The organism is Shewanella sp. ALD9, from assembly GCF_002836315.1.
Lineage (GTDB): Bacteria > Pseudomonadota > Gammaproteobacteria > Enterobacterales > Shewanellaceae > Shewanella.
The window spans coordinates 57,672-115,342 of the sequence record NZ_PJCD01000001.1 but is presented as its reverse complement, the minus strand read 5'-3'; the positions used below and the strand labels follow the sequence as shown (position 1 = coordinate 115,342).

Sequence of the window (57,671 nt, the reverse complement as noted above, 5' to 3'; positions counted from 1 at the left end):
TGCATGCTTTGTCGAAGCATTATTGCAGACACAGGGGCTGACACTGGGGCAGATACAGTGGCAGACGAATCGATATCTAAAAATTTGGATAGCGCATACAGATGAAAAGTATACACTTTTTGACCAGGCCCTTTAGAGCATGGCGGTGCATACTCGTTACGATTATTCACCGTATTACTGCCAAATGAACCAACAGATTGCTTTTCTTTACTGCCAGAACCAATACCAGAAGCTTGCGCCGGAATATTGTACACAGTCCAATACCACTTGAGTTCTTCAGGCTGGTTTAGTTTAGGTGCCTTAGTGTCACCTTGAGGTGGAGTGCCTTTGTTATTGTCAGCCGAGTAAGCCTTTGGTGCGTTCTTTTCGTTGCCTGCGACATTGTTTGTGAAATGAGGCTTAGGCATGTGATCCATGATCACTACCAATGACTGGGTTCCGTCTGGTACTCCGCGCCAACTTAATGGTGGTGAAATACCCTCTCCCTCACAGGTAAATTCAACTGGCAATGTCCCATTATCGGAAAATGCAGGACTGGTGAGTTCAATTGACGGCTTGGCATTAACGGCGGTTGCACTGAGCAACGTCAAAGATAAAATGGCGCCAATAATGTGGGTATTCATGGCCTAATCTCCAATACACTTAAGTTAACGATTAATGAGTTAACTTAAGTGTATCGATTAGGCTTCGCTGATGGATGACAATGTTGTCATTTAACGATGGGTAACAACAGCCGCATCGTCACAACCTCAATATCACTGGGCTCAAGCGTAAGATCGCCACCATGCGCGCGAGCGATTTCTCTGGCTAAACTTAACCCTAAACCACTGCCGGATATGCCTTGGGTATGAGCAGGCTCTCCGCGGTAAAAACGATCAAACAGTTTAACCCTGACCTCGTGAGATATCGGCAGACAAAAATTGCTAATAACCACTTCTATAGCAGACTCGTGTTGGCGAGCGTGGATAGTGACACCTTTGTGATGAAGGCTATAACGCATTACGTTTACGAGCAGATTATTTAACAGCTGCTTCAGCAACACAATATCGCCTTTAGTGATTAACCCTTTTTCAATAACACAATCAAGCTCCAGTTCATCCGACAGCAAGGTCATATCGGCAATCAACTCATCGACCAATTCAGTGATATTTATCGGTTCAAAATGCAACGCCATAGAGCCAGAATCCGCCTGTGATAGCAGCAACAATTTACGGGTAATAGCTGACAAATGCCCCACTTCATCAAGAATGGCATTGAGATCCAATAGCGATGGGTTTTCAGACAACACTGCTTGTTCAAGCTTACCTCTTAACACTGTGAGTGGTGTTTTTAGCTCATGAGCGGCATCTGCCGTAAAACGAGAAACTTGTTGAAAACTGTCCTCTAGGCGATCGAGCATCATATTGTATGCATCAATCAACATTTTGAATTCTTTGTCTTCTTTATGCTCAGGCAAGCGATGGCTAAGATCTTTTTGGGTCACCTTATCCATGGCTTTATGTAATCTGTTTATTGGTTTAATGGTATTGGTCGAGATAATCCATGCGCCTAGAATACTGAGCAGTAATGAAAAAGGAATAACCACACCCAACGCGGTCAGCAAGGTATTCGTTAACTGATTTGTGGTGGCTGCAATATCCACAGCGATAAAACTTTGTTGGTTTGAGGTTTGAAATAAGCTGGCTCGCCATCGGTTTTGCTGATGTTCAAAAAAGGCCAGCTGACAAACCGCGTCGGCTTTATTGTTGTGGGGTAATGTGAGTGATTCAGCGCGTAGCCAATTTAAGCGACTTATCACATCTTGTACGTCTACACCGTCTGGCGCGGTTAAAAAACCTTGCTCAACAGAACCGACAGACAGCATTAATTGGCTAGGTGAATTGATTCGTAACTTGTCCGTTAAATCAGTCATTAACCGACCACCCGAAAGGGGTGTATCGTTTGAATTGTCTATATTCATTGTAGAATTATTGACATCATGCAAAGTACGTTTGCGTATTAAGCGTTTTGCTTCCATACAAAGGCGAGAATCAAGGTTAGTCAATTCTACAGTCATAATACGCGACCAACTTAAGCTGATAACCAGCGCAAGCACAGCGGTTACCGTTAAAATTGATATGGCAAAAATACGAGTACGAAAATACATATTAACACCTTATCGAATGCTCAGGCGATAGCCTGTGCCGCGGACAGACTCAATGGCGCCGACCATTTTACCGGCCTTCTCTAATGAAGCCATTTTACTGCGGATGCGTTTAATGCACACATCAACAACATTGGTACAAGGATCAAAGTCGTATCCCCAAACATGCTCCAGCAACTGCCCCCGGGTTAATACTTGGTTAGGTGAACGCATTAAGTGTTCAAGCAAACTAAATTCTCGGCTAGTAAGCTCGACCGATTGTCCCTGACAATTAAGGCTGCGATTAATACAATCAAGCTGCAATGCGCCTACCTCAACGACATGCTGTTGTGTGCCGCCATGGCGTCGTAATAAGGCTTGAATGCGAGCATGCAACTCTTCAACATAAAACGGTTTGGCTAAGTAATCATCAGCGCCCATGCCTAATCCTTGAACGCGGTCACCCAATTCATTACGTGCCGTAAGCAGAATAATGGGTGTATCGACACCTTGTTGGCGCAGCGAACGAAGAATATCCAAGCCATTTCTGCCCGGAAGCATAATGTCGAGAATAATCACATCATAAGTATTGTTGCTTGCCGCCTGATAACCTTGAATACCATCGGCACAATGAGTGACATCGAAATTTTTGGCGCGCAAACCTTCACAGATAAAATCTGCAATTTTTTGTTCATCTTCGACAAGCAATACGTTCATTGAGTTTTATCCTTGGGAAACACTTAAAAGTATCTCACCTGACGCATCGCACTCGCAACCTATATGACAACATTGTCATTTAACAGATTAAGACTGGCCATACAGGATAAAATTTCAACAACCTAATGAGAGCGGAGTAGATAAACAGCATTGATGTTCGAAGGGTGATTCAATTTTTATCTAACATGCTAATTAGATATTAAAGGTATTGACCGAAGGAGAACGGTTACACATCCTGATGATGTTGACCATTGATTAGTAGAGTCTTTTTAAACTAAAAGCATGATATCTAAATGCTCCTCACTAATCTTGAAAGGTCATTCTTAGAGATTAAACATGTTTAATTTTCAACCATTATGCTGACTCGAATTGATCTACATCTAATTTTATTGCTCTACGTCCTTGTAAACTGATCATTCAATCGTTATCTGGAAGGCTATAAAAAGGTCTTCCTTATCTATTATCAAAAAGGAGTCAGATATGTCATTACAAGGAAAAGTCGCGCTAGTCACTGGCGCAGCTCAGGGCATAGGACGTGCCATTGCACTTCGTTTAGCAAAAGATGGAGCAGATGTTGCCATCGTTGATCTAAACGAAGAAAAAATGCTCGCAGTATCTCTTGAGGTCGAAGCCCTAGGTCGAAAATCAACTACTTTTAAAGCTGACATTAGCGACCGGAAACAAGTTTATGCCGCTATAGACCATGTAGAAAAAGCCTTAGGTGGATTCGATATTATGGTGAATAACGCAGGTATTGCGCAAGTTCAAGCCATAGCCGATATTACTCAAGAAGAAATGGATAAAATCCAAAAGATCAACGTAGACGGAACCCTTTGGGGTATTCAAGCCGCGGCAAAGAAATTCATCGAGCGCAAGCAAAAAGGCAAAATTATCAGTGCCTCTTCCATTGCGGGCCATAACGGGTTTGCTTTACTGGGCGCATATTCGGCGACTAAATTTGCAGTGCGTGCGTTAACTCAGGCTGCAGCACAGGAATATGCTAGCGCAGGTATTACAGTCAATGCTTATTGCCCTGGTGTGGTCGGAACCGATATGTGGGTCGAGATTGATAAACGCTTTTCTGAAATTACTGGGGCCCCAATAGGTGAAACCTATAATAAATACGTGAAAGGCATTGCCCTTGGTCGTGCGCAAACGCCTGTAGATGTCGCCAACTTTGTTTCATATTTAGCGGGTCCAGACTCTGATTACATGACAGGTCAGGCGCCGCTGATCGATGGCGGTATGGTTTACCGTTAATAATAACCAAATGGTCCCGAAATGCAGGATTGTGTATTTTGATCTGTCTTGGGTATATGGTTTAAAAATTGTGGGCTCATATTGAGAGTAACAACATAGCCTGCAGTTTTTAGCTCTGTGATTAACAACCATGTGAACATAGGCTGGACTCTAATCAGTACCCATCTTAGGTGAGCATGTCTATTGCTAGTCAAGTTGCACACTAGGGCTTTAATTTCCTGCTTAATATTCTTTATTTTTTACTGTTAAACTTAATGTCCATTGTTCTCGAAAGTCTTTCTGAATACGTGAATGGATAAAAAGAGTTATCGCCATCGCTATAAAACCGCCAAGACTTGCCAGGGCCATATCTTTATGTGCATCCCAAACATCTCCCTGTGTACCTAAATACGCCATTCCTAGCTCGCCACCAAATGCCTCAGCGGCGCGCCACTCAATCAATTCATATAGCATCGATGTTGCCATAATAAGATTTAAAGGCGTTAAATAGCTCCAAAAGCCTTTCAAACCAGCAATCCGACAATACAAATCTCTAACAGGATATGCCAATAAAAGACCGTATGCCAAATGAATCAATCTATCAAAATTGTTCCTGGTCCAGCCCATATATTCATTAAGGCTAAAGTTAAAATACGACGTTAAAAATGCATCATAGGGAACATTGGAATAAGTATAATATGAACCTATTTCATGCAAGCTCATAAAGGCAAATATCAAACTATAAGAGAGTCGCGATAATGGGCATTTCTTATACGTAAAAAAAATGAACATGGCAGATAAGACAACGAGTACATTTTCAAGCGCCCAATCGGCTCGATCATAAGGCGATATAGAAATAACTAGGAATTCAATACCAAAGATGACTGACAGAATGAGAAAGTATCGTTTATGTTCCATAATATTTTTAGCCATTGTGAATTAACGGTAATCTTACAGGAGTCCAAAAGTCTGCTGTAGATGTCTTCTCATCCATAGCATGTAGAGTTCAATCACGTCTAATCACACCACAAAAGGGAGGACAACAGACGCCGACTGCGACTTACAAATTGATTATTTTAGTCCGACATCACGCATTTATAGATTAATAATGAAGATAATACGCTTTATTTTTCTACAATAACCCTATACACAACATTCTCCCTATTTACTTCACAATCACGCACTGAACTTATTTGCGCCCAAGTATTCTTAAGATACGAAGGAACAAGTTGATGATGTCCATGTACAACGCAGCTGCGCTATCAATCGCATTATCGAGTGTTTTGGGTATCTGATTAGCCCGCCCCCAGTCATACCCAATATAGCCACAGAAAATCAGCACCACTATCCAATCAAGAATCCCATGGTGGATCCCAAAAACAAATATCTCAATCAACTCCACAACAATAACAAGCAGCAGGGCGATACTGAGTGCACCAGATATTTTTTTAAAAAAAGCAGGAAACATAGACCCTAAGCACATCATGCCAATGGTCACTAAGCCAGTAATCCGAATCGCTTCAGATACAATGGAGGCATCGTAGCCACTCACCACCAAGTTAATAATTAAACCAAAGGGAATAACGACAAAATTGTAACCAATAAAACTCACCAGTGGATTACTAGATTTATTAAACAGATACATACCAAAAAAGCATGAAGCAAAGTACCCAATAAAGAAAATCCAAGGATTAACATCCGCTATCGATTGAGGACCGATATTTGTAACCATCAACCAGTTCATAGCAAAACCCCAACAAAGGGTTAAACCGATAGCAAAATTATAGGCTGTCGCACTAATGATGGGGTCAGTAGTACTGCTTCTTTTAAATACATTTACTTCCATGTTACTTCCTCGTAGCTGTTGGTAAAACGCTTTACTAATAGACCACTGACAGTAAGCTATACCAATTTACAGCGTAGCCAACTGTTTTGTGTCTTTGCTGAGTTTATTGCCAATTGAAGTTACGCCAATAACAATTCAAATTGTCGCGATTAATCCTGAATAAACGGCAATAATGTCAAACACAACCAAATCCCTTTTGTAAATTCCTTATGTAAATTCCCTTTGTAAATTGACTTCCAAGTCAGTACGTTATGTTAACTTAAAGATGGACTACAATACCTTAGCGTTTAAAATCTAAAATAAGTCAACGTTAGCGTTATTGCCAGTGAATCAACAGGACAAATTCACTGAGCTTCAGCACGAAAACTGATGTTAACAAGCGAGCATAATCGAAGCGTAAGGATAAAGATAACCCTTAATAGAGATGACAATAATGATTTTAAACGAAATGATGACTAGACAATATTTGCACGAAATATAAGCAAAACTAAATCGTGAAAGGTGTAGTATTCTAAGCCAAAGATACTGGTGATTTTTAACAAGCAAAACAGGGGTTTCAACTTGTTAATGTCTCAGTTTGAACAACATAATAATTAAACTTATTGCGAGTGCATTATGATCAATCAGCTGCAGGAAAAATATCAACTGTCACTATTGTTGCTACTCAGCGCCGTGGCTGTATTGGGGATTTCTCCTTTTGTGGTGATACGTTATCTTGCTGGTAACTTCACGGCTGCAATTATTGATATTACGCTGATATTGGGCATCATAGCGTTAGTTACTTATGCACATTATGTAAAAAAAATCCGCATCGTAAGCGCGGTGATAGCAATATTCATTAATGTCGGTGTTGTCGTTATTGTTATTGCTAACGGAATAGATAGTTTTTTGTGGATTTACCCTGTTTTCGCCAGCACTTTTGTTCTGGTAAAGCCAATTGAAGCCCTTGGTATTAATGCTGTCGCCGGCGTTGCTGTAGTAAAACTATCTAACATTTTTGCCACCATATCAGAGGACTCCTTCATTGTGACAAACTTGATGTTGTCATTGTGTGTTTTCGTTTATGCCAGCCATAGTGCCAAGCAATTTCGCTTGCTGGAAGATCTCAATACGATAGACCCACTCACAGGTGCATTTAATCGCCGCGCCATGAGCTCAGATATGAATGAGGTGTTATCCAACGCCGATAGCCACAGTATTAGGCAGTGGCTAGCCATCCTAGATTTAGATTACTTTAAGAGGGTTAATGATAAATTCGGTCATGCTGTGGGCGACCAAATACTTAAAAATTTTGTGACAATTACCACTTCGCACATTGGTAAATATGATCGGCTTTATCGCTTTGGCGGGGAGGAGTTTGTACTATTAATTCCCGAGAGCAGTAATCAACAACCAGCGTTTTTTGATAGCCTGAGAACGGCGATTAAAAAAGAATTGAAAAATCCAGATGGCGAAGAAATAACCGTGTCATTTGGTGTCGCACTCTGGGTTCCAGGTACAACGGCAGACACCTGGCTACAACGCGCAGATGAAGCACTTTATCTCGCAAAAAACAGAGGTCGTGATGATGTCGTCTTCAGTAACTAATACATAGGCACGAAAGGCTTTACCCTCACAGATTAATGTATTGAAAATTAATCTAAAAAAAATGGGAAGTAGTAACCTCTCTTGCTCGTAGTGGGCATAAATGAGTTTACAAAGCTTGCGCCACATAATCCCTAAATCAACATAATCCCTAAATCAACATAAGCAAACAACTTATCTTCCCGTCGTAGCAGCTCATTTTTCACTCAAAAAAATAGGCTCAAGTCGTTAAACTTGAACCTATTTACGGGTTATTTAAAGCAGGTCATAACCTTAGGTTAAAACCAAGCGACTGAGCGAGAAGACTTAACTAAATTACCTCGCTAAATTACGTAATACATAATGCAAGATGCCGCCATGTCGGTAATAACTAAACTCATTAGGGGTATCAATGCGGATTTTAGCTTCAAACGAATGTTGCTTACCCGCTTTGTCGGTCACTGATACATTCACGGTTTTCTGCTCGGCGCTTACCGCAGGAATACTAAATTGCTCTTCACCTGTGAGGTTTAGCGATTCTGCACTGTCATCAGGCATAAACTGCAGTGGCAAGATACCCATTCCAACCAAATTAGAACGGTGAATACGCTCATAACTTTGCGCGATAACCGCTTTTACCCCCAACAATGCAGGCCCTTTGGCCGCCCAGTCCCGCGAGCTACCGGTGCCATATTCTTTACCTGCCAGCACAATACAAGGCGTACCTTGTTGCTGATACTGCATAGCGGCATCAAATACTGTCATCGACTCACCGTTAGGCATTGAACGTGTCCAACAGCCTTCGGTTCCCGGTGCCAGCAGATTTCTTAGCCTTACATTGGCAAAGGTGCCACGCATCATTACTTCATGGTTGCCACGGCGTGAACCGTAAGAGTTAAAGTCCTTAATGGCGACTCCAGCTTGCTGTAAATAGTCTCCGGCAGGGCTGTCTGGTGCAATAGATCCCGCAGGTGAAATATGGTCGGTAGTGACCGAATCACCTAACTTAAGTAAACAACGGGCATTGTCGATAGCCATAATTTTCGGTATTTCGGCACTGATCCCGTCAAAAAATGGCGGCTGTTTAACATAGGTGGAATCGGGCCAGTTATATTTTTGGCTCTGCACCACCTCAAGCCCTTGCCAGTCTGCGTCGCCGCTGTATACATCGGCATAGCGGGAAACAAACATCTCACTTTGTACCGCGCTGGCCATGACCTGTTGGATTTCCTGATTGTCAGGCCAGATATCTTTTAAATAAACCGCATTACCATCAACATCTTCGCCAAGTGCTTCTGTGACCATATCGGCTTTCATATTACCGGCCAATGCATATGCCACCACTAATGGCGGCGATGCTAAATAATTGGCTTGAACTTCTGGATGGATGCGGCCATCAAAGTTACGGTTGCCCGATAACACCGAACACACCTTTAATCTGCCCTGTTGTATCGCTTCACTAACGGGTTGAGGTAAAGGGCCGGAATTACCAATACAAGTGGTACAACCGTAGCCAACCAACTGAAAACCTAAGGCATCTAAATCGACATTAAGACCCGATTTTATTAAATAATCTGTCACCACCTGTGAGCCTGGTGCAAAGCTGGTTTTTACCCAGGGTTTAACCTGTAAGCCTTTTTTACGCGCATTTCGGGCCAATAATCCCGCGGCGATTAACACCGATGGATTAGAGGTATTAGTACAACTGGTTATCGCCGCTATCACCACCGCGCCGGCTTCCAGCACAAAGTCTTTATCTCGATAACTGCAAGCAACACCAGTACTACCATCGGCAACGGGGACTTGCACCGATGGGCCACCCTCGCTTGCCAGCTCGTCTTTACCTTCGGCGTCGATGTGGCTAACAGGGATCTGACTATCCAACCACTGACGGAAACTGACTCCAGCTTGCTCAAGTGCAATTCTGTCCTGTGGCCTTTTGGGGCCAGCGATAGAAGGCACAATACTGCCTAAATCCAGTTGTAAGCTGGCGTGATAACAGGCTTTGTTGTCGGATGCACTGGCCCACATACCCATCTGTTTAAGATACGCCTTGATCAGCGCGATATGCTCTGGATCACGACCAGTAAGCTTTAGGTAATCTAGTGTTTGTTGGTCAATCGGGAAAATGCCACAAGTAGCACCGTATTCTGGCGCCATATTGGCAATGGTCGCCCTATCGGCCAAGGTTAATTGATCGACACCGGCACCAAAAAATTCAACAAACTTACCTACCACGCCAAATGAGCGCAGTTGTTCGGTCACGGTTAACACCAGATCGGTAGCGGTAACCCCTGGAGGCAATTTACCGATAAATTCAAATCCGACAATTTCGGGTAACAACATCGTCACGGGTTGGCCTAACATCGCGGCCTCAGCCTCAATGCCGCCGACGCCCCAACCTAATACCCCCAAACCGTTGATCATGGTGGTATGAGAATCGGTTCCGACTAAGGTGTCTGGATACAATAGGTTATCTTCATCTTCTTTGACAAAGACCACTCTCGCCAGATATTCCAGATTGATTTGGTGCACGATACCGCGCCCGGGCGGTACCACTTTAAAGTTGTCGAAGGCTTGCTGACCCCAACGCAAAAACTGATATCGTTCGCGGTTTCGTTGAATTTCAATGGCAGTATTTTTTTGCAACGCCCCTGTTTCGGCAAATACATCGACCATCACTGAGTGGTCAATAACCAGCTCCACCGGGTTCAGTGGATTAATGGCGTCGGCATTGCCGCCCAATGTCACGATTGCATCACGCATAGCGGCCAAATCGACGACTGAAGGTACACCGGTAAAATCTTGTAGAATGACTCGAGAAGGGACAAAGGCAATTTCGGTTTCAGACCAGTTATCCAGATCCCAGCGGGCCAAGATTTCAATATCCTTCGGCTGGACAAATTCCGAATTTTCATAACGCAGTAGATTTTCTAATAATATTTTTGCCGCAAAGGGTAAGCGGGATAAATCGTAGTGTTCTGCTAGTCGATCAAAGCTGTAATACCGGAAAGTTTTGTCATTACTTTCAATCTGTTTCAATAATTGCATAGAATCGTTCATTACTGATCTCCCTATAAACGTTTACTGGCACTTCCTGCTAAGCTTAGTGAACACACTAACATATCCCAATCAAAAATCGAGTCGAAAACCTTATGAGTAAGATACGTATAGAATATGACAGCATGGGGAAAGTTCAGGTGCCAGATGATGTTTATTACCAGGCGCAAACTCAACGTGCACGAGATAACTTTCAGTTTTCTGAGCGACGCTTTCCGTCGCTAGCAATACTCGCCCTACTCGACATAAAATCAGCTGCAGCACAGGCTAATAGCCAACTCGGCTTGTTAGATAACGCTATGGCCAAAGCAATTCAACAAGCGATTATCGCCAGTAAGAAGCTTGATTTTTCGCAGCACTTTCCAATTGATTTGTTCCAAACAGGCTCTGGCACCAGTTCTAATATGAATGTTAATGAGGTGATTGCCAGCCTCGCTAGCGACATTTTACAGGCAAAAGTTCACCCTAATGATCATATTAATATGGGTCAAAGCAGTAACGATGTGGTGCCCGCCTGTATTCATATTAGTACGGTTAGGCAATTAAAGGGCTTATTATATCCGGCCATTCAGGGCTTAAGTGACAGATTAACGTTTTTGGCCGATGAGTATTCAAATACAGTCAAAACTGGTCGCACCCATTTAATGGACGCCATGCCGATTACACTTGGCCAAGAACTGCAATGCTGGCAACAACAGCTAAACGGTGCTCAAGCTAGGGTACAGCAAGTAGCGCTGAGCCTGCATCATTTGCCATTGGGCGGCACTGCGGTGGGCACTGGCGTTAATTGTGACCCCAATTTTGCCAAACTTGCATGTGATGATTTACAACAGCAAGATCAGATCCCTTGGCAGGCGGCGCCAATCCCTGCGTTGTATATGAGTAGCCAAGATCACACCTTAGCCATGGCTTCGGCGCTCAAAGGGTTAGCGGTTACGTTATTGAAAATCGCCAATGATTTACGCTGGATGAACTCTGGCCCTGTTGCAGGACTACAAGAAATTAGCTTAACGGCGCTGCAACCGGGCTCATCGATAATGCCCGGTAAGGTTAACCCCGTTATCCCAGAAGCCGTAGCCATGATTGCCGCTGAAGTCATCGGCAATGAAGCAACCATCACCATCGCGGCACAATCGGGTAATTTTCAGTTGAATGTGATGCTGCCACTGATTGCCGACAAACTACTGTCCAGTATTGATTTATTAACCCATGCCTGCCAAGCAATGACCGATAAAGTGTTTGCCGAATTTAAGCCCAATGCAGAACATTTGACCCAGGCATTAGAGAAAAACCCCATTCTAGCTACCGCACTTAATTCAGTAGTGGGGTACGATATGGCCGCAAAAATTGCTAAACGAGCAGATAAAGAACATAAATCAGTATTAGCCATTGCGCTTGAAGAAACCGATTTAGACGAAGATAAACTCCAAGCGATACTCGACCCGTTGCATCTGGCAAAACCTAATGAATAGCAGCCACCAAACTGACAATAGTTGGGTGAATAACATAAATTTGAGATGTTAGATGTTAGATGTTAGATGTTAGCTGTTAGCCATCACTCAAGTCGGTAAAAGTGCAATGGTGAATGAAAAATCGTGAGCAGTGAGCCGTAAGAAGTCTGCCGATATCCGTTGTCTCAGTGATATCGGCGGTAAACGTTATTACTCGTCATCTAGCGTCATTGCCTCTTTTATTTCATCACTGCCAAATCCTTTACGGGATAAATAGGCATACGCTTTCGACTTTTCTTTATAGTCCGCTAAGTTATAGCGTTTCTTAGCCAGTTCATTTTTGCAGCTTTGATAAAAATCGACGTCTTCTGTTAGCGTTAGTTGGTACAAGGTTTCTTCAAAGTCGCTTACATCAATCAGTCGCTGCTTTAATTCCTGCAAGATAAGGGTTTTACCTTTGCCTTTATTAAACAGTTTGATTATTTCAGTGGTTAAATCGGCTTTGTCGGCTTTGAGGGCTAATTTACTGCGCAGGGTTTCACGTTGTGGATGTTGTGCTAATGCGTGATCAATTTCAGCCCGAGAGAAACCTTTTGTGGTCATCTGGGAATAGACTTTTTCTATGTTGGTACCATAGAAGTTTTCAAACCGACTCAGCAATCGCGATGTGGCTAACTCAAAAAGGTCCACTGTTTGCTCGTGCATCACTTGTTCTATCGCGGTATCAATCTCTGTAGCACTTACGCCGCGCAGCTGTAACTTACGTCTTATGGCACCAATACCGATTTCATTACTAAAGGCTAACTCGCAGTAACGTACCGCAAAGTCAAAGTCACTTTTTAAATAACCGCCCTCGATGAGTCTGGCGAGTACGGTATCAATCCATTGTTGATTGTCGGTTTTACGCTCAAGCTTGGTGCGAATTTCGTTAATGGTAAAGTCTTGCTGGCCAAGATGCCAATAAGCACTATTAAAAACGTTATCGATGGTTTTGGCTTGACGTAGTGGTGGACGCTGCATAAAAATTAATCTTACCTTAACATAATCAAAATGAGTGTAGCAGTTCAGTCAGTTATTGAGAAAGATCTAGATATTTCATTGTTTAAATGATTTAAAAACCCGCCGTTTATAGTGAATGAAATGCAGCTTTTTAAATGGATTATAGAGTTATTTATCGATGGAGACTTGTTGTACTAAAGCTGCATCATTAGTCACTTAGCAGCATTATCCGCAACGGAACATCAATGGATAGAAGATCTTTATACTCGAGTCATAAGACGATTATTGCTTGTCTATTTGACGTTGCTGAACTAGCAGTGACAGCCGCTAATAACCTTAATAGATAATCTGCTGTCCCCCAAGTATTTATTGCGATATCGATTGGTAACAATACAGAAGCCAGAAAATATTTTAGATCGAAAAAAATATGATCCTCACACCCCCTCAAGGGCGTATCTATGGATGTTAGGATTGTTGAATTAAGGCGCTTGTATCTGATGACATCCACCCATCTATATTAGGTGTATGGATCACAGATTTGTGATTTTTGAGCTATCGACAAGTAACAAAACAGTTAAACATGTAAATAAACAGTATAGATATTGTTCGAATTCAAGTTTATTTAATAATTCCGCTGTTTTACTACTCTGATTTACTTTCAATCAATAGCGCCTTCTTGTTATTCTCCTGCCAATGAAAATCGTCAGCTGGATCTATTGATTCAACTACCCACTCCTTTGAGCTCGTTTGGAATCGTTTCTTGAATCTAACTCTTTGCCAATACCTAGCTAAGCCGCTTAATCGCATCGCAAGGCTGTCTAAATTGAGTAAAGCACATTTAACGTTGTGTTTCGGGTTACTGTTGCTGCAACCCTTAGCTGATTCATTATCTATGTCGATGGGGCATGTCGTCGATATCAGTGAATTTATTGCCGTTGTTGACACTTTACTAGCTGAAGTTATGGGCGCTAGCTTTCTGGGCCTACTAATATTAAACCCATTGGTGATCGAGCAATTTTGGCGTTTATTCAATCTCAATTCTACATTTTGTAATCTTCTTGCTCTTAGCTACGCGCTAAGTGCCTTATCTGTTGTTGCCCCTAAATCCCTTGAATACACGGCACACGGTTGCCGCGCTCCTCCTCTACAAGCTTAAATATTTTAATTTAAATACATCATTCGCAAAATCTATATTGCCTTAAGACGTACGCCAAAATCACTGTTAATTGATTTGAGCGAGTCCTTTGGTGCAGTTATTTGCATTCGATGATTATTCTGCAACTGCCGATCCCCCAATTGGTAGCGTAGTAAGCTTTTAAGGTGAGAGGAATCTTCCTTTGTTAATTCGAAATTTAAGTAAACCAGCGCTAGCTGCATTAGCATTTATGCTCGCAGGCTGTGAAGGCGGCGTGCTGGATCCCAAGGGTCAAATCGGTATAGATGAGAAGCATCTCATTATTGTGGCGACATTACTGATGCTGATTGTGGTTATTCCGGTGATTTTCATGACCTTGTATTTTGCCTGGAAATACCGTGATGGCCGCGATGAAGAAATTTATGCACCTAAATGGGCGCACTCAACCGCCATTGAAATTGTGGTGTGGGTTGTACCAATTGTTATCGTGATCATTCTTGGTGTTATCACTTGGAATTCGACCCATGACTTAGACCCCTATAAACCGCTTGTTCATGATGCTAAACCGGTAAAAGTTGAAGTGGTGTCACTGGATTGGAAATGGTTATTTATTTATCCAGAATATGGTATTGCTTCGGTTAACGAATTGGCCTTCCCTGCGAACGTGCCGGTTAACTTCAAAATCACTTCAGACACGGCAATGAATTCATTTTTCATTCCGCAGTTAGGCAGTCAAATCTACTCAATGGCTGGCATGGCGACCAAGTTACACCTTATCGCAAACGAGCCTGGTACTTTTAAAGGTATTTCAGCTAACTACAGTGGCGCTGGTTTTGCGGGCATGAAGTTTAATGCCATTGCGACTGCAACAGCCGGCGATTTTGATGCGTGGGTTGCCAAGATAAAACAACAAGGGAATACCTTGGATGTTGAGCAATATGAGCAACTAGCTCAAAAGAGCGAAAATAATCCTGTTCAATATTATGGGTCAGTGCAAAAAGGCATGTTTAACCACATTGTTATGCAATACATGCACCCTGACTCGAATATGAAACCAATGGACAGTATGGAAGGCATGGAAGGTATGCATGACATGGGCAACATGAAATCAATGTCTGGTATGGAACATACCGAACATATGAAAGATATGCAGCATATGAAAGACATGGACGCTGAACAACATTCTGGACTTTCATCCTCTACACACTCAACCACAGAGCATTCTTCGACTGCTTCTGGGGAGGCGGAGTAATCATGTCATTTCTTGGAAAATTAACACTCGAGTCTATTCCGTATCATGAACCGATTATTATGGTGACCCTAGCGGCTGTCGCCATTATTGGGTTCATCATTGCGGCCTTAATTACTAAACATCAAAAATGGGGCGTGCTTTGGCACGACTGGTTAACCTCGGTTGACCACAAAAAACTCGGTATTATGTATATCGTATTAGCGATGGTAATGCTGGTCCGTGGTTTTTCTGACGCGATTATGATGCGAACTCAGCAAGCACTTGCCACTAACGGCGCTGCGGGCTATTTACCACCAGAACATTACGACCAAATCTTCACAGCCCACGGCGTGATAATGATTATCTTTATGGCAATGCCATTTATGATTGGTCTTATGAACTTGGTCGTACCATTGCAAATTGGTGCTCGCGATGTCGCATTCCCATTCTTAAACAACTTAAGTTTTTGGCTAACCACATCTGGGGCAATATTAATCAATATTTCGCTTGGATTAGGTGAGTTTGCTAAAACAGGTTGGGTAGCTTATCCGCCATTGTCTGAGCTGGCATACAGTCCGGGGGTGGGGGTTGATTATTATATCTGGGCCTTGCAGATATCCGGTATCGGGACAACCTTAACTGGGGTGAACTTTATCGCCACCGTGTTAAAAATGCGTGCACCTGGCATGAAGCTAATGCAAATGCCTATTTTCACTTGGGCCTGTACTTGGGCTAACGTGTTAATCGTTGCATCGTTCCCCATTTTAACCGCTGTTTTAGGCATGTTGACCTTAGACCGTTATTTAGATTTCCACTTCTTTACCAATGATGGTGGCGGTAACGCCATGATGTACATCAACCTGTTTTGGGCTTGGGGTCATCCTGAAGTATACATTTTGGTATTACCAGCTTTCGGTATTTTCTCTGAAGTGTTTTCAACCTTTACCTCTAAGCGCTTATTTGGTTATACCTCAATGGTGTGGGCAACCGGTGCAATTTCGGTGCTTGGTTTTATTGTGTGGTTACACCATTTCTTTACCATGGGTTCAAGCGCCAACGTTAACGCCTTCTTCGGCGTAATGACCATGGTGATTGCGGTGCCGACGGGGGTAAAACTGTTTAACTGGTTATTTACCATTTATCGCGGCCGTTTACGTTTTACCGTGCCAGTTTTGTGGTCTTTAGGCTTTATGGTGACCTTCACCATCGGCGGCATGACCGGGGTATTGTTAGCATTACCTGGCGCAGACTATGTACTGCATAACAGCTTGTTTTTAATCGCCCATTTCCATAACACCATTATTGGTGGTGCGGTATTTGGCTACATGGCGGGGTTTGCTTACTGGTTCCCTAAAGCGATGGGTTTCACACTCAATGAACGCTTAGGTAAGGCATCATTTTGGTGCTGGCAAATTGGCTTCTATGTGGCCTTTATGCCGTTGTACGTGCTTGGTTTTATGGGCATGACACGTCGTATTAACCACACAGATAACCCAGCGTGGAACTTCTGGCTTTACTTTGCTGTAGTCGGCGCATTTATCATCCTTGTGGGCATTATTTTACAGTTTGTACAATTGTATGTCAGCTTCCGTGACCGTGAGCAAAACTTAGATACCACAGGCGATCCATGGAACGGCCACACGCTTGAGTGGTCAACATCTTCACCACCACAGTTCTATAACTTTGCCCAGTTAGATCCAGTAACAGACATTGATGCGTTCACCGACATGAAAGAAAAAGGCACTGCCTACAGACGTCGTGAAACATACCAGCCTATTCATATGCCTAAAAATACTGCCAGCGGTATTGCTATGGCGGCGTGTATTACGGCGATGGGATTTGCTGCAATTTGGCATATTTGGTGGTTAGCTATTGTTGGGTTTGCGGGTACGTTTGTACTGTTCTTGATGCGTGCTTATAACAATGATGTTGACTACTACGTGCAACCTGATGAAGTCGCGCGTATTGAAAATGCACATATAGATAACGTAGCTAGGGGCCGATAATGAGTATTGCTATTAAAGCAGATTTACACGACGCTCATTCTGCTGAGCACGGTGATCAACACCACGAAGAACACCACGATACCAGTGGTAACACCTTGTTCGGTTTTTGGATTTATCTAATGACCGACTGTATTTTGTTCGCATCCGTTTTTGCCACTTATGCCGTGTTATTCATGAACACCGATGGTGGAGTGTCGGGTAAAGATATTTTCGAATTAGACTTCGTCCTTATCGAAACCGCCGCATTACTTGTCAGTAGTATTACTTATGGCTTTGCCATGATTTGTGCGAGACACCAAAAGAAAGCGGCGACTTTAGGGTGGTTATTAATCACCTTCGCTTTGGGTTGTGTGTTTATCGCCATGGAAGTTTACGAGTTCCATCACCTTATTGAACATGGCAATGGTCCAGATCGCAGCGCCTTTTTATCAGCATTTTTCGCCTTAGTCGGCATGCATGGCTTGCATGTTACCGCGGGCTTAATTTGGATGCTGATCATGATGGTCGAAGTCGTCAAGTGCGGTTTAAATAATCGCAGCATCACCCGCTTGAGTTGCTTAAGTTTGTTTTGGCATTTCTTAGACATCGTGTGGGTGTGTGTGTTTACCGTTGTTTATTTGTTAGGAGTCTTGTGATGAGCAATGCACATTCAAGTCATGCCGAGGGCGACTTTGGCGCTAGCGTTAAGTCATATTTAGTCGGCTTTGTATTATCAGTGATCTTAACCGGTATTCCATTTTGGTCGGTAATGACTCACAGCTTTGATCATGACACCACCTTATGGATTGTCGTCGCTGCGGCTATCGTGCAAATCGTGGTGCACTTGAAATACTTCCTCCATTTAGATTTTTCTAAAGAAGGCAGAATCAATACATTCTCGTTCTTATTCACGGCCTTGATTATTGTCATGGTTGTGGGTTTGTCTGTGTGGATTATCTACGCAGCCAATGAATTGATGATGTAACCGACAGCTATCATGAATAATCAAGGTCAATCTATGTCAGCACAATTAACCTCACGCTTACGAGGATATGTTCAGGTAACCAAACCAGGCATCATCATGGGCAATTTAATTTCTGTCGCAGGCGGCTTTTTACTCGCGGCTCAAGGCAATGTTGATATGACCTTGATGTTTGCCACCATGATAGGTTTATCTTTGGTGGTAGCGTCGGGTTGCGCAATCAATAACTGCATTGATCGCGACATCGACGCCAAGATGAAGCGTACTCGAAACCGAGTTACCGTTACCGGTGAAATATCAGTACAAGCGGTATTGAGCTTTGGTATTGGTTTGGGTGTTGTAGGCTTTACCATGCTGGCGATATTCACTAATAGCTTAGCGGTGTTATTTGCCGCCATTGGCTATGTGGTTTATGTCGGGGTGTACAGCCTGTACATGAAACGCAACTCGGTTTACGGCACCCTAGTAGGCAGTTTTTCGGGTGCCGTGCCACCGGTCGTTGGCTATTGTGCGGTCACCGGGCAAATGGACATGGGCGCAATTATTTTGCTGCTGATGTTTAGCCTATGGCAAATGCCCCACTCTTATGCGATTGCGATTTTTCGCTTTGACGACTACGCCGCTGCTAATATTCCGGTATTACCGGTTGCCCAAGGCATGGCTAAAGCTAAGTTGCATATCGTGTTGTACATTGCTGTTTTTGCATTGGTTAGCGCACTATTACCGCTGGCGGGTTACACAGGTATTGCCTTTATGGCCGTGACCTTTGCCACCAGTTTATGGTGGCTAGCGATGGCGTTAAAAGGTTATCGTCGCGGCATCAATTTGCAGTCTTGGGCTAGACAAGTATTTGGATTTTCCATTATTACCATTACCGCATTAAGCGTGACCATGGCATTGGACTTTCAAGTAGTAACCTAAGCGCCTTTACTTACATTGGTGCCATAAGTGACTAAGCTCAGTAAAAGGCTAAGTTCAATAAAAGGCTAAACTCAATCAAGGCTTCAAGCCCGTGGCATTATGCTGCGGGCTTTTTTATTTGATAAATCCGCATTAAAGACTAAGGTTTAAGACTGATTAAAATTACCGCATGCAATTCTATTTTTCGTTTTTAACCGCATCATCAAACATAAAGGGATCTTATGTTTACCGTGTTAACAGGCAACAAACCCGACATCCCGTCGCTTAGCTCAATAAGCCTCATTCCCTTCCTGCTGACCGGCTGTTTACTGTTGGCAAACCCACTGCAAGCTAGCGAGAAACCGACGATCCAAGAAGCAAAAAACAACGTATTTGGTGATTGGGTAATCAACACACCTGAACGTATTACCTTGTTGCAGTTAAATCATAATCGCAGCTACTTACACCTAGAACTTAACTTAAGCGCGCCACAAAATAGCGTTGCAGAATGGGGACGCTTGGATCTGCAATCAACAACTGCTAACTTTATCCCTAGCTACAGCAATAATGCCCAACAAGGATTAGCCGCATATCAATTCGAGTATCCGCAATTAAACATGACGCTGACATCACAGTCGTTACAACTCGCCTTAACCATAGATACCAATGCCGATAGCATTGCGGATGAGCAACATCAGTATGACTTCACCCCAAACCAATCGGTCTATGGTGTATGGCATCAATTGTCTACCCCAGCGCTGAGTAGCTTGGTACTGCTCGACAATGGCTATTACGCCATGGTGAACATTAACCTACACCAAGACCCACAAGCCAATGAGCACGTCACTCACTTACAATGGGGACGGTTTGAATTACACCAAAATCAGCTAACCTTTGAGCCCGTTTTTAATAGCCATCTCCAACACACATCTAACTTACCCAGTACTAGTCCCAGCATGGTTTATCAGCCTAGCAAACAGCAATTGGCATTATCGTTTAGCGTAGATACTGGTAATTTAACTGACCATTTGTTGCTATTTAAGCGATAAACAAACATTTACAGCTATTTAGTTACAATTTCTGCCACAATCAGCTATTCAAATTCAAGCGATTACACTTCATACTGAGTCATTGCTGGTATCAATTTAGCGTTAAAAGGATATGTCATGGGCCAAGAAACCTCTAAGATTCTCGTTGTCGATGACGACATGAGATTACGTTCGTTATTAGAACGTTACTTAATTGAGCAAGGCTTCCAAGTTCGCAGCGCTGCCAATGCTGAACAAATGGATAGATTACTAGAGCGCGAAAACTTTCATCTACTGGTGCTCGATCTGATGCTACCCGGTGAAGATGGTTTGTCGATTTGTCGCCGTTTACGTCAGCAAGAGAACCCTATCCCGATTGTGATGCTAACCGCTAAAGGCGATGAAGTTGATCGTATTATTGGCCTAGAACTTGGCGCTGATGACTATTTACCTAAACCGTTTAATCCACGTGAGTTATTAGCACGTATTAAAGCGGTTATGCGTCGTCAAATTGTTGAAGTACCAGGCGCACCAGCTCAGCAAGAAGAAATGATTGAGTTTGGCGAGTTTTCGCTAAATTTAGCCACTCGTGAAATGTTTCATGGCGATGAAAGTATTGCCCTGACCAGTGGTGAATTTGCCGTACTTAAAGTGCTGGTAAACCATCCTCGAGAGCCACTATCACGTGACAAATTAATGAACCTGGCCCGTGGCCGTGACTACTCTGCCCTTGAGCGTTCAATCGATGTTCAGGTGTCACGTCTACGCCGTTTAATTGAAAAAGATGCCGCTAACCCACGTTATATTCAAACGGTTTGGGGTTTAGGTTATGTATTTGTACCCGACGGCACCACGCGTAAGTAATCCATGAAACTCAAGTTAAAATGGTGGCAACGCTTCTTGCCCAGAAGCGCTTTTAGTCAAACCGTATTGTTGATTGGCAGCTTACTGTTGATCAATCAATTAGTGTCATATTGGTCTGTCGCCGTTTACTTTATCAAGCCCAGTTATGAGCAAATTAACCAACTGATTGCCCGCCAAATCAATATACTATTTGTTGATGGGGTTGATGTTGGTCGTGAACATCTCACCATGGTGGATGCCTTAAACGCCAAAGTGCGTGACGATGGCATGACCGTTTATAACCAAAAACAAGCGCAAGAAGCCGGACTCGGCCAAGCCACTTATTACAGTTTCTTGTCAGAACAAATGTCGGTTTATCTTGGCGGCGAAGCTGAAGTGCGTTTTTCGCAAGGTGAAAAGCTCGATGTGTGGATTAAACCGCCACAAGCCCCTTCTTTATGGATTAAAGTGCCGCTCACAGGTATTAATGAATCAGACCTGTCTCCACTAACATTATATTTACTGGTGATTGGCGGGCTCAGTGTCGCCGGTGGCTGGCTGTTTGCCCGCAGACAAAATCGTCCGCTTAAACGCTTACAAAAAGCGGCAGTAACCGTGTCTAAAGGCGATTTCCCTCCGACGTTACCATTGATTGGTTCAACCGAAATTGTTGAAGTTACTCATGCCTTTAACCAAATGGCCAATAGCATGAAGCAGCTTGAGCAAGACCGCGCCTTGCTAATGGCAGGGATTTCACATGATCTACGCACGCCATTGACTCGCATACGCTTAGCGTCAGAAATGATGGTAGAAGACGACCAATATTTGAAAGAAGGCATTGTCACTGATATTGAAGACATGGATGCGATTATTAATCAATTTATTGCTTATATTCGTAACGACCAAGAAGGCATACGTGAACCCGACCAAATTAATCGTTTGATCCAAGAAATCAGCCAACAAGAGTCACACCGCGAAGGCACCATTGAGTTATCTCTGGCTGACTGTCCCGAAATAGCCATCAATAGTGTGGCGATAAAACGCGTATTAAGTAACTTAGTCGAAAACGCATTCCGCTATGGTAACGGGTGGATAAAAATCAGCTCATATAATCAAGGTCAATACTTGTGCTTTAGTGTAGAAGACAATGGCCCTGGTATTAATGAAGACCAAGTTGAACAGCTCTTTCAACCCTTTACTCAAGGCGATACCGCACGTGGCAGTGTTGGTTCAGGCCTAGGACTGGCGATTATTAAACGCATTATCGACCGTCATCACGGCAAAGTTAAACTGTCTAATCGCCCTCAAGGTGGCTTAAAAGCGCAAGTGTGGCTGCCGTTAATCGACAAAAACCTCTACAACTAACAACGGCCATATTTCACCACCCACATGACTCAACTCATAGATAAAGTGAAGTCACGAAAGACTGTAACATTAGTGCCATAAAATACACATATTGGCATTTATGTGAACTCATTTACCTATGAAGATATCAACCCTATCCCTTAGTGCATCCGCCTTATTATTAGTGCTTGCGGCATTACTCGCTGCCACTGTGTTATGGAGTAACCAACAACGACAAACGAGTGAAAAATTAAACCTCGATTTACAACATATTCAACATACCTTTCAATATGATGTTCGCCGGAATATTGATAGCTACTTACAAACAGGGCAAAGCAATTATCTCGAACAAGCCCGTAGTGATATAACCCGCATAACCGTCAATATTACCCAGTTACATTCTGCTCACCCACAGCTTGATAGTGCTTCACTGACCACCTTAATGACTCAATTAATTGGCGACTTAGACACTAAATACCGTGCAGCAGGAAAACTGGCCGGTAACCCACGCCAACTACTGGCTTTTGCTGAATCAGAAATGCTCGATTACAGCGGTAGTTTACATCGCTATGCCAAATCAGCTCCAAATGACTCAAATACCGCGCAGCAATATCTTGCGCTTAGCCTTAAGTTACCCAGCTTAGTTTATCAATTATCACAGCAGACTCAGGCCTTATTGATTGATCAAGATACCGGAGTCAGTAATAGTCTTAATTTTTCAATTAATGCCCTCAACACATGGCATGACGATTTGGAGAAGCTATCTTTGCTGGGTATTTATCGCACCGAAGAAGTGGATGAATTCGCCTTAGGTGATGACGAACCGGAACGTATTGAAACCGGTGAAACCCCACGGGCAGAATTACTCAGTTTGACCCAACGCTATAGCAAAGAAGTGAGTAATACCAAGCAAATGCTCAGCGATAATCAACAGGTACAAGCAGCGCTAATAAACGCCACCAGCCAAGTGGAACAACAACTGGTGACACTAGCCGATACGCAAGCCGTAACCGATGAACAACTTAAAATCCGTTTACAGTGGCTGCTATACACCATGGTGACATTGATAGCATTGTTTTCTATTGGTTATTTAGTATTACAACAACGTCGAGTCGTTAGCCCACTTAAACGTTTAAATCATGCTTTTTCAATGTTAAGCGAATCGAATCAACGTGAACCATTACCCGTGACCAGCCAATGTGAAACAGGCCAAATTGCGGCACACTTTAATCGCCTTTTACAGCGATTTGAACAAGATGACGAACAACAAAAAAGTAATATGGCACAGGTGTCTAACTCATTGAGTGAGCTAGTCGCCAAAATTGGTTTCTTATCAACTAGCACGCAACAAACGCAACATGTGGTACAACAAACGCAATCACAAACCGCTGATTTAATTACTCTTGCAAATGAAGTAAACCGGTCGTCTAGTTTAGTAACTGCCAGTGCAGAACAAACCATGCATGATATGCAAGCAAGCCAAAAAGAAGCCCAAGCGGTGTTAGATGCGACCGATCATACGTTAACCAAGGTCAATCAATGTAACCACTCACTAACCCAACTCAGTACATCAGTTAACGACGCGGCTAAAATTGTAGATGTTATTAGTAATATCGCCGACCAAACCAACTTATTGGCCTTAAATGCCGCCATTGAAGCCGCTCGTGCAGGTGAGCAAGGTCGTGGTTTTGCGGTGGTAGCCGATGAAGTGCGCAGTTTATCGCAACGGACTCAACAATCATTAAAAGACATAATGGCTATTTTCGAGCAACTAACCCGCTCTAACACAGCACTTAGCCACAGCGTAAACGACATCAGCGAAGCATCTGCACAGCAGAAAGGTCGAGCCCAGAGTTTGTTAGATGTTGCGTTGCAAGTACAACAGCAAGCTCAAGAGATGGCGAGCAGTGCGAGCCAAGGGAGTGAACATGCTAAGCAACAGGTGGGGCATCTTGATGAATTTGTCATCGCGATGGATAGCCTAATGCTGCATGCTAAAGATGCGTTTGAACAAAGTGAAACGATAGCGCTTGAGGTCAGTAACAGTGTCGATAATATTGAACAACACTTAGGCATCCGCGGATAATCAATACTGACAAATTTGCGGTATCGCTGTTTTAATCATAAAAATGGGCGCCATATTGGCGCCCATTTTACTGTACTGTTAAGTCTCTATTACTGAGACATAATATAGATTACAGTGCAGCCATTACTGCTTCAGCAGTGCTGACTTCAAATGACTTACCTTCCTCAACATTCAGTAAAGTCACCACGCCATTGTCGATCACCATCGCATAACGCTGTGAACGAACGCCACCAAAACCGGCGGTATCCATTTCTAAGCCTAACGCTTTTGCGAAGCTTGCATCACCGTCGGCTAGCATCATTAATTCAGAAGCATTTTGGGCTTCGCCCCATGCTTTCATTACGAATGCATCATTAACTGCAACACAAGCAATAAGGTCAACACCTTTAGCTTTAAACTCGTCTGCAAGTACAACAAAACCTGGCAAATGAGCTTCTGAACAGGTTGGTGTAAATGCACCTGGTACAGCAAACAATACCACTTTTTTACCGGCGAAAAGCTCAGTAACATCGTGATTAACCATGCCGTCTTTTGTCAGTTGGCTTAAGGTAGCTTTTGGTAAAGATTGTCCTGTAGCGATCATAATATTTCCTTGATTATTAGAGGCTATTAACCCTTGTTAAACAGAAAGGTTACCTTGGGGAAAATACCCTACGACAACCCAAATACAAAATAGATAATACTGATTCACACAATATCGAGATCAATAACCCTAGCAGCAACCCAATGGCAATCGCCTCTGGTTTCAATAAAATCACATGGCTATAAGCCTGCCAGACCTCAGCTTGAATGTCTTTTTGTGGGGCTAATGCTATTTGCTGATAAGGACTATAACTGTGTTGATGAAAACGACTCAACGCTTCGGTGAGTGATGTATAACGTTGGTATATTGACTCAATACTTTCACCACCGGCACTAAACACCGGATCGTTATTTTGTTGATAGTGAAGGATAAGTTTACTGATGTCTCCAGCAAAAAAACGGTCTGCATCACGTTGAAATTCTGCCAAACTGAGTTTAGCTTCAAGCTGATGAGCTTCGAGTCGTTGGCCGTATTGTTCGACAAAAGCAGGGACTTGAATACCAATCAAGACACCACAAATAAACAACACTAAGCGAAAGTAATCCATTAAACGTCGTATCATGATGTCATCGAAAAATCAGTTGTAAATGAATCCTCAGAATATCACCAATTACGCAAGTAAGCATCTTGAATAAACAGATGTTAACTTACGTAATTGTGTGGCTTTTTTGAAAGTTTATGTGCCCAGCGACAAGCATCAAGGTGAGAGTGATACCTGCTTAGCATGGCTACTATCTAGGTTTACTCAACCAGTAATACCCCTTTATACATCTGCATTTGGCAATGAAACGGATACTCACCTTTGGCTAATGCTGGCAGCGAAATTACCACAGAGTTATCCAGTGGTAGCTCTTCGCTAATGTCTAAGTCTGGAAATAACAAACTGGCCGAACACCCTGCTTTGTCTTGGCGTAAAAAGGTTAATTGCGTCGCGGTATTGGCCGGCACAGTTATCCTTGCTGGGGAGTAAACCCCGTCTTTAACCACAATAGCGTTACTTGCTTGATGAGTGGTCGCTTTGGGTTTATACAACCAAAACCACCAAACGATAATGGCAATTAATGCCACACAAAATAAATTAATTAATAGCATCATTCACTCCTAGTGTTGTTGAGGGCTAAAAAAGCGCAAACGATTGGCGTTGCTCACCACTGTTAATGATGAAAATGCCATCGCAGCACCAGCAACCACAGGGTTAAGTAATACGCCAAACACCGGAAATAACACCCCAGCAGCAAGCGGTATACCCGCCATATTGTAAATAAACGCGCCGACTAGGTTTTGTCTAATATTGCCTAAAGTCGCCTTACTCACCGCGATGGCATCTGCCAAACCGTGTAGCGATCCTCGCATTAGCGTTATGTCGGCACTTTCAATCGCGACGTCGGTTCCGGTGCCAATAGCAAAGCCGACATTGGCTAGCGCCAACGCAGGTGCATCATTAATGCCATCACCAGTCATGCCAACCACCTCACCTAATGCTTGTAATTCGGCCACTTTATTGGCTTTATCTTGCGGTAATACGTCGGCAAAAAAGTCATCGACACCCACTTTGGCAGCCACAGCTGCGGCTGTCGCGTGGTTATCTCCGGTAAGCATAATGACCTTAATGCCACTGCTTTTAAGCCTTGCGATGGCGGCAACAGAGTCTGCTTTAATCGGGTCAGCCACGGCAATCACTGCTGCGAGTTCACCGTCGATAGCAAAATACATTGGCGTTTTGGCGTCTGCTGCCAACGCTTGTGCTTGCTGTTGATAATCGCTTAAGACTATGCCTTTTTCGCGCATTAATTTTTCATTACCAAATAATAACTGAGTCGATTGATACTGAGCTTGGACACCAAATCCTGCAATAGCAGTAAAATTTTCAACATTGAATAAGGTTAATCCCTTATCCGCTGCGGCTTGAACAACGGCCTGTGCAAGTGGATGCTCGGAATGTTGCTCAATACTTGCCGCCAGTTGCAATACTTGTTCTTGTTCGCGACCATTGACCACGATGATATCGGTGATTTTTGGCGCGCCTTCGGTAATCGTGCCGGTTTTATCTAAAATCATGGTGGTAATAGTCGATGCCGTTTGCAGAGCTTCACCATTACGAATAAGCACGCCAGATTCAGCGGCTTTACCTACACCCACCATCACCGACATGGGTGTTGCTAACCCTAACGCACACGGACAAGCGATGATTAAAATTGTCATCGCCGACACTATGGCGTATCCCACAGAGGGTTCAGGCCCAAAATTAAGCCATACCATGGCGCTGATAATGGCAATAATCATCATTGCAGGAACAAAATAGCTCGAAATAACATCTGCCATTCGACCAATTGGCGGTTTGGAGTTCTGCGCCCGTTTAACCATAGTAATAATGTGCGCCAAAGCGGTATCTTTACCGACTCGTGTGGCGGTAAAAGTAAGTGATCCCAGTTTGTTTAATGTACCTGCGACCACATCATCATTAACACTTTTTTCAACCGGAATAGGTTCACCCGTCAACATCGATTCATCAATAAAACTACTCCCCTCAACGACCACACCATCTACGGGAATTTTTTCACCTGGTCGAACACTGACTTTATCGTTTAATTGCACCAAGGCAATATCGATATCGACCGCTTTACCATTGCGGATCACTCTAGCCGTTTTAGCTTGTAAACCAATTAAGCGCTTAATCGCTGCCGAGGTTTTACCGCGCGCCTTGACCTCTAACGCGAGTCCAAGATTGATTAAACCAATGATCATCGCGGTTGCTTCAAAATAGACATGGCGCGCCATTTCTGGCAATAAATCTGGTGCAAATACCACCACCATAGAGTAAACCCACGCAGTGCCTGTTCCGAGCGCAATTAAGGTGTCCATATTGGCACTATGATGAGTAAATGATTTCCATGCGCCAGTATAAAAATGCTTGCCGGAGAAGAACATTATCCCTAAGGTCAGTATACCAATTGCTCCCCAAACCAGCTGTTGTATTGGGTTAGTAACGGTCATGTCACCAATAAACAAACCATAAATCATCAGTGGGATACCCACTGCCAATGCGACAATAGTGTGTTTTATTAGGCTTTTATAATATATTGCATCTGCCTGTTCTTTCTCATCAATAGCATCTGCACCACCTTGATCGTTAATCAAAATAGCGTGATAACCGGCTTTTTCAACGGCCTCAAGCAAACTAGCGACTTCAACCTCTCCGGTGACCATCACACTGCGATCAGCAAAGTTCATTTCAGCCTGCTCTACTTGCGCGACTGTTTTAAGGGCTTTCTCAATTTTGCCAACACAGCTGGCACAACCTGCACCCTCTATCAATAATTGTGTTGTTGTTTGGGTATTCATCACAAAGACTCCTTATCACTAACCTGACAAGGGGTTTCATGGTTTGGATCAAATCCCTCAATCAAGTGACAAATCATGGCACCTGTAGGCGCCAATGCTGGCAGATTTTCCCACTCACTTACGGCTTGAGTCAGCTTATTACGTAGCTTTAACGTTTCATTAAACAGTATTTCAGTTTCGGCCAACTTTTGGCTAATAAGCTGCTTCACCATGGTACAAGCGCTTTCACCGTGATCAGTTTTGGAAAAAATCACTTTAATTTCATCCACCGAAAAACCTAAGTTTCTGGCACTCATAATAAATCGCATCCGCGACACTTCTTTGTCACGATAGTATTTATAACCATTGCTAGGCGATTTTGTTGGTGCGAGCAGGCCGATTCGGGTGTAAAAACGAATTGTGTCTGTGGTAACACCCAATAACGTTGCGAGTTCACTGACTTGCATAATCACTCCTTGGGGTAACGACTGTATTAAATAATAAGATCTACATAAATAAATCTATTGAGTATATGCAACGACTGTAAACCTATGTCTTACACCTATGTCAAGTGGCCAATAACCCTGAAAATAAAAAACGCCAATATGAACACTCATGTCGGCGTGGATACTTGATATATAAATAATCTAATGGTGAGTGCAAACTGCGTGGGCACTTAAGCTATTGGCACATTCGCTGATAAATTATTGATCCCAATCGGGGCTAAAGTCAGGCGCCGCCACACGATGATTTCGGTCTAAATTATCAATTGCGGCCATGTCTACAGACGGGAGCGATAACGCTAATGAGGCAATATTAGCTTGAACATTTACCAGCTTAGTTGACGATGGAATAGTGACATAACCTTTTTGGCGCATCCACACTAATACCGCTTGGGCGGGTGTCATTTGGTGTTTCTTCGCAATCGCGACAATAGTGTCGTCGGTTAATACCGCACCATAGGCAAATGGCATATAACCAGTCACCATAATATTGTGCTGCTGACAAAATTCGACCAGTCGGTTATTTTGCAAATATGGATGTACTTCAACCTGATTAGTGAATATTGCGTCGGTACCTAAAATCTCAATCGCTTGTGTAACCTAGGCCATAGTGAAATTAGACACGCCAATGTGTTTCGCTAAACCAGCATCTTGCACCTCTTTTAATGCCAGTAAATACTCTCGCATAGGTACTGAATCATCGCGTAACGGCCAATGTATCAGTAACAAATCCACATAATCGGTTTGCAATAAAGCCAAGCTGTCATGCACGCTTTGAATAAGTTTGTCGTGGGCAAAACGATCCGTCCACACCTTAGTGGTGAGAAAAATATCAGCTCTTGCGATACCCGATGCTTTAATTGCATCACCAACTTGTTTCTCATTGGCGTAAATCTGAGCGGTATCAATGTGGCGAGAACCCTGCTTTAGCGCCATTAACACTGAATCAAATGCCAGTTGATCTTTAAGTCTGAAGGTACCTGTGCCTAACAATGGAATAGTGGTCATATTGTCTTCCTAAAAACGGTATCTGAACCAACACTGTGCGCCAACTAACAACAGAAATAAACCGTCAACCAAGCAAATCTGTTTTGCTCAAACTGCAAATATCTACACACGGTTAAATTGAGCCCTTAGTTATAAGGTTAATCTTGGTTGAATAAACTCAATAAATGCAGAAATACGTCGCGCCACAGTAGATGATTTGTAATACACCGCGTTCACTTGTTCACGTTCTATGTGAGTAAACTTCTCCGACTGAAGTATGGGTACTAACCGACCCGCCGCGAGATCATCATTAATCATAAACCCTGAAAGACACGCAATGCCATTACCTGCCAGTGCGAGTTGGCGCAAGGTTTCTCCATTGCTGGTGCTGATGGTAGGGGTAATAACATCGCAACCTTTTAGCGGCCAGTGATTCAATATTTTAGGTTCGGTAAACCCAAGTAACTCGTGGCAAGCCAAATCAGACACTTTTTGTGGCACACCTCTACGCGCTAAATACTCAGCGGAGGCAACAATATGTAAGGCACTTTTACCTAATGGTCGAGCATGCAAGGTTGAGTCTGCCAGCTTACCGATTCTAATGGCCACATCGGTACGCTTTTCAAGTAAATCGACATAGCCCTCGTTCGAGGTCAATGCTAGTTCAATGTCTGGATAAGCGGCGCGAAAGTCTTTCATCAAAGGCACTAATTGATGAAACACAAACGGACTTGCCGCGTCCACACGCAAACGTCCTTGTGGTAGTTCACCACGACGTACGAGTTCATCTTCTGCGCGTTGTAATTGTTGTAATCCACCCCGAACAGATTCGACAAATTGGCGACCTTCATCGGTTAACTCAACACGCCGAGTGGTGCGATTGAGAATGGTGACCCCGAGCTGTTGCTCTATTTTACTTACCGCCCGTGACACTCGTGCAACCTGAATATTGAGTGCATCGGCCGCTGCAGAAAACCCGCCACTGTCGACCACCATCAGCAATATATCTAAATCATCTGAACGCGTAAGCATGCATACCTCATCTTGTGCTGTGTCGATCTAAAGAGTCGTTCTAACATCATTGTTTATTGCATTTATAGCAAAAGTCATTTGCTAAACATACTGTTTTTAACAACATATATCTAATCAATAATGACGCCCATCAACTGACTGACACATTTATCGCGACGGTAAATCCTAGCGACAACCTAAGAGGAACACATTATGCCGTTAGCTTTACTCGCATTGACGCTTAGCGCCTTTGCTATTGGAACCACCGAATTTGTCATTGTGGGGTTAATCCCCACAATGGCACAAGACCTTAACGTATCATTACCCTCAGCTGGCTTATTGGTCAGTCTTTACGCATTAGGTGTCGCCATTGGCGCACCAGTACTCACCGCATTAACCGGTAAATGGAATCGCAAACACGTATTACTGGCGGTAATGAGTTTATTTGTTGCGGGTAATCTATTGGCTTGGCAAGCGCCCGGTTACGAAACCTTAATCGCTGCACGCATTATCACTGGGTTAGCCCACGGAGTGTTTTTCTCTATTGGCTCAACCATTGCCACTGGGTTAGTACCCAAAGAAAAAGCCGCCAGTGCGATTGCCATTATGTTTACGGGGTTAACCGTCGCCTTAGTGACAGGCGTCCCTTTGGGCACCTATATTGGCCAGACCTTTGGCTGGCAAGCCACTTTTTTAACTGTCGCAATTCTTGGGTTTGTAGCCTTGATTGGCAGTAGCTTGTTGGTTTCCAATAATTTACCTCAGCCACCCGCGGCAAAATTATCATCGCAATTAAAAGTACTCACTCAACCACGGTTATTACTGGTCTATGCCATTACCGCATTAGGTTATGGCGGCACATTCACGGCCTTTACTTTTTTAGCTCCCATTTTAGAGCAAGTGTCTGGTTTTGAATCTCAATCTATTGGCTTAATCATGTTGGTGTACGGGGTATCGGTCGCTATTGGTAATATTTGGGGCGGAAAAATGGCCGATAAAATGGGCCCAATTAAAGCGTTAAGTATTATTTTCAGCGGTCTTGCGACCATATTAGTAATATTTAACTTTACTGCGGTTAACCCTATTGCCGCTGTGATCACCATTTTGGTCTGGGGCGCGTTTGCATTTGGTAATGTACCGGGGCTACAAGTTTACGTAGTTTCACTTGCACAGAAGTACACACCCGACGCCGTTGATGTGGCTTCAGGATTAAATATTGCCGCTTTCAATGTCGGTATTGCACTTGGGTCTTGGGGTGGCGGGCTGATTGTGGCTAACGCTGGCCTAATGCATACACCTTGGGTTGGTGCAGTGATTGTGGTTATTGCCCTAGCATTAACACGTTTCAGTGGCTCACTAGACAAGAAAACTAACGCTAGCAAGAATGCTCAAGTGAGTATTCAAGCGAGTAGTTAACCGAATAGTAAAAAAAATAGTTAAGCAACGACATCAACGCTGATATTCAACATCACGATGGGATCGATAAGCACCAATGTGAGCTCGTATCTGCGATCTCACATTGGTCGCTATCATTGTGCTCACATTCAGATGTTATAAACCCCAATCGGCTTTAGGTAAATGCTCCACAAACCAGTCAAATGCACGGCCTTGATGATCTTTATGCCAAGCAATGTACAAACTTTGATTTGGTCTTGGAATTGAACACATTTTTTCAATCAACTCACCACTATCAAAGTAGCATTGCACCATGTGTCTGGGTACAAAACCAATACCTAGTCCTTGTAACTGTGCTGCTATCTTGGTTTCCATGGTGTTAACTTTAATCACTTGTTTGCTTTTAAAAAGGCCACTACTGCGAGTAGGTAAAAGTTGTGATGTATCGGCGACCACCACCGAAGCATAGTCAGTTAGTTTGTCGGCTTCTAATACGCCATCAACAAACGCCAATGGATGATATGGCGCTACGGCAAATACAAATTCAATTTCGCCTATTTTATGGGTTTGAAATACACCTCTTGGTAACTCACCAGACGCACCAATCACAATATCGGCGCGTCGGCTGTGCAATGCATCCCAACCACCACCGACGGCTTCAACATCGACACTAATGTCGACCGAGTGTTCTAGCTGATTAAATTGTTCAATTAATTGAAACAACGTCCCCTGGGGGATGACCGTGTCGCGTGATAACCGTATTTCGGTTTCCCAGCCAGATTCTAATTGCTGCACAGAATCAACCAACCGATTGGTGGCTAACAAAATCTGCCGCCCTTGCTCTAACACAATTTTACCTGCTGGCGTCAGTTGTGCTTTTTGCTTTGTGCGGTCAAATAACGCCGTACCCATATCATCTTCAAGTTTTTTGATGGTGTAAGTCAGCGCTGACGGTACTCGATATAACGATGTCGCTGCAGCAGCAAAGCTGCCCTTACGTTCAATCGCATCTAGGGCACGTAATGCGTCAATAGTAATCGGATTTTGCATCAACTCTCCATATTCAAATAATTTGAACCTTTACGTCAGTTTATTCCGATTTTTTATTCAATCAAGTCTCAATATACTTCTTATCAACCAGTGAGACAGGCTCACTAGAAACAATTAATGTTTAAATTTATTGAGGATATATACCATGAAAGCACTCGTTAAACGCATCACGAACTCTACTGCAGGTTTTAGCACTTTGGCATTACGCTTACCTGTTGGGATTATTTTTATGGCTCATGGCGGGCAAAAACTGTTTGGTTGGTTTGGCGGTTATGGCCTTGAAGGTACAGGACAGTGGATGGCATCGATTGGGATTGAGCCCGGCGTGTTAATGGCTTTCTTAGCCGGTAGCGCTGAATTGGTTGGCGGACTGTTCATCTTATTGGGTTTATTGACTCGTCCAGCAGCGGTTGTATTAGCATTCACCATGATTATCGCCATTGCTAGCGTACATATTAGCAACGGTTTATTTATGGCAAACAACGGTTATGAATTTGCGTTAGCACTATTGGCTGCCAGTGTGTCACTTGCACTATCAGGTTCAGGCAAAGTCGCGCTAGATAAAGCCATTGTAAGCAAACTGTCTTAATTTTCCGTACTGATCACTTATTCATTAAACGATAGGAACAACATTATGATTACCTTACGTCATGCAAGCGAGCGCGGAATAGCCAACTTTGGTTGGTTAAACAGCAAACACAGTTTTTCATTTGGCAGCTACTATGATCCACAACACATGGGCTTTTCAGCACTGCGAGTGATCAATGACGACAGTGTCACTCCTGGTGCCGGATTTGCCACTCACGGCCACCGTGACATGGAAATTATCAGCTACGTACTTGAAGGCTCTATCGCCCATAAAGACAGTGAAGGCAATGTTGAAGTGTTGCCTGCAGGTGAGTTCCAATTAATGTCTGCTGGCAGTGGTATTACTCACAGTGAGTACAACGCATCCGCCACAGAGCCACTGAAGTTTTTACAAATTTGGATCCAGCCAAATGCTTTAGGTAATACACCAGGATATCAACAAAAAAACTTTGGTCAAGCAGTAGGACTAACCACGATTGCTACGCCAACGGGTGAAAACGGAACCTTGCAAATCAAGCAAAATGCGACATTGTCACAACTGATTTTGGCGCCTAAATCTGAAATAACCTATCAGATTGCGACTGACCGTAAAGTGTATGTTCATCAAGTCGCTGGCGAGCTCAATATTGAAGATCAACAGCTAAAAATAGGTGATGGCGCTAAACTCACCGACATGACCACGGTGACCTTAGTTAATCCATCGGACACTCAAGCAACTGCACTGATTTTTGATTTACCCTAGATGAGGTTAGTTGATGATTAAGCCTGTGATAGTGTTCCTTCACAGGCTTAATAGCTTCAACTTTATACCCATTCCATTATCCATTAGCAGGAGTAACGTTTTTTGCCATGGCTGGTTGCGACCGAGGTAATACGCCTAACTTACTGACAGTCCATAAACACACTGCCGTTACCAGCATCATGCCAACTTGGATCCCGATGACACCATGATAACCGCTTTGCCATAACGCTATTATTTGCTCAGAAAACAACAACCAATCTGCCAAAATTGTAATGGCTAATATACTACTGGTGAGCAAAAGTAGCTGGCTGATATGACGCTTAATATCGGTCACTTTTATACTACACAACATAACGAGCAATAGTGACGTTACAAAACACCCCACTAACCATTCACCTCGTCCAGATAAGGTTGCAGGTAATAGTCGTTCACACAAAAATCCAACTGCTGTCGCCACAATAATGCCACCACAGCCACCAATCGTCATTGCGGTTACGATAGCAATACTGCGCGGTGAAGACTGGCGCTGAGCGCTGCGCTTATTTATCCATAACATATTGCCGGTAACAATCATCGCACTAATAGCCATCGCCAAAATAAAGTACAAAATACGGATGTCTAAGCCGGCAAAGTTACTAAAATGCAATGTCACTAGTACATCTCTACCCTGGCGGAACACATTGTAGTTATCGGCATTAACCTTATCCATCACAGTGCCATCCTGCACCCGATAGGTCACTTCATCTCGTTGAGCAAAATTAACCGTATCGGTACCACGCACTTGTACTAAGGCATTTTCAGCACCGTAATGGTGGAAAATAATATTACGTAACTCAAAATTCGATTGCTGTGTAGTGTGTTCAATTAAAGTAAACGCATTGCTCATATCCAGTGACGTTTCACTTCGCGGTTCGCTGCTACGGTTAAGACCGGCATCGTTAAACAATGCTTGTCGATCGCCCTGATAAATAAACACCACAAAAGCCAGCTGAAACACTATGGCCAAGTTAAGGATCAAGCCGCTTAGGGCATACATCAAGGTAAAAGGCAGTGTCATCACCCCTACTACGGTATGGAGATCGAGTAATTTATCCCGGCGCTGTTTATCAACGCGATACAAAAAGAAATGTTTCAGTAATTTACGCGCATGGATAAAAATGCCAGACACGAGTGCAAATAGAAAAATCAGCGTCACGACACCAATAAGATAACTGCCACCGGGTAGATCGAGGTTGTAATGCAGACGGTACATAAATTGCGATAAGTAAAAGTCATCTTTGCCCGCTACGGTTTCGCCGCTTTTAGGATCGACCAATATCGCCATCGACTGGCGGTCCGATTGCGGAGCATCTCCAAACACATCGAAGTAAAAAATATAATAAGGTACTAGCTCAGTCGGCATATTTATTCGAAAACGGCCAGCTTGATCTACTGGGTATTCAGCAAACTTTTGCTGTACCAGTTTCGCTAAAGAAATATCTGCTTGGGTATTATCGACTGGATGATGAGGCGTAATGGCCCACTGGGCGATTTCATCGTGAAACAAGGTCACCGCGCCAGCCCAAAATACCAAAAACAGTAAAGGTGAAATAATTAACCCAAGCCAACTGTGGGCTTCGATGAGATTTTTAATGACTTTGTGCTGTACCGGAGAATCAGATTTCATTGAGTTATTCATGACTTAGGTTTGAAAAAAAATAGTTAGTTTTGCGAATAAAATAACAACGTATTGATAAGACTACTGGCCACAAGCCATTTGGCGCACACGACACTCGCCGCTTTTGCGCTGTTGCGGCTATAACAAAATGTCATCACCCCAACCCACACACAAAAACCCAGCATTAGCCCAACGAATAGTTTTACATCTACAGCAGCCGGTAATATTCGAAAAACAATGAGCATTAAACTGATTGCCAGTAATAACCCCCATAAAAATGCAGCAATAGATTTAGGCCACATGGTTATTTAACCCCAACAAGGAGGATACTGACAAACAACGCAAAGCCTAGCGAACTGACCCAGATGCTACGACCTTTATAGTGCGAGGCCACCAGCACCAGTAGTATCCACATGGTCATCATGCAAATCAGCACCACTAAACTGGCGACGAATACACTGTAAGTATGGCTAAACCCCCACACTGCAAATAACACCGCTAAACCGCATAAGCACCAAGCCAGTAATTTGGGAAAAGGTAAACTAACAAGCTGCTGTTTGTCAGATGCCAAATAGGCAAACAAGCAACCAAGCCATAAAGAAGCTACACTGACAAGTTCCATCTATTTCGATCTCCGGCCATTTAACGCAAATGATAATGATTTGCATTAATTATCCAGAATATCTTTGCCAAATACAAGTTGATTGTGCTCAAGCCTTTAGAAATAGCAGTTTGAATGTGCTCTAACAGCGCTGTAACGATATATTGTGGCTTAATCATGGTTATGGAAATTATCATGGTCAACAATCATATCGAGGGAAAACAATCGTCGAGGCAAACAACCACAATATTAAATAGCTGTTTGCCGATGAAATAAGCTGATCACCGATGAGCAAATAGTCGATAAACATCGACATAAGCCTTAATGGCTAATAACCACTTTTTCATTAATGTATCCAACACTTTATGAATCTGGCATTGGCGCTCATTTTAATCATAGATCACTAAGATTAACGCAACATAGTAGCAACCTTGAAAACTCTGGATTAACAGTGGATTAACTAAAGCTATTTATTTAACAATCCTCATGTTACTCGTCTGCACAGTGCTGTATTATTTTATTCTAATACAGTAAAAGATCCGTCAATATCAATGCTGGACAAAGGGCCATCCCTTGCTTAGGATTAATATTTGACCAATCACAATAATAATACAAAGTCGAACAGGGAATGTCAGATGAAATATTCCCTTCTCTATCTCATTTTTTATTTAAAATAAGGCAATGTAATATGCTAAAGCGCATCGTTTACAGCGTATGTGGCGCAGCTATTGTTGGACTAGCTATATTCAGTATATATGCTTGGCACCCTGCAATTGATCCCGTCGAATCAACTCAAACAGATTATTCTCCACACGTTATCGAACAAGGTAAAATGCTTGCTTCTGCAGGCTATTGCAGTACTTGTCATACACCGCCAGGTGGCACTCCTTATGCTGGTAACTATGAAATGCATACTGACTTTGGCACCATTTATTCAAGTAACATCACTCCAGATGTCGAAACCGGTATTGGTAGCTGGTCTCAAGCTGCTTTTGCTCGCGCCATGCGCACGGGTGTGAGCCGCGATGGACATCATTTATTGCCTGCGTTCCCTTATGAACACTTTAATAAAATGACCGACGATGACATTAACGCGATTTATGCTTACATCATGACGTCAGTTCCGGCGGTTAACCAAGCAAAAAAAGACAACGGCATTCCGTTTCCACTCAACATCCGCTGGTTTCAAGCGGGTTGGAAACTGCTGTTTGCTGATACCCAATCTTTTGAGGTCAACAGCCAGCAATCTGCCGAATGGAATCGCGGTGCTTACTTAGCGGAAGGTATTGCTCACTGTGGTGCATGTCATACTCCACGTAATGCATTGGGCGGCGAAAAGTACGCACAAATGTACCAAGGTGCCGCCATTGATGGTTGGATAGCACCATCGTTAACCTCTACTAGCACTTCGCCTATCCCATGGCGTGCACAAGACTTTTACGAATACCTTACAACCGGTAACTCGCCTTACCATGGTAGCGCGGTAGGTCCAATGGCGCCGGTTATGCACAAAGGCTTATCAGCTCTTCCAGACAGCGACATAGAAGCCATTAGTGGCTACTTTGCTGAAATTGCCCGTACCAATAACCCCGACGATCCAGACTCAAGTAGCACGTTACAAGCAGCAATAGCGGCACAACATCAACAACCGGATCTGCGGATTGATGAAGGTGCACGTTTATATGCGGCAGCTTGCCAAGCATGCCACTACAACAGCGACCAATTAGTTAAAGGCCGCCCATTAATTACTATCGGTTCGGCAACACATCTTAATGATCCAACTAACCTGATTAACGTAATACTGGATGGTGTGCGCAGCGATCAAGGGATTAGCGGCGTTGTAATGCCTGGCTTCCGTGATGCACTTAGCGATGAAGACATTAGCGCAATTGCAGCTTATTTGCGCCAAACAGCTGGGGAAAACACCTGGCCTAAATTACAACAACAAGTGGGCGAGATCCGTAATCAACCCCGATTTGAGCACTAACTTCACTGGAGAAGTGACAATGGCAAAATTTATTTTAAACGGCAAACCGATGACTGCCGATGTAGAGAGTGATACTCCTCTACTGTGGGTTATTCGTGATGAACTGGACATGACTGGCACCAAATTTGGTTGTGGTATTGGTACCTGCGGTGCCTGTACCGTCCATGTTGGCGGCCGAGCTACACGTTCATGTATAACCCCTATATCGTCAGTTGAAGGAGCCGAAATCACTACGATTGAGGGGCTTTCTGAAAAGGGTGATCATCCATTGCAAATTTCTTGGCAAAAACTGCAGGTACCACAGTGTGGTTACTGCCAGTCGGGCCAAATTATGCAAGCTGCAGCACTACTAAAAGACATTCCTGAGCCTTCAGACAAAGACATTGACGCTGTGATGGGCGGAAATTTATGTCGTTGTATGACCTACGTTCGTATTCGCAGCGCCATTCATGAAGCAGCAAACGCAATCAAGGAGAGCAACGATGAGCAGACTGCCTAAACGTGGATCGGTGGGTATAACCCGCCGCGGTTTTTTAATTGCCATGACAGCGGTAGGTGTCAGCTTTGGTTTTCCTCGCCATTTGATGGCGGCAATGGATCCTGCTAGCCCTGACGGTAAAGTACTCCCAAGCGAAGGTGACATTTACGAACCGTCTTTATGGTACTCAATCGATACTGCCGGCAAAATTAAAGTCAACATTATGCGCTCAGAAATGGGCCAACATGTCGGTACCGCTATTGCTCGTATTCTTGCTGATGAACTGGAAGCCTCATGGGATGATATTGAAATTATCCATGTCGACAGTGATCCACGCTGGGGTTACATGGTTACCGGCGGCAGTTGGTCTATATCACAAAGTTGGCCGGTTTACCGTCAAGCCGGTGCTGCGGGTCGTACAGCGTTAATTGAAGCTGCAGCTAAAAAATGGGGTATTGCAGCTAAAGACTGTAAAGCCAGTAACGGTAAAGTTATCTCAAGTAAAGGCGAGCTGTCTTACGGTGAATTAGTCACCATGGGCCTAACGCGTCAGTTTACTGAAGAAGAACTGAAAACCTTGCCGCTGAAGCCTAATGCCGATCTTAAACTGGTTGGCCAACAGGTGACCTCTCTTGATATCGCCAACAAGACCAACGGTAAAACCATATTTGGTATCGATGCGAAAGTTGATGGCATGGTGTACGCCAACCCTATTTTACCCCCTACTCGTTATGGCTCTAAAGTAGTTAAGTTTGATGACTCTGCAGCAAAAGCAGTAAAGGGTTATCAGCAAACTATCGTACTAGAAGATGCCAGTGGCAGTGTACCAGGTTGGTTAATGGTTATCGCCAGCAGCTTTAATGCGGCCCAAAAAGCCTCGAAGCTGGTAAAGGTGACATGGGATGCAGGTAAAACGGCCAACGTGTCTGAAGCGGACATTATTGCTCATGGTAAGCAATTACTTGGCGACCAAACCAAAGGCAGTATTTTAGACACAGGCAATTCTGACACTGGGCCTGTATTTGCGAGCGCGAAAAGTACCATTGCAGAAGAATATATCACCAGCACAGTACTCCATGCGCAAATGGAACCGCTTAATGCCTTGGTATTTAAAAACCAAGACGGTATATGGGAAGTGCATTCAGGTTGTCAGTGGCAATCACTTACTCTACCCGTATTAGCCACGGCATTAGGCGAAGAAGAAGCTAACATTGTTATTCGTAGCTACATGTTAGGCGGTGGCTTTGGCCGCAGACTTAACGGCGATTACACCATTCCTGCGGCGTTGACCTCTAAAGCATTAGGCGGTAAACCGGTTAAAATGGTGATGATACGTCCACAAGACATGTTATTTGATAGCGCGCGTTCTGCATCAGTTCAACAACTCAAAATGGCATTTGATGATAAAAAAGCGGTTACCGCAATGGAACATCACGCCACAGCAGGTTGGCCAACTCAAGTATTAGCGCCAGGCTTTATGCCTAAAGGCACCAATGGCGAACCGTATGATCCGTTCTCGATTGCCGGAGCAGACCATTGGTACACTGTTGGTGCTCAAAAAGTACGCGCGGTATCGAATGATCTGGCCATTGCGACCTTCAGACCAGGTTGGTTACGTTCTGTTGGACCGGGTTGGACAAGCTGGGCAGTTGAAAGCTTTATGGATGAAGCTGCCCATCACGCGGGTAAAGATCCATTGCAGTTCCGCCTAGACATGCTCATTGCCGAAGGCCGAAATGCTGGTAGCACACCCGTTGCTGAAGGTGGCGCGGCTCGCCAAGCCGCAGTATTGAAAAAAGCTGCTGAGATGATTGGCTGGGGCACTCCGCAAGCCAAAGACACAGCGCTTGGCATTGCATCAACCTTTGGTCAAGAACGTGACATGCCAACATGGGTATCGTGTGCAGTACAAGTTCATGTCGACAAAAGCAACGGTATTGTCAATGTGCAAAAGCTTTATATTGCCATCGATGCCGGTATTATTGTTGACCCTAATGGTGCTGAAGCTCAGTGTCAGGGCGCGGCATTGTGGGGATTATCGATGGCCTTGTATGAAGGTACTGAACTGCTTAATGGTCAGTATAAAGACTCAAACTTCGATACCTATACCCCGCTGCGCTTAGGCCAAACTCCAGAAGTTAAAATCGAGTTTATCCCGAGCAAAATGCCACCATCTGGATTAGGTGAACCGGCAGTAACACCTGTTGCTCCAGCGATTGCCAATGCAATCTACAATGCAGTCGGTGTACGTTTACGTAAAATTCCGATGAAGCCTAGCGACGTGAAAAACGCGTTAACTAACGCGTAATTTATCTGCTTTAACAGCCCAGTCTTAGCGATAATGACTGGGCTTTTTTATGCTTGCTGCACCTCATCGTTATCATTCTTTAGACTGAGGGATAAATAATTTTATTTCCCCCGACTCGATTTAAAAAACGTCAATAAAAACAGTGGACAAGCTTTGTCCATCCAGCAGCAGAGTCATAGCACCGGTTAGCTTGTTACCAAAAAGTAACGTTTTTCCTTTATAATTACGCCCAAGTATCGTCACATTGTTGAGTATCCTATGCCGCAAAGTACACCTGTCAATTTAGAGCCCATCCTCTTGGATGCATTAAAACTCACTCCAAATTGTTTCGGTGTACTCAACCAAGATAAAGAAGTTATCTACTGTAATCAGCACTTCGCCAGCATCTTTGGCACTACCACAGAAGATGCTATTGGCAAAAAATCAGGCGATTTATTACGCCACGCTTGGGAAACTAAGCAAGGCGTTATTATCAATACTGATGATTTTGAACAATGGCTGGAAAATCTGCATAAACTGCATTCAGAAAAGGCTCTAAACCAGTATGAAACAGATCTGTCTGATGGGCGTTGGTTTAAAATGACCAGGATTAACTTAGACAGTGGTTACACCATTATTATGGGCGCAGATATCACCAACCTAAAACAGGCACAAACATCACTAGAACAAGCACATCAACAAATCGAAAGTTTAGTGAATACAGATCAACTAACTGGGGTGCATAATCGTCGCTCATATAACCAATTAGCAAAACAAGAATGTGCCAGAGCGATCAGATTTAACCAACAGTTATCCTTGTTGGTTATCGATATCGATTACTTTAAAGTGATTAATGACAATTTTGGTCATGAGGGCGGAGATAGCATACTTAAACAGTTTGCCCAAATATGCAGTGATTTACTGCGCCAATCAGATTCATTGTCCAGAATCGGTGGTGAGGAGTTTACCATCATCTTACCGATGACCGACGGTGAAGGTGCAATGATCATTGCTGAGCGTATTCGAGAACATATTGCCAAACACTCATTTCATACCACTCAAGCAAATAGCAACATTAAGGTTACCGTATCTATTGGCGTAAGTTCATTAACCACCGGAGACAAGGTAATACAAGACCTTTTTAGCCGAGCAGATATGGCTATGTATTGCGCCAAACGCGGCGGCAGAAACCAAGTACAGCAAGCACAGACTGTATAACTTGGTTTCATATAGCCACCATTATTGAGAAAAACGTTTAAACCCTGGCGCTCATAAAATCGAGGTTAATGTCCTTCTGTAAACAAGTAATTTAACCAGCCCTGCATTCTTAATAATACCTTTCTCATTACCGCAACATGGCTAAAATGATCGGTATAAATAGCCACTTGCCCTGCGACACCTGCTGGCAATGATTGTCTTATTGCGTCATCTTCTAGCTCAATCAACACCAATACTCGACCGCGTTGAAACAACTTATTCGATGACTGTAAATTTCCGCTAAATTGAATTTCACCTTCTGCCATAGCAGGGAGTATTTTGGCAACTTTGCCTTTAAACACTTGTCCAGGCATGGCATCAATTATCACTTCGGCTTCATCACCTTCTTTAAGACGTAATAATGAGTTTTGCCAAAAAGCGCCAGCAAAATATCTCGTCTCATCTGGAATAAACGTCAGTGCTGGGCGCAAAGGTAAAGGCACAGCCATAGCGCCTTTTCGTAGCGCTAATTGAGTCACTACACCATCCGCAGGCGCTCTGACGACTGTTTGCTGTAAGTCATATTCAGCCTTAGCGAGTTCAGCTTGTAGGCCTGCTACTTTGGTATTGACGCCATCAATATTCGACTCATATGCCAAACGAGTCCGCAGCCCCTCAGCTAAAGCGGCATCTAGTTGCGCAGATGAAGCTATGTATAATTGGCGACGATTGTCGAGCTCAAGCTCAGTAAACGGTGAATTACGCCCCGCTTTTTTGCGACCGTCTTCATAGCGTCGATAGACTGATTCTGTACGATCTTTATCTGCTGTTGCTTGTTCAACTTTAGCTGCCGCTATTTGAAAAGCGGCTTCAAGTTGTGGTACTTGCAGTTCTGCTTCTTTTAGCGCCGCTTGTTTTTGCTTAACCATTGAAAGGTAAGGTGTAGGGTCAATTTTAAATAACACCTCACCTTCTTTTACTGGTGTATTTGGCTTAACATTAACTTCGATAACCAATCCTTTAACTGCGGGCACAATCGGAATAGTGACAAAATACTCGCGAGCAAACCTCGAATAGGGATGGTTATAATTCATTAAAATTAATAAAGTACCAATTAATACAATTCCGCCAAGAATAGCTGTCGGCACAGTCCATTTAGTTAACGGAATTTTAAATACTTTAAAAACTGCGATACAAAATGCGGTATAAGTCAGTATCAGTAGTAAGTCCATGCTTAGGCCTCTTTTGAGTGTTCATCAGAAACGGGAGGAGTCGTGACAGCAGAACGTTGCTCTAATAGCGACAAACGATCCGTTAACGCTGTGACATGATTCATTAGCTCTTTAACTTCACCCTCGAGTATCAATTCTCGCTTTCTCGAATCACTAAATCCCCAGCCTCTATCTTCTCGATATAACGTGGCCCAAATCCATAAAAATGGCCAAATGGCATGCAATGTAAATAAGCTTACCCAACCAGCAATATGCAATGCATCTTGCTGTGGATGATTACGTTTTTTCGCAATCTCGTAAGGAATATCATGAATCGCAATAATGCCGTAAAAAATAAATATCACGACAAAAAATATAATCCCTAGCGCAAAATAATCTAAAAACATATCTGCTCCCAATTTCAATTTATTATCATCAAAGTGTCTTTACTTAAATAAACAATGAACCTATTTTTAGTATAGAACTGATTACAAAAAATACATTGAAACTGTTGCAACAACGAAGAAACTAAGCAGATTATCTATTTTATAGTCATTGCCTCCATTACTTATTTGCACGAATTAATGCAGTAATCATGGCAACTTTGACGTTATTTGTGCATAAAAAAGCCCACGTTATTGGCTAACGCGGGCTTTAGATAATGTAAGCAACAATGATTACCCCCTAGTCTGTTGCCATTTTTTGCAAAAACTCAAGTCGCTGCATTTCTTGCTCATCGGGTTGCCATGGCTCATCAGACAACGACTCAACCGCAAAATCACCTAACTGGTAGGCAGGTTCCTCACTGTGGCCGTACTGAGTTAACTCACCGGGAACTGCAGGGCGGCGCTCCAGTACAAATGTACTCAGAACATAAGGGCCTTTATATTGCGCTAACACCCCTTTATAGGCTTTAAGATCCAGCACCACAGAGCCTTCAGTCAGCTTGTCTGAACCCGTTAGCAAGGCAATCGGCTGCTTATCTGCTGTATATAGATTGGCCCGTAAACGATAATAACCCGCTTGATCAACATCCAATTTAACTGGTATCAACATATCACTGCCTTCAGCGCGGATATCCTCCACTCCGGTTATGGTTGCCGTAGGATGACTATATTCTATGCCTGTTTTTAACGTTTGTTTTTTGCCCTTAGCGCTAAAGGTAACACTGACCTCCATTGGACCATTCCAATCGTCTTCAGCATTCAGTTGTATCGCCCATTTTCCATCGGCACCTAGCATGGTTCCGCTAATGAATGGCTCCGATCCACTTGTAAGCTCACTACGTAATGCTGCACTTGCCCCAGCAACAAGCAAGCCATTAACGTCGAGATTAATAACCACTGGTTCAGGAAAACTAAAACGATACTTAGGCAACACTATGCTGGCACTGGCTCCATCTTGGAGCTGCACCGGCTGAGGAATGTAAGCATTGGGGTTAAGTAAGTGCGTATCATCAACCGATAAAGGCATTGAGTAAGATGGCAACTCAAGTTCGCTAGCATAAGCCTCTGCCATAAGCTGAAAACTATCACTGATCGGCTGTGGAAGCTTTTCAACCACGGTCATCGTTTTAGTTTGCATGTGTTTTACTACTTTCAGTTTGGTTGGCGCTGTATCATCTTGCTCGATAACGGCAGCACTCTGAGGTGGCTCAAGTGCCGACTCAGAAGTGTAAACCCAAAACCCTACTGCCGTAGCGAGTAGGGATATTGTTATAATGATTTTTTTATATTTCATATACGCTTAGTTAGCTGCCTGATACACAAGTGCTGACATACTGGTTTTGTTCGAATGATTAACCACTCTATAACGTGAACTAAATATCCACCAGCCACGTTTTTCATCATAGGTGCTGAATTGTAAGTTATCGCCATTGAGATAACTGGCGCGACTGTTAGCAGAAGTTACTTCATCTTTAGCGCTATTTAAAATAGTGTCACCATGGCTATAACCTTCACTCATCAACATTGGATAGTGATAAGGCATAAATCCGCTCGGGCCATTAGTCGAGGTGAGCTTGCCATCAAATGCTACACTGCGCGAACAACTGTTGTAACTGCCAACGGCCGCGGCACCACAACTAGAATGGCTGGCAACAACGCCATCATCTTCGCCGGGTAAAAATGCCCCTGTCACACCGAGAAAGTCAGAGCCTGCCCCAGCAAAACGTAAACGTGGCACTCGGCTTTCGGGAAACGCTGCCAATTGGCGTGCAGTATTTACGCGTAAATCATTCAATACCCCAATATTGGATGACGATGGCAGTTCTCCTAACCATAACGAGACAGCTAGTTTTAATGTTGCATCTATCAAACCTGAACCACTGGCGACATTAACCGCCAAATCAGCCAATTCAACCCCACCACCCGCGCCAGAAAAGTCAAATGTAGCGACAATATTAAGCGGCTTTAAACCTGCGTTTTGCAACCATAGCGCTTGGTTATCAATAATATAGCGCATCACTAAATCGCCAGTAGAATGGGTCACAAATACACAACCGCTGGCACATGTCCCCTCACGCGACAACTGTTGCAATTTAGGCCACACATATAGACTGGTTATTTTATTGGCAATACGCTCTTGCGATGGCCAATCAATGCGTGCATCAGCGCGATCACGCCAATATTGCGCCCAGTACTCTGAACCATTGTCAGTTACCTGTGTACCTGTCGGCTTACTTTGTAAATTATCCGGTTGAAAGCCATGCACTAACACTACTGGGTAGCTACCAACGGCTGCTTGAGCTGCGCCAGTTAATAAGCCTGCCAACAGTAAAAGTATCGATTTTGTCATTGGGTTGTCCTCTTATTTTATCTGCTGCAGCGCCAACAGCACTGTTAACAGAACTTTATTATTTTGTTACTCATATTGGATTTTTATTACAACTCAAACATCAACATAGAGCAGAATCAAAACAATGCAACCACAAAAATTCGGCCTATTTATTGTCAAAATAGACCGAGTGTTTGAATTAACAGATAACAATTTAAACCGACTAGCATTCCGGTATTTAACGGTAGGCAATAACAACTCAAATGGGACGTTATGGTATTTGACACAGATGTTTTAAGTAATTACTCAAACTTGTAAAAAAAATTAATCGTGTATTGGCATGGCTATCTTATGAGTGATATCGATGAGTAAAATCGATAACTAGAGTGGTGACAGACTGATGTGCATTGATCCTAAATTGAATACATAAGAGCGATACAAACGACCACAACCTCTGCATACGCAGCATGGTTAAATAAATGACTGCTCTATAGTGTGTTCTAGCTATGGATTATGGTTTATGGTTTATGGTTTATGGTTTATGGTTTATGGTTTATGGTTTATGGTTTATGGTAGCGAAAACAAACAAGCCCCGCCGATGAATATCAACAGGGCTTGGTTACTAATATCTACCTCGATGCTATCGAAATAAGTACTTATCGTTATGCTTTTTTAGCTGCTATGGCTGCTTGCACTTGATTGATAGCGGTGCCACCTAATACATCACGTTTTTCTAAACACGCTTCAATCGTAAGGTTTGGATACACATCATCGCTAATCACGTTGGCAAATTTCTGTAGCTCAGCCACGCTTAAGTCTTCGATCGGCTTTTGTTCACCAATGGCAAATACCACCACCTCACCCACTACATGGTGTGCTTCACGGAACGGCATACCTTTAGCCACAAGATAATCCGCAAGTTCGGTTGCATTAGCATAACCTTGTTGCGCCGCGACCAAGGCTTGTGGACGATTTACTTTTAAGCCCGACAATACTAATGCTGCCATATCTAAACAAATAGCCCAGCTGTCGACCACGTCAAATAAGCCTTCTTTATCTTCTTGCATGTCTTTGTTGTAAGCCAATGGCAAGGCTTTCATGGTCGTTAAAATCCCCATTAAGCTGCCGTAAACACGGCCGGTTTTACCACGAATAAGCTCTAACGCATCTGGGTTTTTCTTTTGTGGCATCAGTGATGAGCCAGAAGTGACTTCATCGGCTAATGAGATAAAATTAGCTTCACCAGAGTTGAAGAATATTAAATCTTCGGCCATACGGCTTAAATGCATCATGCTGATTGACGCAGCGCTGCATAATTCAACCACGTGATCGCGATCCGACACACTGTCTAAGCTGTTTAAGGTTGGGCGAGCAAAGTTTAACGCTGACGCTAACGCGTGGCGATCAATCGGATAAGCGGTACCGGCTAGTGCGCCAGAACCTAATGGACATGAATCGGCACGGCTTAATGCATCTTGTAGGCGGCTAATATCACGCTCATACATTTCAACATAAGCCAGCGCCCAGTGACCAAATGTAACCGGCTGAGCACGCTGTAAATGGGTGTAACCCGGCATCACTGCGTCAACTTCACGCTCAGCTAATGCAATTAACTCTGCATGCAATGTACCTAAACGTGCGAGTAATGCTGTACCTTCTTTTTTGCACCACAGCTTTAAATCTGTGGCGACTTGGTCGTTACGCGAACGGCCCGTGTGGAGTTTTTTGCCTAAATCGCCCACTTTGGCAATCAGCTTTTGTTCAACAAAGCTGTGTATATCTTCGGCGCCGTTGCTGATAATCGCTTGCGGATCGTTACCCACTTCCACCAGCAGCTCATTTAACGCTGCTTTTAAATCGATACATTCTTTTGCAGTAATAATACCGACGCTAGCAATGGCATCTGCCCATGCAATAGAGCCGACAACGTCTTGTTCAAATAAGCGGTAATCCACTGGCAGTGAGTCATTAAACAACTTGAAAAGTGCACTGGTTTCGCCCTGAAATCTTCCGCCCCATAACGCCATGTCGGTATCCTCTGTGTTGAAAACTGTTTTAAGAACTGGGTATTTAATAATATAGCTGTAAGTCTTATTCTCTTTCTTGTAATGACTCTCTGTTTGCCAAAAGTCATTATAAGAAAGGCGCTTTGCAGCGCCTTTTATCGTTGCCGTTTACTCTATTTAGTGTTTAGCGCGCGAATACGGCTCGCTAAAGAATATAAACGGATAAAGCCTTCAGCGTGTTTTTGATCGTATACGTCATCTTCGCCAAACGTTGCGAAAGCTTCTGAATACAAGCTGTTTGGCGAACGTTTTTTAACGGCTGTCGCTTGGCCTTTATACAGCTTAATCACTACATCACCATTAACCGATTCTGCTAATGATTCTGACGCTGCGATAAGTGATTTACATAAAGGGGTAAACCAACGACCGTCGTACACTAGGTGCGACATTTGCCCAGCAATTTGCTCGCGCCACGTACGGCTAGTTTTGTCTAAAACTAATTCTTCAATGGCACGCAGACCAGCAAACATTACGGTGCCGCCTGGTGTTTCATAACAACCACGAGACTTCATGCCCACTAAACGGTTTTCGGTAATATCGATACGACCTACACCGTGTTTGCCAGCAATGTCGTTTAGCTTCATGAGTGCAGCATATGGCGATAATGCTTCGTCATTTACATGAGTCACACGACCATGCTTAACCGCTAACGAGACATATTCAGGCTCATTTGGTGCATCTTCTGGTGCTACTGTTAATGTCCACACGCCTTTTGATGGCTCGTTCCATGGATCTTCTAACTCACCACCTTCGTGCGAAATGTGCCATGCGTTGGCATCACGGCTATAAATTTTGGTCGCTGAAGCACTGGTTTTGATATCACGCTCTGCAAGGTAAGCCAATAAGTCTTCACGGCTACGCATTTCCCACTCACGCCAAGGCGCAATCACTTTTAAGTCTGGTGCTAATGCAGCAAAACAACCTTCAAAACGAACTTGGTCGTTACCTTTACCGGTACAACCATGACATACCGCATCAGCGCCGACTTTACGGGCGACTTCTACTTGCGCTTTAGCAATAATAGGACGCGCCATTGACGTACCTAACAAGTATGTACCTTCGTAAATAGCACCCGTTGCAATAGTTGGGTAAATATAATCAGCAACAAACTCTTCTTTTAGATCGACGATATGGCACTCAGAAGCACCTGACGCTAAGGCTTTTTCTGTTAAGCCAACGAGCTCTTCTTCACCTTGGCCGACGTCGGCACAAAATGCGATGATTTCACAGTCGTCATAAGTTTCTTTTAACCACGGGATAATAGCCGAGGTGTCTAAACCACCTGAATATGCCAATACCACTTTTTTAACACCGTTTTTTTTCACTGCATTAGACATGTTTATTTCCTAAAATCGATTACGTATATTTTCAATTTAAATAACGCCAGAGGCACTATTGACTTAATCTTTTGAATAACTTAAATAAGGTGACTAACTTAATAAGGTCACTAATACTGCATTTTGCGCATGCATGCGGTTTTCTGCTTGATGTAAAATCAATGAACCTTCGCCATCCATCACTTCATCTGTCACTTCCACACCACGATGTGCTGGCAAGCAATGCATAAAGAATTTAGCACCAGCTTGAGCCATTAGCTCACTATTAACTTGGTATGGTGCAAAACGGGCTTTAATGTCAGCAAGCGGTGTTTCATCACCCATAGAAATCCATGTATCTGTATAAATAGCATCATGGCCTTCAATGGCATTAATGTCTGCACTTAGAGTTAACTTGCCACCATTTTGCTTTGCTAACGCCTGAGCTTCTGTCACGATTAGTGCATCAGGGAATGCCCCTTCAGGGCAAATCACTGTCATGGTCATGCCTAAAATCGCTGCACCATAAATCAGTGAGTGGGTGACGTTATTACCATCGCCAACATAAGCCAGTTTTGCTTGGCTGACGTCATCAAATTGCTCTGATAGTGTTAAAAAGTCAGCTAGCGCTTGGCATGGATGGTACAAGTCAGACAAAGCATTAATCACCGGCACGCTGCCATGTTTAGCTAATTGTTCTATGGTGGTGTGCGAGTAAGTTCTTGCCACAATAGCATCGGCCCAGCATGAAATGTTTGTCGCAAAATCAGCTACCGTTTCGCGTTGTCCCAACGCACCATTTTGTTGGTCTAAGTATAAGCAGTGACCACCTAATTTATTAATGCCAATGTCAAAGCTGACTCGGGTGCGCAGTGATGGCTTTTCAAACAGCATCACAACGCTTTTACCATCTAAGGCGCGACGGTACTCAGCGGGATTATTCTTAATTTTTTTAGCCAGATCAATGATGGCTAAAAGCTGAGATTGAGTTAACTCTTTTATCGACAATAGGTGCTGCATATACTACTACTCCATTAAGGTTGTATTTGAGTCCCGACGGACCCACCTTTGACTAAGGTTTTTAACTGTTCGGCATCGCGCCATGAAGCAACTTGCACGGGTTTACCCATCCATTGAGCAACTTCCAATGCGGCTTCTACTTTGACTTTCATGCCTTTCTCAATCACCCCTTGGGCAACAAGATGTTCAATTTCACTTTTGTTTAAACTCTGTATTAACTGACCTTTACCATCTAACACACCCGATACGTCTGACAATAACACCAACGTACCGTTAACTAATTTTGCTAAGGCTGTTGCGGCTTGATCTGCGTTGACGTTTAACATGTCGCCTTGGCTAGAAATGGCAATCGAGCTACAAATTGGCATCCAGCCCTGGCTTAAAATAAAGTTTAAGTAGGTCGCGTCTTTTGGCTCAACTTCGCCCACAAGTCCTAAACGCTCATCTTTGATTTTTGCAGTAACAACATTGCCGTCGCCTAAGCTCATGCCTACGCTAACAATGCCAGCTTTAGCTGCAGCTGCTTGTAAAATTTTGTTTGAGGTACCTGCTAGCGCGCCAACAATAATAGGAATTTGATCTTCTGGCGTAACACGTAAACCGTCTAATTTAACCGTTTCTTTGCCATTAGCGGTTAATTGCTCATCAACCAAACAACCACCGCCATGGACTAATATGACTTGTTGACCCGCAGCAAGCATTTCGGCTGCTGCTGCCATTAAACGCGCCATGCCCATTTCGCATTGAAGCAACGCACCACCGACTTTTAAGACTAATACTGATTTTGTAGCCATTATTTTTATTCCTTAACTAATGCGAGTTAATTACACACCGAAATGGATTTTAATGCACTGTAGACCTTGGCTAGCAGCACCTTTCATTAAATTGTCTATCGCACTGGCGACCACCAAATAACCGCTGTTGGCATCATACTTCCAACCTAAATGACAATTGGGGGTGTTAACCACATCATCAACTTTAGGGAATTGATTGTGCTTTACTGTCACTATTGGCGCGTTGTCGTACACGCTATACGCTTTAGCGACATCGGCTTCTGTAGTGCCTGGTTTGAGTTGCACGGTAATCGTTGCCAAAATACCACGCTTAAAGTTGCCTAAATGCGGCGTAAAAATAACTTCCTGACCTAAATGTGTCGCAATCTCAGGCTGATGTCTGTGACCCAATACACCGTATGGCGTAAGGCTAACTTCGCAGAAACTGGTATGTAACTGTGCTTTACGACCTGCACCTGTTACACCACTCACGGCATTAATGACTGGATACATTTCAGTTAAGAATGGTTTAAGCGGTTTTAGTGCAGTAAGTGATGCCGTAGGATAACAACCTGGTACAGCAATCATTCTTGTTTGTTTAATTTGTTCGCTGTTCCACTCTGCTAAGCCATACACCGCCTGAGCTAATACATCAGGGTGAGTATGTTCAAAACCGTACCATTTTGGATATTGCGCCACATCGGCAAAACGATATGCACCGCTTAAGTCAAATACCGCTAAACCTTGCTGGTAAAACCATGCGGCAAGCTCTAGGCTAACTGAATGCTCAGTCGCTAAAACCACGGCATCGGCTTCGGCAACAATTTTCTTTTTAGCGTCATCTGATAACGGCGAAAGCGTATAAGCCATGTGACTATATGTAGGGTAAAGGTCGGCTAATTTACGGCCTTTATCTAAACTGTTTTCCGACACATACAACCCTTGAACGCTGAAGTTGCTGTCTGCGTTAATTAACGAAGTAATTTGTGCACCGGTATAACCACTGGCGCCAATAATTGCGATGCTTTTCATAAGTTTGTTTTCTTGTTAAATAATGAGGGAAAGTGTCAGCATAGCCTATTTAGACGGGGGCCGCCTAATTTTGAACTATCGTCGCAGGAAGTTCGCGTTGATTATTGATATAGTGGTTTTAGCAGTAAGAAAGCACATGTTTATTTTCATTTCTATCGTTCTATTTATGGTGTCGGTTAATGCTGTTTGCTAGACTATCACACAATATTAATTATGCAATATATGTGAATAAGTATTTTGCATATTATTTTTTAGGATAACCCATGAGCACACTACCAGATCTAAAAAGTTGTTTTACACAGCTGATTGCAGCGCCATCAGTCAGTGCACTCGAAGCAGAACACGATATGAGTAATCATGCAGTTATCAACTTGTTGCAAAATTGGTTCAGTGAGCTGGGTTTTGAATGCGAAACCCCCACGGTAGAAGACTCGCGTAATAAACAGAACTTGATTGCCAGAATCGGCAGCGGCAGTGGTGGGCTTTTACTTGCGGGCCATACAGATACTGTGCCCTTTGACGAAGGCCGTTGGAGCCAAAGTCCATTTGAGATGGTTGAAAAAGACAATCGTTGGTACGGCTTAGGCACTTGCGACATGAAAGGCTTTTTTGCATTAGTACTCGAAGCATTAAAAGACATGCCACTTGATCAATTCAAACGTCCGCTGACTATTTTTGCTAGTGCAGATGAAGAAACCACCATGAGCGGCGCTAAAGCATTTGCCGACTCAAAAGTTATCGCACCTGATTATGCGGTTATTGGTGAACCCACCAGCTTAAAACCTGTCTATATGCATAAGGGGCATTTAGCCCAAGGGATCCGCGTAATTGGTCGAAGTGGTCATTCATCTGATCCTGCTCGCGGCTTAAATGCTATTGAAGTCATGCATAAAGTCATTAGCCAGCTAATGAAGCTAAAGCAGCACTTAAGCGAAAACTATCGCGAAGATGCGTTTACTGTTCCCTACCCAACCATGAACTTTGGCCATATTCATGGCGGTGATGCCGCTAACCGTATTTGTGGTTGTTGTGATTTACACTTAGATATTCGCCCTTTACCGGGAATGGAGTTAGCGGATCTGGAATTAATGGTGTTGAACTACTTATCTGACATCAGTAAAGAGTATCCTGGCAGCATAAGTGTCAGTACTTTGTACCCAGGCGCAGAATCGTTTGCAGGAAAAGCAGATAATCCATGGACCAAACTCGTTGCAGAATTGTCTGGCAACGAAGCAGAAGTGGTCAACTATTCAACTGAAGCACCTTATATCAACAAACTAGGTTGCCAAACTTTAGTACTTGGGCCGGGCAGTATTAACCAGGCCCACCAACCAGATGAATTTATTGGCTTAGAATACTTAACGCCAACGGTAGAATTGATCAAAAAAATGATTTTTCATGCCTGCATTAAGTAAACATCAATAATCGGTGAAAGTTAAATCAAAATGTAACTTTTTTACGAAATAAAATTACAAAATACAGTGCCTGCGTATTGACCGATTTTGATACGCTGGGTATTGTGATGTAAGAGTTATTGGCAAAATCGTTCTTTTTTTCGGGAGTAAGTATGACAGAGCAAACGGCAGATATGTATGCGTCACTTCGATCAAATGTGGGGCATTTAGGCCAGATATTAGGCGAAACAATGCAAAACCATTTAGGCGATGCATTTTTAGAAAAAGTAGAACAAATTCGAATTTTAGCAAAAAAATCTCGCCAGGGTGACGAAGCCTCTCGTGAGCAAATGTTGGCATTATTAACCGCTTTACCAGACGAAGAACTGGTCCCTTTCGCCAAAGCCTTCAACCAATTTTTAAACTTAGCCAATATCGCAGAACAATTTCACACCATTAGCCGTAATTGCGACGAACTCGTGTGTGTGCCCGATCCAGTAGAGCAACTACTTGGACGCATGCTTGATACTGATTTAGATAAAAAAGATGTCATTAAGAGCTTAAAAAACTTAGACATCGATTTAGTATTAACAGCGCATCCAACCGAGATTTCACGCCGCACGCTAATTCAAAAATATGCGGCTGTAGTTGATTGCTTAACGGAACAAGAAAACAGCCAACTGACTGATCGCGAACGCCAACAAAGCACTCTGCGTCTGCGTCAGCTTATTGCCCAAATTTGGCACACCAACGAAATTCGTAACGAACGCCCAACTCCTGTAGATGAAGCACGTTGGGGGTTAAGCACTATCGAAACGTCTTTGTGGCAAGCTATTCCTGACTTTCTGCGTCAACTCAATGATCAAGTTGAGCAAAAGACCGGCCAGCAATTACCTATTGATGTCTCTCCGGTGAGATTTTCAAGCTGGATGGGCGGAGACCGCGACGGAAATCCGTTTGTAACGTCTCTCGTCACCCAAGAAGTACTCGATCGCAATCGTCATGCCGCAGCAAGATTGTACTTAAAAGATATTGTGAGCTTGCTTGGCGAATTGTCGATGGAACAAGCGAATGCTGAATTGTCAGCGTTAACAGATAACAGTAAAGAACCGTACCGCGATGTGTTACGCAAATTACGCTGCCAATTACGTGACACCATCGATTACCTTAATGCACGTCTTGAAGGTAAAAAACCTGATGTTGATACCAGCGAGCTAATTTGGCATAAATCAGATTTGCTTGAACCGCTTGAACTACTTTATAAGAGTTTGACCGATTGCGGTATGAAGCTGATTGCTAATGGCCTGTTACTCGATATATTACGTCGTTTAGCGTGTTTTGGTATTCACATGTTACGCCTAGATATTCGTCAAGATGCTACCCGCCATAGTGACGTGATTGCTGAACTGACTCGTTATTTGGGCATGGGTGATTACAACCATTGGGACGAAAATGAAAAACAAGCGTTTTTACTGCGCGAGTTAACCAGCAAACGTCCACTGATCCCAACAAATTGGAAACCGACGGATGATGTCGCTGAAGTTGTCAGAACCTGCAACTTAGTCGCCCAGCAGCCTGTTAATGCACTGGGCTCTTATGTGATATCAATGGCCAGCAAGCCATCTGACGTATTAACCGTATTATTACTGCTAAAAGAAGCCGGTTGCACTAATCCAATGCGCGTAGTGCCATTATTCGAAACCCTCGCTGACTTAGAGGGTGCCGCGGACTGTATGACTTCGCTACTGAATATTGATTGGTATCGTGGTTACACCAAAGGCATGCAAGAAGTGATGATTGGTTATTCTGACTCAGCCAAAGATGCTGGCGTAATGGCAGCTGCCTGGGCGCAGTATCGTGCACAAGAGCAGTTAGTTGCTGTGTGTAAAAAAGCTGACGTTAAATTGATGTTGTTCCATGGTCGTGGCGGTTCTATCGGCCGTGGGGGCGGACCAGCTCATAAAGCCATTTTATCGCAACCACCAGGTTCGGTAGATGGTCGCATCCGTGTGACAGAACAAGGCGAAATGATCCGCTTTAAGTTTGGCTTACCAAAATTAGCGGTACAAAGTTTAGCGCTATATACCTCAGCGGTATTAGAAGCGACATTGTTACCACCACCGGAGCCTAAAAAATCGTGGCGTGATTGCATGCAGCGTATTGCTGAAGAATCAGTACTGCATTATCGCGGAATCGTCCGTGAAGAACCGGACTTTGTTGAGTATTTTAGATCTGCCACACCAGAAGTTGAGCTCGGTAAGTTGCCACTAGGCAGTCGCCCAGCTAAACGTAAAGTTGATGGTGGTATTGAAAGCTTACGCGCGATTCCGTGGATTTTTGCTTGGTCACAAAACCGCTTAATGCTACCCGCTTGGCTTGGTGCGGGTGAAGCACTACAAGATGCGGCAGATCGTGGCGAGTTAGCATTATTGCGTGAAATGGAAGAGCAATGGCCTTTCTTTGAAACCCGTATTTCAATGCTCGAAATGGTCTACACCAAAGCAGAGCCTAACTTAGCCAAGTACTACGAGCTATGTTTAGTGAAGCCAGAGTTACATCATTTAGGTGAGAAGTTACGTCAACGTCTGCAATTGGGTATTGAAGCAGTATTATCATTAACCCAAGCGACAGAGTTAATGTCACATACGCCTTGGAGCCGTGAGTCTGTTAAACTGCGCAACCCTTACATAGATCCACTTAACTTCTTACAAACCGAGCTATTAGCCCGTACACGTAGAGAAGTTGAGCCGTCTGCAGATGTTCAGCTAGCACTTATGCTGACCATTGCCGGCGTTGCAGCAGGAATGAGAAACACTGGATGATAACCTTGGTTAAAACCCTTGGACTGGGATTGTTATTGGTACTGACTGGCTGTGCCAGTCAGTACAGCATCACCGAGTCTGAAATTGAACAGTACCTTAATAAAGACATGCATTTTGAGGTAAAACAGGGCAACAAGTTAATTGGTGTATCACTTAAGCTAAATGATATGCAGGTCGTGTTAGGCGCTAAGCCAAATACCATGGCTGTCACAGCTGCGACTGTGATTACCGTGAATAACCCGTTACTACCTATTCACGCTAAGCTTAAAACTACGTTCGAAGCTGTGCCTTGGTATGACAGTAATACCAAGAGTGTCTATCTTCGACAGTTAAACTTAGTCAAG

The 57,671-nt window shown here is 43.5% G+C and carries 49 protein-coding genes and 1 pseudogene (2 of these 50 cut by a window edge); 23 read left to right on the top strand and 27 right to left on the bottom strand.

Annotation, left to right across the window (positions count from 1 at the left end; genetic code table 11):
- The 3 genes from CXF88_RS00575 to CXF88_RS00565 form a co-directional block, all read right to left on the bottom strand.
- Positions 1-623 carry the 5' portion of a YbhB/YbcL family Raf kinase inhibitor-like protein gene (locus CXF88_RS00575; RefSeq protein WP_101084861.1) on the bottom strand. Its footprint begins 208 nt before the window's first position, so 623 of the gene's 831 nt are visible here — the first part of the coding sequence; it begins with the start codon at positions 621-623; its stop codon lies off the left edge, out of view.
- 86 nt (positions 624-709) lie between these two features.
- The gene (locus tag CXF88_RS00570) at positions 710-2,146 is read right to left on the bottom strand and encodes an ATP-binding protein (RefSeq protein WP_101084860.1); all 1,437 of its coding nucleotides are present in this window, start codon (positions 2,144-2,146) and stop codon (positions 710-712) included.
- Between the two features lie 9 nt (positions 2,147-2,155).
- Positions 2,156-2,839, bottom strand: coding sequence for a response regulator transcription factor (locus tag CXF88_RS00565; RefSeq protein ID WP_101084859.1), 684 nt, complete (start codon positions 2,837-2,839; stop codon positions 2,156-2,158).
- A gap of 480 nt (positions 2,840-3,319) precedes the next feature.
- On the opposite strand from CXF88_RS00565, the gene CXF88_RS00560 reads away from it, so the two are divergent.
- On the top strand, positions 3,320-4,099 hold the full coding sequence (locus CXF88_RS00560) for an acetoin reductase (protein WP_101084858.1): 780 nt from the start codon (positions 3,320-3,322) through the stop codon (positions 4,097-4,099).
- 222 nt (positions 4,100-4,321) lie between these two features.
- On the opposite strand, the gene CXF88_RS00555 is transcribed toward CXF88_RS00560, so the two are convergent.
- Both CXF88_RS00555 and CXF88_RS00550 read right to left on the bottom strand, forming a co-directional pair.
- Entirely contained in the window at positions 4,322-4,996 is a 675-nt protein-coding gene (locus CXF88_RS00555; RefSeq protein ID WP_242445072.1) for a DUF2238 domain-containing protein, read from the bottom strand.
- A gap of 271 nt (positions 4,997-5,267) precedes the next feature.
- A complete protein-coding gene (locus CXF88_RS00550) occupies positions 5,268-5,924 on the bottom strand; it encodes a Bax inhibitor-1 family protein (protein WP_101084857.1) in 657 nt (218 codons plus the stop codon).
- A gap of 615 nt (positions 5,925-6,539) precedes the next feature.
- On the opposite strand from CXF88_RS00550, the gene CXF88_RS00545 reads away from it, so the two are divergent.
- On the top strand, positions 6,540-7,511 hold the full coding sequence (locus CXF88_RS00545; RefSeq protein WP_101084856.1) for a GGDEF domain-containing protein: 972 nt from the start codon (positions 6,540-6,542) through the stop codon (positions 7,509-7,511).
- A 312-nt stretch (positions 7,512-7,823) separates the two neighbouring features.
- Here the strand turns inward: CXF88_RS00545 and acnA are convergent, their stop codons facing one another.
- A complete protein-coding gene (gene acnA, locus CXF88_RS00540; RefSeq protein ID WP_101084855.1) occupies positions 7,824-10,550 on the bottom strand; it encodes an aconitate hydratase AcnA in 2,727 nt (908 codons plus the stop codon).
- A gap of 92 nt (positions 10,551-10,642) precedes the next feature.
- Between acnA and CXF88_RS00535 the strand changes: the two genes are divergently transcribed.
- Complete coding sequence (locus tag CXF88_RS00535) at positions 10,643-12,019, top strand: lyase family protein (RefSeq protein WP_101084854.1); 1,377 nt, start codon at positions 10,643-10,645, stop codon at positions 12,017-12,019.
- A 189-nt stretch (positions 12,020-12,208) separates the two neighbouring features.
- Here CXF88_RS00535 and CXF88_RS00530 read toward each other — a convergent pair whose 3' ends face one another.
- On the bottom strand, positions 12,209-13,018 hold the full coding sequence (locus tag CXF88_RS00530; RefSeq protein ID WP_101084853.1) for a RecX family transcriptional regulator: 810 nt from the start codon (positions 13,016-13,018) through the stop codon (positions 12,209-12,211).
- Positions 13,019-13,757: 739 nt separating this feature from the next.
- Between CXF88_RS00530 and CXF88_RS00525 the strand changes: the two genes are divergently transcribed.
- From CXF88_RS00525 to CXF88_RS00480, 10 genes are all read left to right on the top strand, one after another.
- Entirely contained in the window at positions 13,758-14,153 is a 396-nt protein-coding gene (locus CXF88_RS00525; RefSeq protein ID WP_101084852.1) for a hypothetical protein, read from the top strand.
- A 181-nt stretch (positions 14,154-14,334) separates the two neighbouring features.
- Entirely contained in the window at positions 14,335-15,384 is a 1,050-nt protein-coding gene (gene cyoA / locus CXF88_RS00520; protein WP_101084851.1) for a ubiquinol oxidase subunit II, read from the top strand.
- Positions 15,385-15,386: 2 nt separating this feature from the next.
- Positions 15,387-17,369, top strand: a complete 1,983-nt coding sequence (gene cyoB, locus CXF88_RS00515) for a cytochrome o ubiquinol oxidase subunit I (RefSeq protein WP_101084850.1) — start codon at positions 15,387-15,389, stop codon at positions 17,367-17,369.
- Positions 17,369-18,004, top strand: a complete 636-nt coding sequence (cyoC, locus tag CXF88_RS00510; RefSeq protein WP_101084849.1) for a cytochrome o ubiquinol oxidase subunit III — start codon at positions 17,369-17,371, stop codon at positions 18,002-18,004. Before cyoB ends, cyoC begins: the two co-directional genes overlap by 1 nt.
- Positions 18,004-18,333 carry a cytochrome o ubiquinol oxidase subunit IV gene (gene cyoD, locus CXF88_RS00505; protein WP_101084848.1) on the top strand — a complete coding sequence of 110 codons (330 nt, stop codon included), beginning with the start codon at positions 18,004-18,006 and terminating at the stop codon, positions 18,331-18,333. Before cyoC ends, cyoD begins: the two co-directional genes overlap by 1 nt.
- Before the next feature lie 12 nt (positions 18,334-18,345).
- Positions 18,346-19,251 carry a heme o synthase gene (cyoE, locus tag CXF88_RS00500; RefSeq protein ID WP_101084847.1) on the top strand — a complete coding sequence of 302 codons (906 nt, stop codon included), beginning with the start codon at positions 18,346-18,348 and terminating at the stop codon, positions 19,249-19,251.
- A 221-nt stretch (positions 19,252-19,472) separates the two neighbouring features.
- On the top strand, positions 19,473-20,279 hold the full coding sequence (locus CXF88_RS00495) for a hypothetical protein (protein ID WP_101084846.1): 807 nt from the start codon (positions 19,473-19,475) through the stop codon (positions 20,277-20,279).
- 117 nt (positions 20,280-20,396) lie between these two features.
- The gene (gene ompR / locus CXF88_RS00490; RefSeq protein ID WP_101084845.1) at positions 20,397-21,122 is read left to right on the top strand and encodes a two-component system response regulator OmpR; all 726 of its coding nucleotides are present in this window, start codon (positions 20,397-20,399) and stop codon (positions 21,120-21,122) included.
- Between the two features lie 3 nt (positions 21,123-21,125).
- Entirely contained in the window at positions 21,126-22,466 is a 1,341-nt protein-coding gene (envZ, locus tag CXF88_RS00485) for a two-component system sensor histidine kinase EnvZ (RefSeq protein ID WP_101084844.1), read from the top strand.
- Between the two features lie 118 nt (positions 22,467-22,584).
- Positions 22,585-24,531 (top strand): methyl-accepting chemotaxis protein, encoded by a 1,947-nt coding sequence (locus tag CXF88_RS00480; protein ID WP_101084843.1) that lies wholly within the window; start codon positions 22,585-22,587, stop codon positions 24,529-24,531.
- Between the two features lie 109 nt (positions 24,532-24,640).
- Here the strand turns inward: CXF88_RS00480 and CXF88_RS00475 are convergent, their stop codons facing one another.
- The 7 genes and pseudogenes from CXF88_RS00475 to CXF88_RS00445 all read right to left on the bottom strand — a co-directional run bounded on the left by CXF88_RS00475 (position 24,641) and on the right by CXF88_RS00445 (position 30,957).
- Positions 24,641-25,114: a peroxiredoxin gene (locus tag CXF88_RS00475; protein ID WP_101084842.1), complete on the bottom strand. Its 474-nt coding sequence runs from the start codon at positions 25,112-25,114 to the stop codon at positions 24,641-24,643.
- Positions 25,115-25,163: 49 nt separating this feature from the next.
- Positions 25,164-25,661 (bottom strand): DUF2937 family protein, encoded by a 498-nt coding sequence (locus CXF88_RS00470; RefSeq protein WP_242445071.1) that lies wholly within the window; start codon positions 25,659-25,661, stop codon positions 25,164-25,166.
- Between the two features lie 194 nt (positions 25,662-25,855).
- Positions 25,856-26,206 (bottom strand): cupredoxin domain-containing protein, encoded by a 351-nt coding sequence (locus tag CXF88_RS00465; RefSeq protein ID WP_101084840.1) that lies wholly within the window; start codon positions 26,204-26,206, stop codon positions 25,856-25,858.
- A 9-nt stretch (positions 26,207-26,215) separates the two neighbouring features.
- Positions 26,216-28,456, bottom strand: coding sequence for a heavy metal translocating P-type ATPase (locus CXF88_RS00460; protein WP_101084839.1), 2,241 nt, complete (start codon positions 28,454-28,456; stop codon positions 26,216-26,218).
- Positions 28,456-28,902 (bottom strand): MerR family transcriptional regulator, encoded by a 447-nt coding sequence (locus tag CXF88_RS00455; protein ID WP_101084838.1) that lies wholly within the window; start codon positions 28,900-28,902, stop codon positions 28,456-28,458. Before CXF88_RS00455 ends, CXF88_RS00460 begins: the two co-directional genes overlap by 1 nt.
- 237 nt (positions 28,903-29,139) lie before the next feature.
- Positions 29,140-29,946: pseudogene (dkgB, locus tag CXF88_RS00450) on the bottom strand (2,5-didehydrogluconate reductase DkgB).
- A 129-nt stretch (positions 29,947-30,075) separates the two neighbouring features.
- Positions 30,076-30,957: a LysR family transcriptional regulator gene (locus CXF88_RS00445; RefSeq protein WP_101084837.1), complete on the bottom strand. Its 882-nt coding sequence runs from the start codon at positions 30,955-30,957 to the stop codon at positions 30,076-30,078.
- A 192-nt stretch (positions 30,958-31,149) separates the two neighbouring features.
- On the opposite strand from CXF88_RS00445, the gene CXF88_RS00440 reads away from it, so the two are divergent.
- Entirely contained in the window at positions 31,150-32,352 is a 1,203-nt protein-coding gene (locus tag CXF88_RS00440; RefSeq protein ID WP_101084836.1) for an MFS transporter, read from the top strand.
- Between the two features lie 135 nt (positions 32,353-32,487).
- Here the strand turns inward: CXF88_RS00440 and CXF88_RS00435 are convergent, their stop codons facing one another.
- Entirely contained in the window at positions 32,488-33,381 is an 894-nt protein-coding gene (locus CXF88_RS00435; RefSeq protein ID WP_101084835.1) for a LysR family transcriptional regulator, read from the bottom strand.
- A gap of 145 nt (positions 33,382-33,526) precedes the next feature.
- Between CXF88_RS00435 and CXF88_RS00430 the strand changes: the two genes are divergently transcribed.
- Together CXF88_RS00430 and CXF88_RS00425 are read left to right on the top strand one after the other, a co-directional pair.
- On the top strand, positions 33,527-33,970 hold the full coding sequence (locus CXF88_RS00430; RefSeq protein ID WP_101084834.1) for a DoxX family protein: 444 nt from the start codon (positions 33,527-33,529) through the stop codon (positions 33,968-33,970).
- Between the two features lie 45 nt (positions 33,971-34,015).
- Entirely contained in the window at positions 34,016-34,711 is a 696-nt protein-coding gene (locus CXF88_RS00425; protein WP_101084833.1) for a pirin family protein, read from the top strand.
- A 76-nt stretch (positions 34,712-34,787) separates the two neighbouring features.
- On the opposite strand, the gene CXF88_RS00420 is transcribed toward CXF88_RS00425, so the two are convergent.
- Genes CXF88_RS00420 through CXF88_RS00410 form a run of 3 tightly spaced genes read right to left on the bottom strand, consistent with a single transcriptional unit; the run spans position 34,788 to position 36,990 of the window.
- Positions 34,788-36,377, bottom strand: coding sequence for a PepSY-associated TM helix domain-containing protein (locus tag CXF88_RS00420; protein WP_157822751.1), 1,590 nt, complete (start codon positions 36,375-36,377; stop codon positions 34,788-34,790).
- 35 nt (positions 36,378-36,412) lie between these two features.
- Positions 36,413-36,670, bottom strand: coding sequence for a hypothetical protein (locus CXF88_RS00415; RefSeq protein WP_101084831.1), 258 nt, complete (start codon positions 36,668-36,670; stop codon positions 36,413-36,415).
- Positions 36,671-36,672: 2 nt separating this feature from the next.
- The gene (locus CXF88_RS00410; protein ID WP_101084830.1) at positions 36,673-36,990 is read right to left on the bottom strand and encodes a hypothetical protein; all 318 of its coding nucleotides are present in this window, start codon (positions 36,988-36,990) and stop codon (positions 36,673-36,675) included.
- 667 nt (positions 36,991-37,657) lie between these two features.
- Here CXF88_RS00410 and CXF88_RS00405 point away from each other — a divergent pair.
- The 4 genes from CXF88_RS00405 to CXF88_RS00390 all read left to right on the top strand — a co-directional run bounded on the left by CXF88_RS00405 (position 37,658) and on the right by CXF88_RS00390 (position 42,939).
- Positions 37,658-38,956, top strand: coding sequence for a cytochrome c (locus CXF88_RS00405; protein WP_101084829.1), 1,299 nt, complete (start codon positions 37,658-37,660; stop codon positions 38,954-38,956).
- A gap of 19 nt (positions 38,957-38,975) precedes the next feature.
- Entirely contained in the window at positions 38,976-39,455 is a 480-nt protein-coding gene (locus CXF88_RS00400) for a (2Fe-2S)-binding protein (RefSeq protein WP_101084828.1), read from the top strand.
- Positions 39,439-41,742, top strand: a complete 2,304-nt coding sequence (locus CXF88_RS00395) for a molybdopterin cofactor-binding domain-containing protein (RefSeq protein ID WP_101084827.1) — start codon at positions 39,439-39,441, stop codon at positions 41,740-41,742. The genes CXF88_RS00400 and CXF88_RS00395 overlap by 17 nt, the downstream gene beginning before the upstream one ends.
- A 258-nt stretch (positions 41,743-42,000) precedes the next feature.
- Positions 42,001-42,939 (top strand): diguanylate cyclase, encoded by a 939-nt coding sequence (locus CXF88_RS00390; protein WP_101084826.1) that lies wholly within the window; start codon positions 42,001-42,003, stop codon positions 42,937-42,939.
- Positions 42,940-43,004: 65 nt separating this feature from the next.
- On the opposite strand, the gene CXF88_RS00385 is transcribed toward CXF88_RS00390, so the two are convergent.
- The 9 genes from CXF88_RS00385 to argC form a co-directional block, all read right to left on the bottom strand.
- Positions 43,005-44,150, bottom strand: a complete 1,146-nt coding sequence (locus CXF88_RS00385) for an HlyD family secretion protein (protein WP_101084825.1) — start codon at positions 44,148-44,150, stop codon at positions 43,005-43,007.
- A gap of 2 nt (positions 44,151-44,152) precedes the next feature.
- Entirely contained in the window at positions 44,153-44,536 is a 384-nt protein-coding gene (locus tag CXF88_RS00380; protein WP_101084824.1) for a DUF3302 domain-containing protein, read from the bottom strand.
- Positions 44,537-44,813: 277 nt separating this feature from the next.
- Complete coding sequence (locus tag CXF88_RS00375) at positions 44,814-45,869, bottom strand: hypothetical protein (RefSeq protein WP_101084823.1); 1,056 nt, start codon at positions 45,867-45,869, stop codon at positions 44,814-44,816.
- A 6-nt stretch (positions 45,870-45,875) separates the two neighbouring features.
- Entirely contained in the window at positions 45,876-46,925 is a 1,050-nt protein-coding gene (locus CXF88_RS00370) for a hypothetical protein (protein WP_101084822.1), read from the bottom strand.
- A gap of 641 nt (positions 46,926-47,566) precedes the next feature.
- Positions 47,567-48,931 (bottom strand): argininosuccinate lyase, encoded by a 1,365-nt coding sequence (gene argH / locus CXF88_RS00365; protein ID WP_101084821.1) that lies wholly within the window; start codon positions 48,929-48,931, stop codon positions 47,567-47,569.
- 152 nt (positions 48,932-49,083) lie between these two features.
- On the bottom strand, positions 49,084-50,307 hold the full coding sequence (locus CXF88_RS00360) for an argininosuccinate synthase (RefSeq protein WP_101084820.1): 1,224 nt from the start codon (positions 50,305-50,307) through the stop codon (positions 49,084-49,086).
- A gap of 93 nt (positions 50,308-50,400) precedes the next feature.
- The gene (locus CXF88_RS00355; RefSeq protein WP_101084819.1) at positions 50,401-51,306 is read right to left on the bottom strand and encodes an ornithine carbamoyltransferase; all 906 of its coding nucleotides are present in this window, start codon (positions 51,304-51,306) and stop codon (positions 50,401-50,403) included.
- Between the two features lie 14 nt (positions 51,307-51,320).
- A complete protein-coding gene (gene argB / locus CXF88_RS00350; protein WP_101084818.1) occupies positions 51,321-52,100 on the bottom strand; it encodes an acetylglutamate kinase in 780 nt (259 codons plus the stop codon).
- Between the two features lie 30 nt (positions 52,101-52,130).
- Positions 52,131-53,111: an N-acetyl-gamma-glutamyl-phosphate reductase gene (gene argC, locus CXF88_RS00345; RefSeq protein WP_101084817.1), complete on the bottom strand. Its 981-nt coding sequence runs from the start codon at positions 53,109-53,111 to the stop codon at positions 52,131-52,133.
- Positions 53,112-53,374: 263 nt separating this feature from the next.
- Between argC and argE the strand changes: the two genes are divergently transcribed.
- The 3 genes from argE to CXF88_RS00330 form a co-directional block, all read left to right on the top strand.
- Positions 53,375-54,526, top strand: a complete 1,152-nt coding sequence (gene argE / locus CXF88_RS00340; protein ID WP_011635680.1) for an acetylornithine deacetylase — start codon at positions 53,375-53,377, stop codon at positions 54,524-54,526.
- Between the two features lie 152 nt (positions 54,527-54,678).
- Positions 54,679-57,327 (top strand): phosphoenolpyruvate carboxylase, encoded by a 2,649-nt coding sequence (gene ppc, locus CXF88_RS00335; RefSeq protein ID WP_101084816.1) that lies wholly within the window; start codon positions 54,679-54,681, stop codon positions 57,325-57,327.
- Positions 57,324-57,671, top strand: partial view of a DUF1439 domain-containing protein gene (locus CXF88_RS00330; RefSeq protein ID WP_101084815.1) — the 5' portion only. Its footprint extends 192 nt past the window's final position; the window shows 348 of its 540 coding nt (coding positions 1-348); its start codon is at positions 57,324-57,326; its stop codon lies off the right edge, out of view. Before ppc ends, CXF88_RS00330 begins: the two co-directional genes overlap by 4 nt.

What these genes read in the sequence shown, in the direction of transcription:
- CXF88_RS00570 (WP_101084860.1), bottom strand. Translation starts at nt 2,146, where the DNA reads ATGTATTTTCGTACTCGTATTTTTGCCATATCAATTTTAACGGTAACC.
- CXF88_RS00565 (WP_101084859.1), bottom strand. Translation starts at nt 2,839, where the DNA reads ATGAACGTATTGCTTGTCGAAGATGAACAAAAAATTGCAGATTTTATC.
- CXF88_RS00560 (WP_101084858.1), top strand. Translation starts at nt 3,320, where the DNA reads ATGTCATTACAAGGAAAAGTCGCGCTAGTCACTGGCGCAGCTCAGGGC.
- CXF88_RS00555 (WP_242445072.1), bottom strand. Translation starts at nt 4,996, where the DNA reads ATGGAACATAAACGATACTTTCTCATTCTGTCAGTCATCTTTGGTATT.
- CXF88_RS00550 (WP_101084857.1), bottom strand. Translation starts at nt 5,924, where the DNA reads ATGGAAGTAAATGTATTTAAAAGAAGCAGTACTACTGACCCCATCATT.
- CXF88_RS00545 (WP_101084856.1), top strand. Translation starts at nt 6,540, where the DNA reads ATGATCAATCAGCTGCAGGAAAAATATCAACTGTCACTATTGTTGCTA.
- acnA (WP_101084855.1), bottom strand. Translation starts at nt 10,550, where the DNA reads ATGAACGATTCTATGCAATTATTGAAACAGATTGAAAGTAATGACAAA.
- CXF88_RS00535 (WP_101084854.1), top strand. Translation starts at nt 10,643, where the DNA reads ATGAGTAAGATACGTATAGAATATGACAGCATGGGGAAAGTTCAGGTG.
- CXF88_RS00530 (WP_101084853.1), bottom strand. Translation starts at nt 13,018, where the DNA reads ATGCAGCGTCCACCACTACGTCAAGCCAAAACCATCGATAACGTTTTT.
- cyoB (WP_101084850.1), top strand. Translation starts at nt 15,387, where the DNA reads ATGTCATTTCTTGGAAAATTAACACTCGAGTCTATTCCGTATCATGAA.
- cyoC (WP_101084849.1), top strand. Translation starts at nt 17,369, where the DNA reads ATGAGTATTGCTATTAAAGCAGATTTACACGACGCTCATTCTGCTGAG.
- cyoD (WP_101084848.1), top strand. Translation starts at nt 18,004, where the DNA reads ATGAGCAATGCACATTCAAGTCATGCCGAGGGCGACTTTGGCGCTAGC.
- cyoE (WP_101084847.1), top strand. Translation starts at nt 18,346, where the DNA reads ATGAATAATCAAGGTCAATCTATGTCAGCACAATTAACCTCACGCTTA.
- CXF88_RS00495 (WP_101084846.1), top strand. Translation starts at nt 19,473, where the DNA reads ATGTTTACCGTGTTAACAGGCAACAAACCCGACATCCCGTCGCTTAGC.
- ompR (WP_101084845.1), top strand. Translation starts at nt 20,397, where the DNA reads ATGGGCCAAGAAACCTCTAAGATTCTCGTTGTCGATGACGACATGAGA.
- envZ (WP_101084844.1), top strand. Translation starts at nt 21,126, where the DNA reads ATGAAACTCAAGTTAAAATGGTGGCAACGCTTCTTGCCCAGAAGCGCT.
- CXF88_RS00480 (WP_101084843.1), top strand. Translation starts at nt 22,585, where the DNA reads ATGAAGATATCAACCCTATCCCTTAGTGCATCCGCCTTATTATTAGTG.
- CXF88_RS00475 (WP_101084842.1), bottom strand. Translation starts at nt 25,114, where the DNA reads ATGATCGCTACAGGACAATCTTTACCAAAAGCTACCTTAAGCCAACTG.
- CXF88_RS00470 (WP_242445071.1), bottom strand. Translation starts at nt 25,661, where the DNA reads ATGGATTACTTTCGCTTAGTGTTGTTTATTTGTGGTGTCTTGATTGGT.
- CXF88_RS00465 (WP_101084840.1), bottom strand. Translation starts at nt 26,206, where the DNA reads ATGCTATTAATTAATTTATTTTGTGTGGCATTAATTGCCATTATCGTT.
- CXF88_RS00460 (WP_101084839.1), bottom strand. Translation starts at nt 28,456, where the DNA reads ATGAATACCCAAACAACAACACAATTATTGATAGAGGGTGCAGGTTGT.
- CXF88_RS00455 (WP_101084838.1), bottom strand. Translation starts at nt 28,902, where the DNA reads ATGCAAGTCAGTGAACTCGCAACGTTATTGGGTGTTACCACAGACACA.
- CXF88_RS00445 (WP_101084837.1), bottom strand. Translation starts at nt 30,957, where the DNA reads ATGCTTACGCGTTCAGATGATTTAGATATATTGCTGATGGTGGTCGAC.
- CXF88_RS00440 (WP_101084836.1), top strand. Translation starts at nt 31,150, where the DNA reads ATGCCGTTAGCTTTACTCGCATTGACGCTTAGCGCCTTTGCTATTGGA.
- CXF88_RS00435 (WP_101084835.1), bottom strand. Translation starts at nt 33,381, where the DNA reads ATGCAAAATCCGATTACTATTGACGCATTACGTGCCCTAGATGCGATT.
- CXF88_RS00430 (WP_101084834.1), top strand. Translation starts at nt 33,527, where the DNA reads ATGAAAGCACTCGTTAAACGCATCACGAACTCTACTGCAGGTTTTAGC.
- CXF88_RS00425 (WP_101084833.1), top strand. Translation starts at nt 34,016, where the DNA reads ATGATTACCTTACGTCATGCAAGCGAGCGCGGAATAGCCAACTTTGGT.
- CXF88_RS00420 (WP_157822751.1), bottom strand. Translation starts at nt 36,377, where the DNA reads ATGAAATCTGATTCTCCGGTACAGCACAAAGTCATTAAAAATCTCATC.
- CXF88_RS00415 (WP_101084831.1), bottom strand. Translation starts at nt 36,670, where the DNA reads ATGTGGCCTAAATCTATTGCTGCATTTTTATGGGGGTTATTACTGGCA.
- CXF88_RS00410 (WP_101084830.1), bottom strand. Translation starts at nt 36,990, where the DNA reads ATGGAACTTGTCAGTGTAGCTTCTTTATGGCTTGGTTGCTTGTTTGCC.
- CXF88_RS00405 (WP_101084829.1), top strand. Translation starts at nt 37,658, where the DNA reads ATGCTAAAGCGCATCGTTTACAGCGTATGTGGCGCAGCTATTGTTGGA.
- CXF88_RS00400 (WP_101084828.1), top strand. Translation starts at nt 38,976, where the DNA reads ATGGCAAAATTTATTTTAAACGGCAAACCGATGACTGCCGATGTAGAG.
- CXF88_RS00395 (WP_101084827.1), top strand. Translation starts at nt 39,439, where the DNA reads ATGAGCAGACTGCCTAAACGTGGATCGGTGGGTATAACCCGCCGCGGT.
- CXF88_RS00390 (WP_101084826.1), top strand. Translation starts at nt 42,001, where the DNA reads ATGCCGCAAAGTACACCTGTCAATTTAGAGCCCATCCTCTTGGATGCA.
- CXF88_RS00385 (WP_101084825.1), bottom strand. Translation starts at nt 44,150, where the DNA reads ATGGACTTACTACTGATACTGACTTATACCGCATTTTGTATCGCAGTT.
- CXF88_RS00380 (WP_101084824.1), bottom strand. Translation starts at nt 44,536, where the DNA reads ATGTTTTTAGATTATTTTGCGCTAGGGATTATATTTTTTGTCGTGATA.
- CXF88_RS00375 (WP_101084823.1), bottom strand. Translation starts at nt 45,869, where the DNA reads ATGAAATATAAAAAAATCATTATAACAATATCCCTACTCGCTACGGCA.
- CXF88_RS00370 (WP_101084822.1), bottom strand. Translation starts at nt 46,925, where the DNA reads ATGACAAAATCGATACTTTTACTGTTGGCAGGCTTATTAACTGGCGCA.
- argH (WP_101084821.1), bottom strand. Translation starts at nt 48,931, where the DNA reads ATGGCGTTATGGGGCGGAAGATTTCAGGGCGAAACCAGTGCACTTTTC.
- CXF88_RS00360 (WP_101084820.1), bottom strand. Translation starts at nt 50,307, where the DNA reads ATGTCTAATGCAGTGAAAAAAAACGGTGTTAAAAAAGTGGTATTGGCA.
- CXF88_RS00355 (WP_101084819.1), bottom strand. Translation starts at nt 51,306, where the DNA reads ATGCAGCACCTATTGTCGATAAAAGAGTTAACTCAATCTCAGCTTTTA.
- argB (WP_101084818.1), bottom strand. Translation starts at nt 52,100, where the DNA reads ATGGCTACAAAATCAGTATTAGTCTTAAAAGTCGGTGGTGCGTTGCTT.
- argC (WP_101084817.1), bottom strand. Translation starts at nt 53,111, where the DNA reads ATGAAAAGCATCGCAATTATTGGCGCCAGTGGTTATACCGGTGCACAA.
- argE (WP_011635680.1), top strand. Translation starts at nt 53,375, where the DNA reads ATGAGCACACTACCAGATCTAAAAAGTTGTTTTACACAGCTGATTGCA.
- ppc (WP_101084816.1), top strand. Translation starts at nt 54,679, where the DNA reads ATGACAGAGCAAACGGCAGATATGTATGCGTCACTTCGATCAAATGTG.